51 protein-coding genes and 1 tRNA gene are annotated in these 57,671 nt (G+C 39.1%); 34 read left to right on the top strand and 18 right to left on the bottom strand.

Features of this window, described 5'->3' with window-relative positions; translation table 11 throughout:
- Positions 1–299 precede the first annotated feature (299 nt).
- The 16 genes from Q0983_RS13125 to Q0983_RS13050 all read left to right on the top strand — a co-directional run bounded on the left by Q0983_RS13125 (position 300) and on the right by Q0983_RS13050 (position 17,220).
- Positions 300–929 carry a GNAT family N-acetyltransferase gene (locus tag Q0983_RS13125; protein WP_299553993.1) on the top strand — a complete coding sequence of 210 codons (630 nt, stop codon included), beginning with the start codon at positions 300–302 and terminating at the stop codon, positions 927–929.
- On the top strand, positions 926–2,104 hold the full coding sequence (locus Q0983_RS13120) for an argininosuccinate synthase domain-containing protein (RefSeq protein ID WP_299553991.1): 1,179 nt from the start codon (positions 926–928) through the stop codon (positions 2,102–2,104). The genes Q0983_RS13125 and Q0983_RS13120 overlap by 4 nt, the downstream gene beginning before the upstream one ends.
- Positions 2,104–3,081, top strand: coding sequence for an N-acetyl-gamma-glutamyl-phosphate reductase (argC, locus tag Q0983_RS13115; RefSeq protein ID WP_299553989.1), 978 nt, complete (start codon positions 2,104–2,106; stop codon positions 3,079–3,081). The genes Q0983_RS13120 and argC overlap by 1 nt, the downstream gene beginning before the upstream one ends.
- 132 nt (positions 3,082–3,213) lie before the next feature.
- Positions 3,214–4,008, top strand: a complete 795-nt coding sequence (gene proC / locus Q0983_RS13110) for a pyrroline-5-carboxylate reductase (protein WP_299553987.1) — start codon at positions 3,214–3,216, stop codon at positions 4,006–4,008.
- Positions 4,009–4,010: 2 nt separating this feature from the next.
- Positions 4,011–5,156 carry an aminotransferase class III-fold pyridoxal phosphate-dependent enzyme gene (locus Q0983_RS13105; RefSeq protein WP_299553985.1) on the top strand — a complete coding sequence of 382 codons (1,146 nt, stop codon included), beginning with the start codon at positions 4,011–4,013 and terminating at the stop codon, positions 5,154–5,156.
- A gap of 129 nt (positions 5,157–5,285) precedes the next feature.
- Positions 5,286–6,482: a glutamate-5-semialdehyde dehydrogenase gene (locus Q0983_RS13100; protein ID WP_299553982.1), complete on the top strand. Its 1,197-nt coding sequence runs from the start codon at positions 5,286–5,288 to the stop codon at positions 6,480–6,482.
- A gap of 49 nt (positions 6,483–6,531) precedes the next feature.
- Positions 6,532–7,293, top strand: coding sequence for a glutamate 5-kinase (gene proB / locus Q0983_RS13095; RefSeq protein WP_299553981.1), 762 nt, complete (start codon positions 6,532–6,534; stop codon positions 7,291–7,293).
- An 84-nt stretch (positions 7,294–7,377) separates the two neighbouring features.
- Positions 7,378–8,316 (top strand): N-acetylornithine carbamoyltransferase, encoded by a 939-nt coding sequence (locus Q0983_RS13090; protein ID WP_299553980.1) that lies wholly within the window; start codon positions 7,378–7,380, stop codon positions 8,314–8,316.
- A 91-nt stretch (positions 8,317–8,407) separates the two neighbouring features.
- The gene (argB, locus tag Q0983_RS13085; RefSeq protein ID WP_299553979.1) at positions 8,408–9,187 is read left to right on the top strand and encodes an acetylglutamate kinase; all 780 of its coding nucleotides are present in this window, start codon (positions 8,408–8,410) and stop codon (positions 9,185–9,187) included.
- Positions 9,188–9,189: 2 nt separating this feature from the next.
- Entirely contained in the window at positions 9,190–10,254 is a 1,065-nt protein-coding gene (locus Q0983_RS13080; RefSeq protein WP_299553978.1) for a M20 family metallo-hydrolase, read from the top strand.
- 99 nt (positions 10,255–10,353) lie between these two features.
- Complete coding sequence (argH, locus tag Q0983_RS13075) at positions 10,354–11,628, top strand: argininosuccinate lyase (protein ID WP_299553977.1); 1,275 nt, start codon at positions 10,354–10,356, stop codon at positions 11,626–11,628.
- Between the two features lie 15 nt (positions 11,629–11,643).
- Positions 11,644–13,110: a sialate O-acetylesterase gene (locus tag Q0983_RS13070; RefSeq protein ID WP_299553976.1), complete on the top strand. Its 1,467-nt coding sequence runs from the start codon at positions 11,644–11,646 to the stop codon at positions 13,108–13,110.
- A gap of 166 nt (positions 13,111–13,276) precedes the next feature.
- Positions 13,277–14,377 (top strand): Re/Si-specific NAD(P)(+) transhydrogenase subunit alpha, encoded by a 1,101-nt coding sequence (locus Q0983_RS13065; protein ID WP_299553975.1) that lies wholly within the window; start codon positions 13,277–13,279, stop codon positions 14,375–14,377.
- A 6-nt stretch (positions 14,378–14,383) separates the two neighbouring features.
- Positions 14,384–14,692, top strand: coding sequence for an NAD(P) transhydrogenase subunit alpha (locus Q0983_RS13060; RefSeq protein ID WP_299553974.1), 309 nt, complete (start codon positions 14,384–14,386; stop codon positions 14,690–14,692).
- A complete protein-coding gene (locus tag Q0983_RS13055; RefSeq protein ID WP_299553973.1) occupies positions 14,692–16,080 on the top strand; it encodes an NAD(P)(+) transhydrogenase (Re/Si-specific) subunit beta in 1,389 nt (462 codons plus the stop codon). The genes Q0983_RS13060 and Q0983_RS13055 overlap by 1 nt, the downstream gene beginning before the upstream one ends.
- A gap of 138 nt (positions 16,081–16,218) precedes the next feature.
- The gene (locus Q0983_RS13050) at positions 16,219–17,220 is read left to right on the top strand and encodes a hypothetical protein (RefSeq protein WP_299553972.1); all 1,002 of its coding nucleotides are present in this window, start codon (positions 16,219–16,221) and stop codon (positions 17,218–17,220) included.
- 25 nt (positions 17,221–17,245) lie between these two features.
- Here Q0983_RS13050 and Q0983_RS13045 read toward each other — a convergent pair whose 3' ends face one another.
- Positions 17,246–18,208, bottom strand: a complete 963-nt coding sequence (locus Q0983_RS13045) for an SDR family oxidoreductase (protein WP_299553971.1) — start codon at positions 18,206–18,208, stop codon at positions 17,246–17,248.
- A 305-nt stretch (positions 18,209–18,513) separates the two neighbouring features.
- Here Q0983_RS13045 and Q0983_RS13040 point away from each other — a divergent pair, with 305 nt between their 5' ends.
- Both Q0983_RS13040 and Q0983_RS13035 read left to right on the top strand, forming a co-directional pair.
- The gene (locus tag Q0983_RS13040; RefSeq protein ID WP_299553970.1) at positions 18,514–19,140 is read left to right on the top strand and encodes a GDSL-type esterase/lipase family protein; all 627 of its coding nucleotides are present in this window, start codon (positions 18,514–18,516) and stop codon (positions 19,138–19,140) included.
- Positions 19,141–19,165: 25 nt separating this feature from the next.
- Positions 19,166–19,894, top strand: a complete 729-nt coding sequence (locus Q0983_RS13035) for an alpha/beta hydrolase-fold protein (protein WP_299553969.1) — start codon at positions 19,166–19,168, stop codon at positions 19,892–19,894.
- A gap of 139 nt (positions 19,895–20,033) precedes the next feature.
- On the opposite strand, the gene Q0983_RS13030 is transcribed toward Q0983_RS13035, so the two are convergent.
- From Q0983_RS13030 to Q0983_RS13000, 7 genes are all read right to left on the bottom strand, one after another.
- The gene (locus Q0983_RS13030; RefSeq protein WP_299553967.1) at positions 20,034–21,521 is read right to left on the bottom strand and encodes a cellulose synthase family protein; all 1,488 of its coding nucleotides are present in this window, start codon (positions 21,519–21,521) and stop codon (positions 20,034–20,036) included.
- Positions 21,521–22,210: a glycosyltransferase family 2 protein gene (locus Q0983_RS13025; RefSeq protein WP_299553964.1), complete on the bottom strand. Its 690-nt coding sequence runs from the start codon at positions 22,208–22,210 to the stop codon at positions 21,521–21,523. Before Q0983_RS13025 ends, Q0983_RS13030 begins: the two co-directional genes overlap by 1 nt.
- A gap of 236 nt (positions 22,211–22,446) precedes the next feature.
- Complete coding sequence (locus Q0983_RS13020) at positions 22,447–23,373, bottom strand: homocysteine S-methyltransferase family protein (protein WP_299553961.1); 927 nt, start codon at positions 23,371–23,373, stop codon at positions 22,447–22,449.
- An 11-nt stretch (positions 23,374–23,384) separates the two neighbouring features.
- Positions 23,385–24,140: a sterol desaturase family protein gene (locus tag Q0983_RS13015; RefSeq protein WP_299553958.1), complete on the bottom strand. Its 756-nt coding sequence runs from the start codon at positions 24,138–24,140 to the stop codon at positions 23,385–23,387.
- A gap of 102 nt (positions 24,141–24,242) precedes the next feature.
- Positions 24,243–26,021 (bottom strand): hypothetical protein, encoded by a 1,779-nt coding sequence (locus tag Q0983_RS13010; RefSeq protein ID WP_299553955.1) that lies wholly within the window; start codon positions 26,019–26,021, stop codon positions 24,243–24,245.
- 497 nt (positions 26,022–26,518) lie between these two features.
- Positions 26,519–27,928, bottom strand: a complete 1,410-nt coding sequence (locus Q0983_RS13005) for a 4Fe-4S dicluster domain-containing protein (RefSeq protein ID WP_299553952.1) — start codon at positions 27,926–27,928, stop codon at positions 26,519–26,521.
- A gap of 9 nt (positions 27,929–27,937) precedes the next feature.
- Entirely contained in the window at positions 27,938–29,308 is a 1,371-nt protein-coding gene (locus Q0983_RS13000) for an FAD/NAD(P)-binding oxidoreductase (RefSeq protein WP_299553949.1), read from the bottom strand.
- Between the two features lie 204 nt (positions 29,309–29,512).
- Between Q0983_RS13000 and Q0983_RS12995 the strand changes: the two genes are divergently transcribed.
- From Q0983_RS12995 to Q0983_RS12970, 6 genes are all read left to right on the top strand, one after another.
- Positions 29,513–30,223 carry a DUF547 domain-containing protein gene (locus tag Q0983_RS12995; protein WP_299553946.1) on the top strand — a complete coding sequence of 237 codons (711 nt, stop codon included), beginning with the start codon at positions 29,513–29,515 and terminating at the stop codon, positions 30,221–30,223.
- A gap of 79 nt (positions 30,224–30,302) precedes the next feature.
- Positions 30,303–31,214 carry a hypothetical protein gene (locus Q0983_RS12990; protein WP_299553943.1) on the top strand — a complete coding sequence of 304 codons (912 nt, stop codon included), beginning with the start codon at positions 30,303–30,305 and terminating at the stop codon, positions 31,212–31,214.
- Positions 31,215–31,252: 38 nt separating this feature from the next.
- Positions 31,253–32,251 carry a glycoside hydrolase TIM-barrel-like domain-containing protein gene (locus Q0983_RS12985; RefSeq protein ID WP_299553940.1) on the top strand — a complete coding sequence of 333 codons (999 nt, stop codon included), beginning with the start codon at positions 31,253–31,255 and terminating at the stop codon, positions 32,249–32,251.
- Positions 32,248–32,982 (top strand): hypothetical protein, encoded by a 735-nt coding sequence (locus tag Q0983_RS12980; protein WP_299553937.1) that lies wholly within the window; start codon positions 32,248–32,250, stop codon positions 32,980–32,982. The genes Q0983_RS12985 and Q0983_RS12980 overlap by 4 nt, the downstream gene beginning before the upstream one ends.
- Positions 32,979–34,244 carry a POTRA domain-containing protein gene (locus tag Q0983_RS12975; RefSeq protein ID WP_299553934.1) on the top strand — a complete coding sequence of 422 codons (1,266 nt, stop codon included), beginning with the start codon at positions 32,979–32,981 and terminating at the stop codon, positions 34,242–34,244. The genes Q0983_RS12980 and Q0983_RS12975 overlap by 4 nt, the downstream gene beginning before the upstream one ends.
- A 226-nt stretch (positions 34,245–34,470) precedes the next feature.
- Entirely contained in the window at positions 34,471–35,202 is a 732-nt protein-coding gene (locus Q0983_RS12970) for a metallophosphoesterase family protein (protein WP_299553931.1), read from the top strand.
- A gap of 167 nt (positions 35,203–35,369) precedes the next feature.
- On the opposite strand, the gene Q0983_RS12965 is transcribed toward Q0983_RS12970, so the two are convergent.
- From Q0983_RS12965 to Q0983_RS12925, 9 genes are all read right to left on the bottom strand, one after another.
- Positions 35,370–36,905: a carboxypeptidase-like regulatory domain-containing protein gene (locus Q0983_RS12965; RefSeq protein ID WP_299553929.1), complete on the bottom strand. Its 1,536-nt coding sequence runs from the start codon at positions 36,903–36,905 to the stop codon at positions 35,370–35,372.
- 77 nt (positions 36,906–36,982) lie between these two features.
- Entirely contained in the window at positions 36,983–37,765 is a 783-nt protein-coding gene (locus Q0983_RS12960; protein ID WP_299553925.1) for a TIGR04283 family arsenosugar biosynthesis glycosyltransferase, read from the bottom strand.
- On the bottom strand, positions 37,758–38,621 hold the full coding sequence (locus Q0983_RS12955) for a DUF547 domain-containing protein (protein ID WP_299553922.1): 864 nt from the start codon (positions 38,619–38,621) through the stop codon (positions 37,758–37,760). Before Q0983_RS12955 ends, Q0983_RS12960 begins: the two co-directional genes overlap by 8 nt.
- A 30-nt stretch (positions 38,622–38,651) precedes the next feature.
- The gene (arsM, locus tag Q0983_RS12950) at positions 38,652–39,623 is read right to left on the bottom strand and encodes an arsenosugar biosynthesis arsenite methyltransferase ArsM (RefSeq protein ID WP_299553919.1); all 972 of its coding nucleotides are present in this window, start codon (positions 39,621–39,623) and stop codon (positions 38,652–38,654) included.
- An 87-nt stretch (positions 39,624–39,710) separates the two neighbouring features.
- Positions 39,711–40,523, bottom strand: a complete 813-nt coding sequence (locus Q0983_RS12945) for a purine-nucleoside phosphorylase (RefSeq protein WP_299553916.1) — start codon at positions 40,521–40,523, stop codon at positions 39,711–39,713.
- On the bottom strand, positions 40,507–41,145 hold the full coding sequence (locus Q0983_RS12940) for a TIGR04282 family arsenosugar biosynthesis glycosyltransferase (protein WP_299553913.1): 639 nt from the start codon (positions 41,143–41,145) through the stop codon (positions 40,507–40,509). The genes Q0983_RS12945 and Q0983_RS12940 overlap by 17 nt, the downstream gene beginning before the upstream one ends.
- Positions 41,138–41,632 carry a rhodanese-like domain-containing protein gene (locus tag Q0983_RS12935; protein ID WP_299553910.1) on the bottom strand — a complete coding sequence of 165 codons (495 nt, stop codon included), beginning with the start codon at positions 41,630–41,632 and terminating at the stop codon, positions 41,138–41,140. Before Q0983_RS12935 ends, Q0983_RS12940 begins: the two co-directional genes overlap by 8 nt.
- Positions 41,633–41,642: 10 nt before the next feature.
- On the bottom strand, positions 41,643–42,707 hold the full coding sequence (arsS, locus tag Q0983_RS12930) for an arsenosugar biosynthesis radical SAM (seleno)protein ArsS (RefSeq protein WP_299553907.1): 1,065 nt from the start codon (positions 42,705–42,707) through the stop codon (positions 41,643–41,645).
- Positions 42,708–42,964: 257 nt separating this feature from the next.
- Entirely contained in the window at positions 42,965–43,300 is a 336-nt protein-coding gene (locus Q0983_RS12925) for an arsenosugar biosynthesis-associated peroxidase-like protein (RefSeq protein ID WP_299553904.1), read from the bottom strand.
- Positions 43,301–43,632: 332 nt separating this feature from the next.
- On the opposite strand from Q0983_RS12925, the gene Q0983_RS12920 reads away from it, so the two are divergent.
- Both Q0983_RS12920 and Q0983_RS12915 read left to right on the top strand, forming a co-directional pair.
- Positions 43,633–46,416 carry a T9SS type B sorting domain-containing protein gene (locus tag Q0983_RS12920; RefSeq protein ID WP_299553901.1) on the top strand — a complete coding sequence of 928 codons (2,784 nt, stop codon included), beginning with the start codon at positions 43,633–43,635 and terminating at the stop codon, positions 46,414–46,416.
- 96 nt (positions 46,417–46,512) lie between these two features.
- Positions 46,513–48,945, top strand: coding sequence for a helix-turn-helix domain-containing protein (locus Q0983_RS12915; RefSeq protein ID WP_299553899.1), 2,433 nt, complete (start codon positions 46,513–46,515; stop codon positions 48,943–48,945).
- Positions 48,946–49,019: 74 nt separating this feature from the next.
- Here Q0983_RS12915 and Q0983_RS12910 read toward each other — a convergent pair whose 3' ends face one another.
- A complete protein-coding gene (locus Q0983_RS12910) occupies positions 49,020–50,162 on the bottom strand; it encodes an acyl-CoA dehydrogenase (RefSeq protein ID WP_299553896.1) in 1,143 nt (380 codons plus the stop codon).
- 92 nt (positions 50,163–50,254) lie between these two features.
- On the opposite strand from Q0983_RS12910, the gene Q0983_RS12905 reads away from it, so the two are divergent.
- The 8 genes from Q0983_RS12905 to Q0983_RS12870 all read left to right on the top strand — a co-directional run bounded on the left by Q0983_RS12905 (position 50,255) and on the right by Q0983_RS12870 (position 57,647).
- Positions 50,255–51,337, top strand: coding sequence for an anhydro-N-acetylmuramic acid kinase (locus Q0983_RS12905; protein WP_299553893.1), 1,083 nt, complete (start codon positions 50,255–50,257; stop codon positions 51,335–51,337).
- A gap of 211 nt (positions 51,338–51,548) precedes the next feature.
- Complete coding sequence (locus tag Q0983_RS12900) at positions 51,549–52,775, top strand: Glu/Leu/Phe/Val dehydrogenase dimerization domain-containing protein (protein WP_299553890.1); 1,227 nt, start codon at positions 51,549–51,551, stop codon at positions 52,773–52,775.
- Between the two features lie 8 nt (positions 52,776–52,783).
- Positions 52,784–54,175: a sodium:proton antiporter NhaD gene (gene nhaD / locus Q0983_RS12895; RefSeq protein ID WP_299553887.1), complete on the top strand. Its 1,392-nt coding sequence runs from the start codon at positions 52,784–52,786 to the stop codon at positions 54,173–54,175.
- Positions 54,176–54,297: 122 nt separating this feature from the next.
- Positions 54,298–55,005 (top strand): MotA/TolQ/ExbB proton channel family protein, encoded by a 708-nt coding sequence (locus Q0983_RS12890; protein ID WP_299553884.1) that lies wholly within the window; start codon positions 54,298–54,300, stop codon positions 55,003–55,005.
- Between the two features lies 1 nt (position 55,006).
- Complete coding sequence (locus tag Q0983_RS12885; RefSeq protein WP_299553881.1) at positions 55,007–55,402, top strand: biopolymer transporter ExbD; 396 nt, start codon at positions 55,007–55,009, stop codon at positions 55,400–55,402.
- Positions 55,403–55,441: 39 nt separating this feature from the next.
- Positions 55,442–56,290, top strand: coding sequence for an energy transducer TonB (locus Q0983_RS12880; RefSeq protein WP_299553878.1), 849 nt, complete (start codon positions 55,442–55,444; stop codon positions 56,288–56,290).
- 3 nt (positions 56,291–56,293) lie between these two features.
- Positions 56,294–57,511: a folylpolyglutamate synthase/dihydrofolate synthase family protein gene (locus Q0983_RS12875; protein WP_299553875.1), complete on the top strand. Its 1,218-nt coding sequence runs from the start codon at positions 56,294–56,296 to the stop codon at positions 57,509–57,511.
- A 61-nt stretch (positions 57,512–57,572) separates the two neighbouring features.
- Positions 57,573–57,647 (top strand) — tRNA-Val (locus tag Q0983_RS12870).
- Positions 57,648–57,671 lie beyond the last annotated feature (24 nt).

Here is a 57,671-nt window from a genome sequence, read left to right as displayed (position 1 = left end):
TGAAAAATTTAAAAAGTAAAATACGTTGTACTACTCCCGGTTTGCCCCCGCGCCGTCGCCGCTGCATTTAATATGCCCTAAAGTAAACCTAAAAACGTAATTTTAAATTTTTTCAAAGTGTCCAAAATTTTTTTCATAGCATTTCAAAATAAAGTTAATTCCATGATAATTAACAGCTACTTTGTACGCCGCTTTTTCCCGCGTCGCCCGTAAGGGTATGCAATAATTTATTGAATCAGGTGCGTCCGGTTCAGCTTCCAGGAAAAGTAAAATCATAGACATTCAATTAAAGGAAAAAGATGAAGGTTGTTATAGCCGATAAAACACATATTAAATACGCCCGGAACATTAGCGAAACCATTGCAGAATCAGCATCGGTCAGAGGTACGGGAATTGCTAAACGTACACCGGAGTACATTGCTTCTAAAATGGAGAATGGTAATGCCGTTATTGCGTTGGATGGTGATACCTTTGCCGGCTTTTGTTACATTGAAAGATGGGGCCATGGTAAATTTGTAGCCAACTCAGGACTCATTGTGCATCCGGATTACAGAGGGCAGGGTTTAGCTAAAAAGATCAAACTAAAAGTATTTGCACATTCCAGGGCGAAATTCCCCGATGCCAAAGTATTTAGTATCACTACCGGATTAGCGGTCATGAAAATGAATAGTGATTTAGGTTATAAACCGGTAACGTTCTCAGAGTTAACAGACGACCAAACTTTTTGGGATGGTTGCCAGACCTGTAAAAATTACGATGTGTTAACCAGAACAAATCGTAAAATGTGTTTATGTACCGGCATGCTGTTCGATCCTGAAAAAATAGGACAGGAAGAAGAGCCAAAACCCATTAAAGAAAAAGTATTTAAAAGATTAAAAAGAATAAAACAAGCCTTGTTTTTAAGAAAAAATAATAAAACAAACACATGAAAAAGTTAGTAATAGCATATAGTGGCGGATTAGATACATCGTATTGCGCGGTGAGTTTATCAAAAGAATATGAAGTGCATGCGGTAAGTGTAAACACGGGAGGCTTTACACAGGAAGAGATTAATGATATAGAGACCAAAGCCTATAAAATGGGTGTAACTACCTATAAAAATGTAGATGCCATAGCAACCTTTTACCAAAAGGTGGTAAAATATTTAATTTTCGGAAATGTATTAAAGAATAATACCTATCCATTATCGGTGAGTGCAGAACGTATTATTCAGGCCATAGAGATTGTTGAATATGCCAAAAGTATTGGAGCAGAATATATTGCGCATGGTAGTACCGGCGCAGGTAATGACCAGGTAAGGTTTGATATGATCTTTCAAACCCTGGCGCCTGGTATTAAGATCATCACACCCATTAGAGATCAAAAATTAACAAGGCAGGAAGAGATTGATTATTTAAAATCAAATGGTATTGATATGTCCTGGGAAAAAGCGCAGTATTCAATCAATAAAGGCTTGTGGGGAACCAGTGTTGGAGGGGCAGAAACGTTGACTTCCGAAAAACCTTTACCGGATGAAGCGTATCCTTCTCAATTAAAACACGCTGAAGATGAAAAAGTAAAACTGACTTTTGAAAAAGGGGAATTAGTAGCCGTAAATGGTATTGAAAATGCACCTGAAGTTAATATTGAAGTGTTAAATAACCTGGCATCTGTGTATGCCATTGGAAGAGACATCCATGTGGGAGACACCATTGTGGGTATTAAAGGTAGAGTAGGGTTTGAAGCTGCAGCTGCTTTAATTACCATAAAGGCACATCATTTATTAGAGAAGCATACCTTAACCAAATGGCAATTACAGCATAAAGAATATTTATCCAGTTTTTATGGTATGCATTTACATGAAGGTCAGTATTTAGATCCCGTGATGAGAGATATGGAAGCCTTTTTACAGAACAGCCAGGATAAGGTAAGTGGTGATGTATTTGTAACTTTAAAGCCTTATCATTTCTCATTGGACGGTATTAGCTCAGAACATGATTTAATGAGTGCCAAGTTTGGAAGTTATGGAGAAGAGAATAAAGCGTGGACAGCTGATGATGCAAAAGGATTTATCAAAATTCTTGGAAACCAGAATAAAATATATCAACAGGTAAACTCAAAGTAATGATACAGGTAGGAATCATAGGAGGTGCCGGTTATACGGCAGGAGAGTTAATCAGATTGCTGATTGCTCATCCGGAAGCAGAGATTGATTTTGTGTTCAGTACCAGTAATGCCGGCAACCGGATTAGTAAAGTGCACCAGGATCTGGTGGGCTCTTTAGATAAGACGTTTACGGATACCGTGAACCCTAATGTAGATGTGTTGTTTTTATGTTTAGGTCACGGGAATTCAGTTAAATTTTTAGAAAATAATACATTTTCCGAAAACACTAAAATTATTGATTTAGGAAATGATTTTAGATTAGAAGCAGATAAAATGTTTGATGGTAAAACCTTTGTTTATGGTTTACCGGAATTACAAAAAGAAGCTATAGAACAAGCAAACTATATTGCAAATCCGGGGTGTTTTGCTACAGCCATTCAATTAGGTTTGTTACCATTGGCAGATGCAGGCTTGCTAAATCAGGATGTGCATATCAATGCGGTGACGGGAGCTACCGGAGCGGGAACCTCATTATCAGCTACAACACATTTTACGTGGAGAGATAATAACTTTTCGTATTACAAACCATTTACACATCAGCACTTGGGAGAGATCAATCAATCGGTAAAACAGTTACAGGAGAATTTCGATTCCGATATTTTGTTTATGCCAAACAGGGGGAACTTCTCTAGAGGGATCTTTGCAACCATTTATACCGGTTTTGAAGGGTCGGTAGAGGATGCTAAAGTCATTTATAAGGACTTTTATAAAGATGCCGCTTTTACATTTGTGAGCGATGACCAGTTGCACTTAAAACAGGCAGTTAACACTAACAAGTGTTTGATCCATTTGCACAAACACAATGGTAAATTGTTGGTGACCAGCATTATTGATAATTTATTGAAAGGAGCATCCGGGCAAGCCATTCAGAACATGAATTTAATGTTCGGATTGGAAGAAACAACAGGATTACATCTAAAAGCTACGTATTTTTAGCCTCCCTTAACCCCTCCAAAGGAGGGGGAAAGAATGTTTATAGGATTTATTGAAAAGAAATGATAACAATTAAAAAAACATAGTTCCTTAATTCCTCCCCTTCGGGGAGGTTAGGAGGGGCTTATAGAAATTATGAAAATAGCCATTATAGGAACCGGAAACTTAGGAAGCTCCATAGCAAAAGGGTTGATCAATAATAAGTCATTTACGTCTTTGTATTTAAGTGATAAGAATACCTCAGCTGTTTCGCAATTTGAAGATGAAGACTATGTAACTATAACCAACTATAATAAAGAAGCGGTTATGAACTCTGATTTGGTAATTTTCGCATTGCAGCCCAGACACGTAGAAGGCGTATTGAAGGAAGTGGCATCTGAAATTACCAAAAAGCATTTAATCATGTCGGTAGCTGCAGGATTTGCCATTTCAAAGATTGAAAGTGTGATTGGTGCGGATAAACATATTATTCGTGTGATGCCCAATACGGCTATTTCCATAGGAAAATCCATGACCTGTTTATCGGCTAACGACGTGGGGGAAGAAAAAATTGAATTGGCTCAGAAAATATTTAATCAGTTAGGAACTACCATGGTTATTCCGGAAGAGCAGATTCAGGCGGCCACAGTGATTTGTGCCAGTGGTATTGCCTTTTGGATGCGTTTGGTACGTGCCACTACACAAGGTGCTATCCAATTGGGCTTTGAAGCTGAAGAAGCTCACGAATTGGCATTGCAAACCTGTTACGGCGCAGCCAGTTTATTGAAGGAATCCGGTAGACACCCGGAGGCTGAGATCGATAGGGTAACCACGCCAAGTGGATGTACCATTGAAGGATTGAATGAAATGGAGCACCAGGGATTAAGTTCATCCTTGATCAAGGGGATCAATGCTTCATTCGAAAAAATTAATCAAATTAAAAAGAGTTAAAAATGCCATTATTTGACGTTTATCCATTATATGACGTAACACCGGTTTCGGGTAAGGGGATTCATGTTTACGATGATAAAGGAACTGAATATCTCGATCTTTACGGAGGCCATGCAGTGATTTCCATTGGACATGCACATCCAAATTATGTGGAGGCTGTTACCAATCAGGTTGAAACTTTAGGGTTTTATTCCAATGCTATTCAGAATCCGTTACAAAAAGAACTGGCAAGTAAACTGGAACAACTTTCCGGTTGCAAAGACTACCAGTTGTTTTTAGTGAATTCCGGAGCGGAAGCCAACGAGAATGCTTTAAAATTAGCATCTTTTAAAACAGGAAAGAAACGTGTAGTATCGTTTAAAAAAGGCTTTCACGGACGTACATCGGCAGCTGTAGCAGCTACCGATAATCCGAATATTGTAGCGCCCATAAATGCGCAACAAGAGGTGACCATTTTAGAATTGAATGATGTGGAAGCTGTTAAAACGGAACTGGAAAAAGGGGATGTTTGTGCGGTAATCGTGGAGTTCATTCAGGGTATTGGTGGGTTGGACCAGGGAACAGCTGAGTTCTTTGAGCAGGTGGATGCTTTGTGTAAAGCCAACAATACTATGTTTGTGGCTGATGAAATTCAATGTGGTTACGCACGTTCAGGTAAATTCTTTGCCTTTCAACATTACAATGTAACACCGGATATCATTTCCGTGGCCAAAGGCATGGGGAACGGGTTTCCAATCGGAGGGATTTTAATTCACCCCGGTATCGAAGCCAAGTATGGTATGTTAGGAACCACGTTTGGAGGTAATCATTTAGCATGTGCGGCTGGTTTGGCAGTATTAAATACTATTGAATCGGAGAGCCTGATAGACAATGTAAATGAAGTAGGTGCTTACTTCATTGAAAAGACTAAAGATATACCGCAAATAAAGGAAATTAAAGGAAGAGGCTTAATGCTTGGGCTGGAATTTGATTTTGAAGTAGGAGGCCTTAGAAAAGAGTTAATCTATAATCACAAGGTGTTTACCGGTGGAGCAGCCAATAAAAAGTTGTTGCGGATTTTACCGCCATTAAGCGTAAAGAAAGAACATATAGACCAGTTTTTTGATGCTTTGGTTAAAGCTTTGGCAAAAATAGAAGTAAATGTATAGAATCCTGTAGTTATGAGATGTCTCTCCCGATAGTTATCGGGGTCGACATGACACTGTCAAATTAAAGTAAGGTTGTCATTTCGACGATAGGAGAAATCCCATAAGAATGAGAATAGAATATTAAAAAAGATGAACACATTATTATCCATAGAAACAAGAAATGCCGTTTTATTAAGAATGGCTGAGCTTTTAGAACAGGAAAGAGCCAATATCATCGCCATTAATAAAACAGATCTGGATGCTTATGATGGAGGAGACGTAGCCATGTATGACCGATTGAAAGTGAATGATGATAAAGTTGATGAAATGAAACGATCGGTGACCCATTTAGCCTCACAGGAAGATCCTGTAGGTGTGGAACGATTCAGATTTAAACACGATAACGGTATGCAGGTGTATAACAAAACGGCTTCGTTTGGAACTGTATTGATCATCTACGAATCCAGGCCTGACGTAACGGTAGAGGCTGCCGGTATTGCTTTTAAATCCGGGAACAAGATATTGTTAAAAGGCGGAAAAGAATCGCTTCAATCTAATTTAAAGATCGTTGAATTATGGCATCAGGCACTAAAGGAAAATGGTGCTTCTACCGATTGGGTTGAGTATTTACAGTTCAACCGTACTGAAACACAGGCGTTTTTAGAGAAGCCATCCCAAAGAGTTGATTTGATTGTGCCTCGGGGAGGGGAGCGTTTGATCGCTTTTGTAAAGGAACATGCGGCGTGTCCGGTAATAGTTAGCGGTCGTGGTAATAACTTCGTATACGTGCAACAGGATGCTGATAAACAAACTGCCTTGGATGTGATCATCAACGGAAAAACGGCTAAAATTTCAGCTTGCAATGCCGTAGATAAAGTATTGATAGATAAGAATCTTCCAAATAAAGAGCACTTTATTAACGAGTTGATTTCAAAACTTAAGACGTTTAATGTGGAGATTTTAGGTGATGAGGCACTTGCTTCCTATGACGATATAGAAGCTATTCAATCGGATACTATTTGGTACGAGGAGTTTTTAGATTATAAGATCGTTATTGGAGAAATAGCATCGAATGAAGCCGCTATTGGAATGATCAATAAATACAGTGGCGGGCATTCGGCTTCCATTATTACAACGGTTGAAGCTGAAGCTAAATTGTTCATGGAAAATGTGGATACCGCAGCGGTTTACCATAATGCCTCTACCAGATTCACGGACGGCGGACAATTAGGTTTGGGAGGCGAGTTAGCCATCAGTACTGATAAATTACACCAAAGAGGACCTATTGGTCTGCAACATTTGGTAACCAATAAATGGTACGTTCACGGAGAAGGACAAATACGATAAGCCCGTAAACGGGTATTTAAAAAATGAGCTAGAGCTTGTAAATAACAAGATGAGTAAAAAACGCATATTACTAAAAGTAGGGTCGAATACTTTAACTAAGGAAACTGATAATATTTCCAGGGGGAAGATTGAAGATATCGCAAGCCAGATTGCACAACTTCAGGATACCTGCGAGTTTATTATTGTGAGTTCCGGGGCTATTGCCGTGGCAAAACAATTTGTAAAGCTGGAAAGCAAGCGTAAGCCTATTTTTGTGAAGCAGGCACTGGCGTCTATTGGACAACCCCATTTAATTAGGATTTACCAGGAGATTTTTAGGGAATATGGGTTATTGAGTTCACAGTGTTTATTGTCGTATTCCGATTTTGAAAAGGAAGAAAGTAAGGTGAACATCACCAATACCATTAATGTTTTAGTGAATAATAATTACATTCCGATCATTAATGAGAATGATACGGTGGCCACTGACGAGATCAAATTTGGTGATAACGATAAGCTAGGCGCTTTAACAGCCTCATTATTGGATGCCGACCTATTTATTATCGCAACGAACACCAATGGTATTTACACGAAGGTGTCTATGGAAAACGGTACACCGGCCACTATTAAAGAGGTCACCGATTTTAGAGAATTGGCAGATGAGATAGTGAGTGCTAAGTCCTCACACGGAAGTGGCGGCATGCAATCTAAAATAGAAGCTGCCGAAGTCACTAGAAAAGCAAATATAGAAACATGGATCGTAAACGGATTGGAAGATAATTTCATACTGAATGCTATGGAAAGCAAAGTGCCGTTTACGAAGATAAAATAATGACTGACCTGCAAGGTTTCTAAGACCTTGTAGGTCTTAAAAAGGATTAACAGTAAAGACCTGAGAGGTCTCAAAGAGAAAAAAATGAAACATTATACCTCCATAAATGATATAGATAACATCGATACCTGGATTGAAGAAGCCAAGGCATTAAAAGCGGAGCCTTTAAAACATATAGCATTAGGAAAGAACAAAACCTTAGGATTGTTGTTTTTTAATTCCAGTTTACGAACGCGTTTAAGTACCCAGAAGGCAGCTTTAAATTTAGGAATGAATCCTATTGTAATGAATGTGTCCGGAGATGCCTGGGGATTGGAGTTTGATGATGGCACGATTATGAGTGGTAACACGGCAGAACATATTAAGGAGGCCGCTGCTGTAGTGTCTCAGTATTGTGATATTATTGCTGTGAGGGCGTTTCCAACCTTAACGGATAAAGCTAAGGACGAAAGTGAACAGGTTATGAATGCCTTTATGAAACACGCTTCGGTACCTATTGTGAATATGGAAAGTGCTACAGGGCACCCGTTACAAGGGTTAACGGATGCGCTTACCATTTCAGAGTATGTCAAAGTAGCTAAACCCAAAGTAGTATTAAGTTGGGCGCCTCATATCAAAGCATTACCACACGCTGTGGGCAATAGCTTTATTCAGGCCATGCAGAAAATGGATGTGGAGTTTGTCATCGCTAACCCCGAAGGCTATGATTTGAATCCGGAAATTACTGGTAATACACCCATTTATCACAACCAAGAGGAAGCTTTTAAGGATGCCGATTTTATATATACTAAAAACTGGAGTTCTTATGAAGACTACGGGAAAGTAGTGAATACAGATCCTAACTGGATGATAACCAAAAACAAAATTGGCAATGCCAAGTTTATGCATTGTTTACCTGTAAGACGTAATGTTGTGGTTGAAGATGCTGTACTGGATAGCGATAGTTCCATTGTTATTGAACAGGCCAATAACAGAACCTATGCGGCGCAATTGGTGTTAAAAAAACTGTTAGAAGATTTGTAAATCTTCGTCATTCTGAACTTGTTTCAGAATCACATCGTGAATATGAGGAGTTGAGATGCTGAAATAAATTCAGCATGACAAATAAAAAGAAATGAAAGAAAAACTATCCATAGTAAAAATAGGAGGTAACATCATTGAAGATGCCGGTGCTTTAGATGCTTTTCTAAAGTTGTTCTCAAAGTTAGAGGGCAAAAAAATATTGGTGCATGGTGGTGGAAAGCGCGCTACAAGTGTAGCCGCGAAATTGGGCATTGAATCCAAAATGGTCCATGGCAGACGTATTACGGATGCTGATACTTTAGAAGTGATTACTATGGTATATGGCGGCTTGGTAAACAAGAACATTGTTGCTAAATTACAGGCCCTAAACATAGATGCTATTGGATTAACGGGAGCGGATGTGAATAGTATCACCTCTGATAAAAGGCCCGTAAAAGAGGTTGATTTTGGTTTTGTAGGTGATGTAAAGGCAGTAGCTCATAATTCAGTAGATAAATTAATCAAAGCCGGTTTTACGCCGGTATTTTGTGCTATCACGCATGACGGTAACGGACAGCTTTTAAATACCAATGCCGATACCATTACGTCACAGGTAGCTGTGGGTATGAGCGAAGTGTATGAAACTTCCATTTATTACTGTTTTGAATTGAACGGGGTGTTGGAAGATATCAATGACAAGAATTCGGTGATTAAACATATCGATTCGAAGTTATATGCCGAATTGTTAGAGAAAGGTATCATAGCCGATGGTATGTTACCGAAACTGGAGAATTGTTTTGATGCGTTGAACAATGGTGTAAGCACCATTAATATGGGTAACACGGCGATGTTAACCCAGGAGAATGATAATTTTACAAGCATAACACTGTGATCATGATTCAGGAATTAACCCGAGAAGCCATTGCCTTGTTAAAGCAACTGATAGAAACCCAATCGTTTTCATCAGAAGAAGATCAAACGGCGGCTCATATAGAAGCCTGGTTTCAGCGTTATGGCATCGATTATAAAAGAACTCAAAATAACGTTTGGACAGTTAATAAACACTTTGATGCGAGCAGACCAACGCTGTTATTGAACTCGCATCACGATACGGTAAAACCCAATTCTGCTTATACAAAAGATCCGTTTAAAGCTATTGTTGAAAACGGTAAATTGTACGGATTGGGGAGTAACGATGCCGGTGGCTGTTTGGTGTCTTTGATCGCTGCGTTTACCTATTATTACAATCATGACAATTTAAAATACAACCTGGTTATTGTGGCTTCCGCCGAAGAAGAGAGTAGTGGACCTAACGGATTGAACAGTATGCTGTCTGTCATTCCAAAGATTGACGTGGCCATTGTAGGCGAACCAACCCTCATGAATTTAGCGGTTGCGGAAAAAGGTTTAGTGGTTTTTGATGCGATAATAACAGGAACACCAAGTCATGCGGCGCATCCAAATGATGATAATGTGATCTATAAGTCCATTAAAGCATTACAATGGTTTAAAGATTTTAAGTTTGAAAAAGGCTCTGAAGCCCTTGGCGATGTAAAATTAACGGTGAGCCAGATCAACGCCGGTAAGCAGCACAATGCAGTTCCTGCCGATCTGAGTTTGGTAATTGATGTTCGGGTAAACGATGCCTACAGCAATGCCGAAATTGCTGAGATCTTGCAGAAGGAAGCACCGGTAACCAGTATTATACCAAGAAGTTTACGATTAAATTCGTCATCCATTCCAACGGACCATGATTTGGTAAAAGCAGGTGTGGCTATGGGAAGATCAACCTATGGGTCGCCAACCTTATCGGACCAGGCGGTGCTGTCTTGTCCTAGTTTAAAACTTGGGCCGGGAGATAGCACACGTTCCCATTCGGCAGATGAATTTATTTATTTAAAAGAAATAGAAGAAGGTATTAAAATATATGTTGAATTGTTGAATCGAGTCATCGTATAAATAGTTGAATCGTGGATTTGTGTAACCGCTTAAACGAATCAACACAAAAACATGTTCAATTAAACAGATCAACGAATAAACAGATAAACATCAAAAAACATGAAACTCTGGGACAAAGGCATATCCATAGATAATAAAATAGAACAATTCACGGTGGGTAACGATCGGGAGATTGATATTCACATCGCTAAGTATGATGTCATTGCTTCAAAAGCACATGCTAAAATGCTGCAAAGCATCGGCATTCTATCTGCTGAAGAATTAGAGCAATTGTTAAAAGGGTTAGATGTATTGGACTCTCAGATAGAAGCAGGAACTTTTGTTATAGATGAGCAGTTTGAAGACGTACATTCCAAAATCGAGTTTGAGCTGACTAAAACCCTTGGAGATGTTGGTAAAAAGATCCATACGGCACGTTCCAGAAACGACCAGGTTTTAGTGGCCTGCCATTTGTATTACAAGGAGAACTTGCAATTAATTCAATCTAAAGTAAAAGCACTTTTTGATACGTTATTAGATTTAGCAGAGACTCATAAAGATAAGTTATTACCGGGATACACCCATCTACAAGTAGCCATGCCATCCTCGTTTGGGTTGTGGTTTTCGGCCTATGCAGAGTTAATGATCGATGACGTATATTTATTGAATGCGGCTCTAAGAACAGTGGACCAAAATCCGTTAGGGTCTGCAGCAGGTTACGGAAGTTCATTCCCTATAGATAGAGAATTAACAACCAAAGAAATGGATTTTGCTACCTTAAAGTACAATGTGGTAGCGGCTCAAATGGGGAGAGGGAAAAATGAACGAACCATTGCAGCAGCTTTGGGAAGTTTAGCGAATACCCTATCCAGATTTGCTATGGATGTATGTTTGTATATGAGCCAGAATTTTGGGTTTGTGACCTTCCCGGATGAGTTGACCACCGGTAGTAGTATCATGCCACATAAAAAGAACCCGGATGTGTTTGAATTGATCAGAGGAAAAAGTAATAAGATCCAGGCGCTTCAGGGCGAAATGGTGTTGATCACCAACAATTTACCAAGTGGCTATCACAGGGATTTTCAGTTGTTAAAGGAAAATATGATCGCCGCTTTTGAAGATTTAAAAGATATCCTGGATATTTTCAATTATGCGATTCAACAGGTGATTGTCAAGGATATTGATTTAAATGATGATAAATATAAGTACCTGTTTACGGTTGATAACATCAATACGCTGGTGGTAGAAGGCCAAAGCTTTAGGGAGGCGTATCAAAAAATTGGTGGACAAGTGCAGGACGGAACCTATGTTCCCGATACCTCCAAAAAACATACCCATGTTGGGAGTGTTCACAATTTGTGTTTAGATAAAATAAGGGATAAGTTTCCCCAGTAATTTAAAATAAATAAAATGAAAGCTAAGAAATTTTCCGTAGTAGCAGCCCTGTTTTTTTTCTTAATAATACAATTGGTTAATGCCGAGGTCAAACTTCCGGCCATAGTGTCTTCAAATATGGTATTACAACGTAATACAACTGTTGTTTTATGGGGTTGGGCCGATGCCAATGAGAAAATTTCAATAGAGGCAAGTTGGTTAAGTGAGAACTTACAATTAAAAGCCGATGGCTCGGGGAATTGGCGTATTGAAGTAAAAACTACAAACGACAAAACGCCGCAAACCATAAAAATAAAAGGCAAAACATCTAGTATTGTATTAGATAATGTACTGTTTGGCGAAGTATGGTTGTGCTCAGGGCAATCCAATATGCAACAATCCTTGAAAGGCTATTATGGACAGCCAACATTTGGAGGGAGTAAAGCAATTGCGAATTCGAAAAATTTTGATTTAAGGCTTTTTTCTGTTAGTAGAAAGGGGGCTAAAGAGCCATTAAAGGATGTAGAAAATTATGAAGCCTGGAAAGAAGCTTCCCCGGAAAATGTGGCAGGATTTAGTGCTGTGGCTTATTTCTTCGGTCAGCAGTTACAGGAAATTTTAGATGTTCCTGTCGGGATGATCCATACGTCTTGGGGAGGGAGCACCGTACAGGCATGGATAAGTAATGACATGCTGAGTAACTATCAGGAAGTTGACCTAACCAATGTTGACATTACAGAAAGAACAAACCATATTCCAACCGCTCTGTATAATGCCATGATACATCCCTTAATCCCTTATACCATTAAAGGAGCTTTATGGTATCAGGGAGAATCCAATAGAATGGAGCCAGAGAAGTATAAAGACCTTTTTCCTGCCATGGTAAAAGATTGGCGTACCAGATGGGGTAATGGTGATTTTCCATTTTATTACGTGCAAATAGCTCCATTTATTTATAGCGGTGATGAAAATTATCCTGAAAAAGCATCTAATAGTGCGTATATTAGAGAGGCACAATTAAAATGCTTAGATTTAATTCCAAATTCCGGGATAGCCATTACTATGGATATAGGTGATGATTATTGTATTCACCCTCCTAAAAAGAAAGAGGTTGCAGATAGATTACTGTTTAATGCTTTAAATAAAACCTATGGTTTTTCTACAGTTGAATTTTCCGGACCGGTTTATAAGTCGCATCGTATAGAAGATGGTGGCATGTTTTTAGAATTTAAACATGCCGATTCAGGGTTGTTTGCTTACGACGAACTAACCGGTTTTGAAATTGCAGGAGACGATAAAGTGTTTTATCCGGCTCAGGCTAAGCTCATTTGGGGAAAAGGGTTGTTTGTAAAAAGTGAACACGTGCCTAATCCAAAAGCGGTTCGTTACGCCTGGAAAAATTGGGTAATAGGAACATTGTATGGAGCCAATTTATTACCGGCCTCATCTTTTAGAACTGATAATTGGGATGACAGTACCAGGGTTAAAAGTGGTACGGATTAAAAAAGGAAACGTATGGATTTATACACTGTACAGTTTTAATTGAGGTAAAAACAATGATGTTGATGTTATTTTCATAAAGTGTATAGGTTTTGCCTAGTTGAGCAGTACAGTTTTCAATAAACAGATATATAATTTTACAAATTAAAAACTAACCAAAACTAAAAATATGAAGATAGGAATACTAAAAGAATCTCAAAAGGGTGAACGGCGAGTCGCCTTGTCGCCTTTTATTACCAAAAAATTGGTTGAAAAAGGATTCGAAATTTATGTTGAAAAACATGCAGGCGAAAGTTCGTTGTATACGGACTCTGATTTTGAAGGGGCCGGAGCCGGCATAATATCCAGGGAAGAGGTGTTTGATAAGGCTCAGGTACTTATCAAGATCAATCCGTTTAACAAAGACGATCTAAAACAGGTCCAAAGACGTCATATTTTGATGAGCCAGTTACACCATAAATCCAGTCCGGAGCTGATCAAAGCCATTTCTGAAAAAGGAGCAACTGCATTTTCTATGGATGCCATGCCGCGTATTTCAAGAGCACAGGATATGGACGTGTTGAGTTCGCAAAACAACCTGGCAGGTTATAAAGCAGTGATCTTAGGGGCTTATGAAATGACTAAAATTTTCCCGTTGATGATGACAGCTGCAGGAACCATAACGCCGTCCAGAGTATTGATCTTTGGTGTTGGTGTTGCCGGTTTACAGGCTATAGCGACCGCCAAACGTTTAGGCGCAGTTGTAGAGGCTACTGATATCAGGTCTGAAACCAAAGAGCAGGCAGAGTCTTTAGGGGCTAAATTTATTTCTGTAGATAATACCGGAGAAGCGTCAGAAGGCGGTTATGCCAAAGAAGCCTCGGAAGATTATCTAAAAAGACAAAAAGAAGCTGTCAACGAATCGTTGTTTAAGGCTGATCTGGTGATCACAACGGCCAATGTTCCTGGGAAAAAAGCACCGGTTTTAATTACCGAGGAGCAAGTGAAGAAAATGAAGAATGGTGCGGTGATCATTGATTTGGCAGCTGATAATGGTGGTAATTGTGAGGTGAGTAAACTCAATGAAAAGGTTGTGGTTAATGGTGTCAAAGTCATTGGAACCACCGTAGCGCCGGAAAGTGTAGCCACCAATGCCAGTGAGTTATACGCCAAAAACATGTATAATTTTATTATGCACCTAACAAAAGACTTGAATTTTAAATGGGATCTTGAGGAAGAGATAACCGATGAAACCCTGATTGTTCAAGATGGTGTTCAACGTAAAAAATAACCAATCATGCAAGAAATTATAGAATTTATCAGTAATAATCTACAAATAGTTTACATCATTATTTTAGCAATTTTTGTAGGTGTTGAGGTCATTAAAAGTATTCCTGCTGTATTACACACGCCATTAATGTCAGGGGCTAACGCCCTGAGTGGTGTGGTTATAGTTGGCGCCATTTTGGTAATGCTACATTCAGACCCTACAGATTATTTAGCATTAACACTGGGGTTTGCAGCCGTGGTGTTAGGAATTTTAAATGTTGTTGGAGGCTTTGCCGTTACCAACAGAATGTTAGACATGTTTAAAAAGAAGAAATAATGAATGTAACATTAAGTATTATATACCTGATCGCTACCGTAACCTTTGTATTTGGCTTAAAGCGATTAGGACACCCGGATACGGCCAAATCAGGAAATTTAATTGCCGCAACCGGTATGGGATTAGCGATTGTCGGTACCATTTTTATTCACGACCTCGAAGTGCCAACTATCATTTATGTATTAATAGGAACTGCTATTTTAGTTGGAGCCATCATTGGCTGGCTCATTGCCATTAAGGTGGAAATGACCAAAATGCCTGAGTTGGTATCCTTGTTTAATGGTTTTGGAGGTGCCAGTGCCGCTTTAATTGGGATTGTGGAGTTCGGTAATGCCGATATTTCTGCAACCAGTGCTTCTATAGTAGCCACTATTTTAGCGGCTATTATTATTGGAGCTGTTACCTTTTCAGGAAGTTTAATGGCTTACGGAAAATTAAACGGTTCTGTTAGAAGTGTGATTAAGATTCCGCAGTATAACATCGTCAATAACCTATTTATTTTTGGGGTGGTAGTCTTGGCTGTTTATATGGTGGCCACAGGAATTGATAGCAGCATCTTATTATACGCCTTATTAGCCGGCGGATTGGTGTACGGTATCTTATTCGTGATGCCTATCGGCGGAGCTGATATGCCGGTGGTGATCTCCTTATTGAACTCCTTAACAGGTATTGCTGCTGCCATTACCGGCGTGTTATATGACAACATGGTGATGCTGGTAGGTGGTATCTTAGTAGGGTCTGCCGGGATCATTTTAACGGTGGCCATGTGTGTGGCGATGAATAGAACCCTGGCGTCTGTGATCTTCGGGTCGTTTACAGCTACAGGCGGACCGGAAGGCGCCAATAGAACTATGGGTTCTATTAAAAGTACTACGGCCAGCGACACGGCTATCATGATGAACTATGCCGCCAATGTGATCATTGTTCCCGGTTATGGATTAGCCGTGGCACAGGCGCAACATGTGATCCATGAGCTGGAAGAATTACTCACCGGTAAAGGGGTTAATGTAAAATACGCCATTCATCCGGTAGCAGGACGTATGCCGGGGCATATGAATGTACTGTTGGCAGAATCTAACGTGGAGTACGATATGTTGGTGGAGATGGATGATATCAATCCGCAATTTACCAATGCGGATGTGGTATTAGTGGTTGGTGCTAATGACGTTGTGAATCCGGCGGCACATAACGACCCGTCCAGTCCGATTTACGGTATGCCCATTTTAGATGTGGAAAATGCCAAGCATATTGTAGTTAACAAACGTAGTATGAATGTGGGTTACGCAGGCATTGACAATGAATTATTCTACAATGCTAAAACGGCTATGTTGTTTGGAGATGCTAAAAAGGTGTTAACCGATCTGGTCGCCGAGTTGAAGAATATGTAGATAAATATTTAGAACTTATTTTGAAAAGCTCTTTTCTTTGTGGAAAAGGGCTTTTTTGTTTCGTACGAAAAATTAGCTAAATTTACTTAGCATAGAATGCAGTCAGTTAATCATATAAATACAACAATTACTTGGTATATGCAGCTCAGAAATCTCAATACGGTTTTTAAATTAATTCTTTTATTTTTTATAACGTCGTCTTTTGTGATTACAGATGGTAGAACATCCATAAGACAATCACAAGCCTTAGAGTTCAAAACGGATGGTTTATATTATGCGGAGTTTTACGATTTCATATTTCGCGGTCATTTTGAAAATGTAAAGGTCAAACGTGAGAATGTAGAATTTTTATCCATCTTCGAACAGTATTTAAGAGCCTTTGGGAGACAATGTGATCAGTACTTACCAGAAGACAAGGTAGAGATTATGGATTTGGTATGCGCTCGTGAAGAAGTTGAAAAAAACATTTATGGCGATGTATTGAGCCGTGTTTGCGTCAAATGGGTATGGCAGGGATCCAATTTGTTTGCGCGTCCTGATTTATACAATGCGAAATCTGCTGTAGAAAGACTACAGTCAGGAGATGCGTTGCAAAAAGCTTTTGCGGAAATGGCAGATCCTAATGCAATCGGTAATTCCATGGATAGGGTTCATAAATTAAACGGGTTGAAAAATGATATGGCACAAATATTCGTTCTTAACTCTTGTAATAGCCCTGGTGTTAGACGTTTTGAAGAAAATCTAAAGCGTTATGCGCTTAACAAACCTGGCATACGCATGAAAGGAGCAAGTAAGTATACAACCATGAAAACCACCGGAGGTCCAACAGGAGCTCAAAATCTTAATAAACTGTTTGACGATCTTGTTGCCAATCAAGCCAAAACCTGGGCTATGAATAGATATGTTCCGCGTAGCATATCCAAGCTAACAGTTCTTAGAAAAGATACCCAGGGGCGACCATTGATCGCCAAAGCAAATTATACGTACCAGTTTTTCGGAAAAGCGGGTCAAGGCTGGGTACAGATAAGTTTTGAAAATGGCTTGCCCAAATGCCTTTATTTTCATGATTTTCCGCAAAATTGCAAAACACCAGGTAGTAGTATCGTAGCGGCCTATGCCCAGGGGGCGTATGCCAACTAATGCTTTTAATGGTGTAGTTAAGCGGTTATTCAGTCTCCGCCAAAACTTTATCAAGAATTTTAATTAACTGTTCTCTATCGTATTTGTAAGCCTGGTTTTCATTAAGCTGCACCATTTCACGCATGATCTGGGTGATGGTGACATGCCCTTCCCGTTCACTGGGCACCACCATATAACGGCGTTTCGGGTGGTCTGAGAAAAGCGCTTTTTCCACAGCATCGGCTACTTCACTGGGGTCTTTAAATCGGCTTCTGTCAGCACCATAACCGGAAATTAAACGTTCAAATTCTGCTTTGTACAATGAGTTTTCAAAAGAAATGTCGTTAGCGTCCATTCTTTTAACCAGCGATTCGACTATTTTAGAATTGTAATTGCCGGGTTCAATGGCACTTACCTGAACATCAAATTTTTGCATTTCGGTTGCCAAGGCATCTGTATAAGCTTCCATAGCATGTTTGCTCATACTGTAGGGCCCAAAAAACCGTCCTGACAATATACCGGAAATCGAGCTAATAGTTGTAATACGCCCTTTAGACTCAATAATCAAAGGCGCAAAGGCTTTTGTGATTCGGTACGGACCATAGATGTTAACGTCAAAAATAAAATCTAGATCTTCTTCTTCAACTTCAATTAATGATGCAAATATGGCAACGCCGGCATTGTTTACCAGTCCATAAAGTCCGCGACCGCCATTTTTAACAGTTTCTACTGCAGCGTTAATTTCATCCCATTTGGTCACATCCAGTTTAATGGATTGCACATTATCCATGGCATTGAGCCGGTCCAGATCAGCTTGTTTACGGGCTCCGGCATATACAAAATACCCATTGGCTGAAAGCTGTTCTGTGATCTTAAGCCCAATGCCACTACTGGCGCCTGTAACCAATACGGCTTTTTGTTGCGTGTTGGATTCTTGAGAACAGATACTAAATACAATTGAGAGCGAAATAAAAAGGGAAAAACAGATGTTACGACTATGAGATGTCATGATTGGTTGATTTTAATGAGTTAGTAACTAAAGATAAGAAGAATATAAGCAATGGCTGAAATTAGGGGCATAGAGGATTCTAACACTTCACTTTGACCAGGCTCATAAATTTCAAGCACTAACTGTGGTTTTTAAGCTGGGTGGAAATGCAGGATAATACCAAATAATAGTAAGCGTTAAGATAGTAAATGATTAACTTTAATCCTATTACGTTTTATCGAAGAGTTCTTGTTTTTATCTTGTTTCCCCGTTATAGTTATTTTAAAAGTCTATCTTTAGACTTAAATTTTTAAGAGACAGTAACTATGTTTTGGTATTACCCGGACTTAGAGCGATTGGAAAATGATATTAAGACGTTGGAGTATAATCCGAAATTAGTTTTTTACGGAAGTTCTACTTTTACTTTATGGAGTGAATTAACTGCTATTTTTAAAGAATACAATCCATTGAATTTGGGTTTTGGCGGTTCTACTTTGGCGGCCTGTACGTGGTTTTTTGATCGCGTTTTTAAGAATATAGACCAATTGGATGCCATTGTGATTTATGCGGGAGATAATGATCTGGGAGATGGTAGGCATCCGGAAGAAGTTATATTGAACCTGGAAAATTTATTGGCTAAAGTGAGAGCCAAATACGGGAATATAAAATTCACTTGCATCTCCATAAAACCTAGTTTAGCTCGCCAACATTTAATGCACAGTATTCATTATACAAATATTAAGATGAAGGAGTTAATGTCTAAAGATGATAACTTCTATTATGTGCATATTTACGATGTTTTACTGGATGGAGATGGCAATCCAAATATTGACTATTTTGAAGAAGACGGACTTCATTTAAATGAAAGTGGTTATAAAGTATTACTTAAAGAGCTAAAGACTCACCCCGAAATTTTTCCTAAGAAGGTACGTAGAAAAAGTTTAGTGAAATAACCTTAATTTAAGAAAACGGTTATTGATGAAAAGAGAGTATCACAAGTGGTATAGCCCTAATCTTGAAAGGGATATGGAGCTCTTGATTTTTGGACATGCCGGTGCCAAGGTTTTGTTTTTTCCACCCAGAATGGGACGCTTTTACGATTATGAGAATTGGCGGGTTATTAAAGCCATAGAAGGCAAAATTGCCGAGGGGCATTTACAGGTTTTTTGTGTGGATAGTGTTGATTTGGAATCTTTCTATAACAGCTTTGTACATCCGGGATATCGTATTTATAGACATATTCAATACGAGAAATATGTGTTGGAGGAAGTGTTGCCGCTTGCCAATCAAATTAACTCAAATGCAAATGTTATTTCCGCGGGTTGTAGTTTAGGGGCCTATCATGCCGTAAATGTAGCTATGCGTCATCCGCATTTATTTTGTAAAGTGGTTGGTATGAGCGGACGTTACGATTTAACACAGTCTAAAGGGTATTTCCAGGATTTACTAAGTGGTTTCCATAATGATTTTGTCTATTTCAACATGCCTAATCAATTTTTGAAAAATGTAGATGATCCTGTTTTGATTAAACAATTGGATATTATGGATATTATTTTGGCTATTGGAAAGGATGATCCTTTTTTGGAAAGTAATTATACCTTATCCAATATTTTACATGAAAAAGGGATTTCCCATCAGTTTTATGAATGGGATGAAGAAGCCCATAAAGCAAGATATTGGAGGAAAATGGTTCAGATTTATTTTTAATTAGTGACTGTTGACTGTCATACTGAGCTTGCCTGTATTGAGCCTGGTCGAAGTGTTGAAGTGTAATCATGAATATAAGGCTTCTCGATACAATTCCTCATACTTCGGAATCACTCGAAATGACAACTCAAAAGTGAGATTACATTCGAGGCGCCAAGGACTTAAAAAATACATAGCCAAAACCGGCACATAACATGGCGTGGAATGGGAAGAGTCCAAAATCGCCACCCTGGTCGCCCACAATAAAGGCACTATACATACCAAAGCCAAAGTAGAGCATAAGCGCACCTTCAAAGATCACATGGGCAGAGAGCTTCTTTTTAATGTATTTGTTGTTTTTCCAGGAGTCTTTCAGGTTATTGATGTTGAATTTTGGCGTCCGGATAAAAGCACTCTTTTTCCCTAAATGCCCTTCAAGTACCGCAATGGAATTGTGTAATGAAAAGCCCATGGCAATAGAGAAAAATACAAAGAACATACCTATATAACCCATAAAGTTCTTAATGCCTTTGCCGTAAATGTTTCGATACATGACCCAGTAACAGATAAAGAAAATAACCGTACTCAACACGAAGAAACTCATCACCATAAAGTAAGGTTTTAAATGCTCATATTCGTTCTTTATATAGAGCATGGGAATACTTAAAACCGCCACAATAAGGATGTTCAGGAACATGGTGCTGTTCAACAAATGTAAGAGCCCGTGGATTTTGGTTTTTCCGGAGATATGTTCGTTTTTTATAACGCGCCACATCATTTTCCTGAAGTTTTCGGCCCCTCCTTTGTTCCATCGGAATTGTTGGGAACGTGCGGCACTGATCACCACAGGTAATTCGGCAGGGGTTTCAACGTCTTCCAGGTATTTGAATTTCCAGTTGTTTAATTGGGCACGATAGCTGAGGTCCAGATCTTCCGTTAAAGTATCGCCTTCCCAGTTACCGGCATCAATGATGCATTGTTTGCGCCAAATACCGGCAGTACCGTTAAAATTGATGAAATGCCCTTTGCTGTTACGTCCTACTTGCTCTAGGGTAAAATGAGCATCCAAAGCAAAGGCCTGTATTTTGGTGAGTAAAGAATAGTTCCGGTTGATGTGCCCCCAGCGGGTTTGCACCACCCCTATGTTTTCGTTTTTAAAATAAGGAACCGTACGTTGTAACCAGTCCGGTTTTGGTAAAAAATCAGAATCAAAAATGGCTATGAACTCGCCTTTAGCTACTGCTAATCCTTCTTTTAAAGCACCGGCTTTAAAACCAACGCGATTGGTCCTGGTAATATGTTTTATATCCAGCCCGGTTTGTTTCAGTTTTTCAATGTGAGCTGCTGTGGTTTTTACAGTTTCATCGGTAGAATCGTCCAGCACCTGGATCTCCAGCTTGTCTTGCGGATAATCTATTTTGGCAATGTTATCCAATAGGCGTTCCATCACGTACATTTCGTTATATACGGGAAGCTGAATGGTAACAGGTGGCACTTCATCCGGATCGGACAGATCGAACTTTGGTGCATTATCTTTTCGCTTAGCGGAAATATAGTTAAATAACAGGTTTAACTGTGCCAAAGCATACATGAAAATAAGTAAGATGGCAATGGTATATATGACAATGACTATTACTTCTAAAATCATTATTTAAAGCTGTATTTGAATATCCAACCCAAAATTTTTACGCCTGCAAATATAGCACCTTTTACGGTTCCCGAAACTTTTGAAACCCCGATTCTGTTTCTGTAATTCACAGGGATCTCGGTATAACTTAATTTTTGTTTCAGGGCTTTAAGCTGCATTTCCACGGTCCAACCATAGGTTTTGTCTTCCATTTCAAGCGCCAACAGTTTATCATATTTGATAGCTCTAAAAGGGCCTAAATCCGTAAACCTGGAACCAAACATGAGTTTCATTAAAAAGGTTGCCAGCCAATTCCCGAAAATTTGAGGGATGGTCATGGAACCTGCTTCTCTCAGTCGTTTTACACGGGCACCAATTACAAAATCGATGTCATCATTTATTATGGGTGCTACTATTTTGGTGAGTTCTTCCGGGTAATCGGAATAATCACCATCCAGAAAAACAATGATATCGGGTGTGTCTGCTTTGTTCGCTACATAGTCCATGCCTTTTAAACAGGCATAACCATACCCTTTACGGTTTTCTGTTAAGACGGTGGCGCCGGCATGTTGGGCATTGACTTCGGTGTCATCGGTAGAATTATTGCTAACTACTATGGTCTCGTCAACTATTTCGGGAATATCTTTAATAACGCTCGCAATAGAATCAGCTTCGTTATAGGCAGGAATAATGACGTTTATTTTGGGCATGAATAGTTATTGTGCTGCAAAAATACAATAAGCTAGGTCGTTGTTCAAATGATGACCTAACATTGCCCTTTAAATTATTGTAAAGAAAAGATCGTTTTAAAAACGATTTTGCCTTATCCTAATTAAGTTATGTCACACTGAGCGCAGTCGAAGTGCTTTCAAAATATCTCTCAAAAGAGATTCTTTAAGTCGTTTCGAGAACTTCAGCGACCAAGCTCAATAGAACAAGGCAAATTTTATGCTAAAGCATGTTTACAAATGGATTTAATATGCGAGGCATCGGTGCCACAGCAACCACCAAAGACCTTTAAGTTGGGTAAATGCGATTTAAGTTGTGTATGTAACGCACCCAATGCTTCTTTGTCGCCGGCATCCAATTCGGTGGATTGATCCAATTCTTCATGACTTTTACAGGAAGCATTCGTTCTAACACCATGTATTCTGTGTTTCCAATCGGAATCCTTTTCAATTTTATCCATAAAATGGGTGGGGTGGGCACAGTTTATCATATAATAGATCGGATAATTATCAGTGGCTTTATCTGCTTTATTAATAGCCTCTTTTAACGATTCACCACTGGGTAAATGTCCGTCGGTTTCAACCGTAAAAGAGATCACCACAGGGATGTTATGATCTTTAGCTGCTTTGGCCAATCCTATGGCTTCATTGCTATAATTCATGGTGATGGCTGACACCAGATCGGCACCACTTTCTTTAAATGCTTTAATTTGGGTGTTGTGATAGGCCTGTGCTTCTACTGTGCTCATGGCTTCTTCAATACTATAAGCATCACCTCTCGGACCCAATTGCCCGCTTATAAAAATAGTTTCTATATCTGACTTATAATGGTCTCTCAATGCGTTCATTTGTTCAATGGCCAGTTGGTTCACACGTATCAAATCGGCTTTGGAATATCCCAGTTTATAGCCCCAATCGGGGTTAGCCCGCCAGGTTGGGCTTTCTAAAATATAGCCGGTTTGATGGGCTTTGGCAATATCCATATACTCCTGATAATAGGCGCTTAAGGTTTGTTGATGTTCCGGACACTCCAACAGTGGAAAGGCCGCAAAATGGGGTAGGTCAATCCCTTTGTTAAAGATCAAATCGGTTTCCAGACCACCATCGGTTAAGAAGGTGGTCTTTTTTATATCTGCAAGTATCATGACGGTCCGTTTTAAGCTTTGGATTTATTGATATCCTGAAAGGTTAACATCTCTACAATCTTTGAAGAAGCACCGTCGTAAAATCCGGTTTCGTGTTCGTAGCCTTTAGGGTTCTTAAACGATCCGAAAATGATGTCGAAAATCGGGAGATCCGAATAGTTGTGTTTGTGAACGCCTTTGGCATGATGTACCGTATGACTCTCCGGACGCTGAATGATATAGCCTAACCAATGGGGCGTTTTAATATTGGTATGCTGAAAGATCCCTAAGAACATGGTTCCTAACAACATGATCGTTACAGCTTGCGGTGTCACACCAATCAATAAAGCCAAACAGATACTTCCTAAGAACGTGAACCCGATCATATCGAATAAGCTAAAATAAAAGGCGCCATAAGTATCCATACGTTCCGCACTGTGATGCATCTGATGGAAGAGTCGCCATAAAAGATCCGATTTGTGCATCGCTCTGTGCCATACAAAGACTCCTAATTCATACACTACAATGGCTACAATACCACCTCCAACATTACCGAGACTTGTCAGGTCAAAGAATTGATATTGCGATAAGAACGGATCTGTTAATAGTGGTAAATACGATGATAAAAAGAAAAATACGGCAAAGGAGGTCATGCCTTTAAGTTTCCAGTTTTTTACTTTAGGTAACGGCCTTGCTGGGAATAAAGCTTCCCAAATGATTAAAAGAGCATACATTCCTAGTGCTATCAGAGAGATGGGGTCTAACAAAATTTCTAGCGGCGTTGGCATAATATTCGTTTTTTAAATTAATAGTTTTTACTTTCACTATTAAAGGCGTAAGTTTTTAACTTACAATGTAAGTTCCATCAGGTAAGTTGTAAGTTTTAGGTCTTATAGAACCCAGTCGACCTCAATTTCGGGCTTGTAAGAACAGTACGTGCCGGTTTTAATAGATTTGGAAAGATGTGTGGCTAATTCAGGGTGTACTTTTTGTATTTTTTTAATACTGCTACGGATACGCCAGGTTACGGCAGAACGAGCTTTTTCTATGGTTGAGCCTACTTTTCTGGTCTTTCCGGATAGTCCAAGGGATTGTGATAAATGTTCTAAAATGCTATCGTATTCTTCCCTGAGTTTTTCTATGTGCTCCATTTGGTTTAAGGCCTCGGCTTCGGCAATATCTTCCTGCAATTCTTTGATGCGCTTTTGGTATGCAGCTTTAGCTTTGTTGTCGATGCTTGAAGTATTATTACTTTCATCAACAGCCGCCTCCATCAGGTCCAAACAATGAAATTCTTTGTTGGGATTAGCAAGTAATTTGTGAATATCGTGATAGCCTTTAGCATCTTTTAGAACCAGTTCTTGCCCCTGATAGGTCATTTCCCAAACATTCCCTTTTAATAGAAACGCATTTTTATTGGAAGCTTTTTCAGAATGGACCGGTTCGCCTTTTTCTAATCGTTTTTCAGACCCGATAAATTCTACCAACGGTGTTAAATAGGTGAAATCTTTGAATGGATTAACGATCATTAACCACTCTAAAGCTTCTTCTTCCATGGCTTTATTGCCCGAATAAACAGCTTTTTCAAACAGTGACATATAGATATCCCAATAATGCCACATCTTGTCATAATCTTCTAATTGCAAATAGGCTGCTGCCACAAAAGCAGGAAAATCGGTCCAGCTGCCAACAGGCGCTTTTTTAGCCAATGCAACACTGGTTTCAAAATTACCTATGGCTAAATAGTAGTTAGACCCATGGGCGTAATAATGATCGTTATGAAACGGATTCAATTCAATGGCCTTATGATACAGTTTAACGGCTTCTTCACCATAACCCAAAAACATCAGGGTAAAGGCCACTCGCAACAGGTGAGAACAATCATTGGAATTCATGCGCAGTGACTTTCTTAAAAAATGTTCGGCCTTTTCATATTCACCAAAATACGCATAAGTTCTACCCAAAACGCCTAAGGCGGTATAATCGTTGCCATCCAGTTCTATGGCTTTTAAAGCATACTCGTGGGCACCCTGCATACTTTCATCCCAGCGGTCCCAAAGTAAACAGGACCAAAAGTTGAAATAACTAAGCGATAATCCGGTATAGGCCAACGAATAATTAGGATCAATATTTAAAGCCGCATTAAAATAGTTGCGGGCCTTAATATCATTATCTCCTGAACCTTTCTTCAAAATATTCATACCGATAAGGTAGTTCTCATAGGCGGCTAAGTCCACAGAGTTCTTTTTATAGGAATGAGATAATAAGTTGTAGTTGATCTTTTCTTCTAGAACCGTGACGATCTGTTGTACTATATCATCCTGGGCTTCCAGAAGCGAGTCGATAGTTTCATTATACTGGTTTCCAAACACCAGGCTTTGGTCTTCTGTTTTTATGAGTTGAATGGACATGCGAAGGGTTTCATTACGATGCCGAACGCTTCCGTAAATTAAATAATTGGCACCTAACTGGTCAATTTCGTCTTTGTCTGACAGGTCTTTTATTCTTAATGTTGAATACGATGAAATCACTGAAAGTCCAACGAATTTTGAGAAATGCGTAATGAGATCTTCAGTAAATCCGATAAAAAGTTGTTGTATCCTGGCTTCTTCACTCGTTATTTGAAACGGCAATACGGCAATGGTAATATTCTTATTTTTAGTAAGCATTACGTACAGTTAGGGTTTCCTGTCTTAAGGAGTTGATACAATAATGACTACTAAATTAAGAATTTAATGCGACAAGGTGGTTTTAATTATCGGTTAGGGGTGATATATTTCCCCACTTCGACTAAACTTAGTACAGGCAGTCCAGGTATGACTTAGAAAACCAAAACTCAATTATAAACTTCTCGCAAAGGCGCAAAGACTCCAAGATATCATAAATATCAAAAATGCAAATACCAAATGCCAATCCTTACTTCTGGCTTCCGTCCTCTGTCACCGGTCTTCTGTTCTCCGCCTTAATATTTCAATTCCAATTAGTTTCTCGCAAAGGAGCAAAAGATTCCAAGGGACCTCAAAAAACAAATTCCGACCTTAGCTTCCTGTTTCCTGTTTCCTGTTTCCGTCTTTAGTCTTCGGTCTTCGGTCTTCGGTCTTCCGTCATCAGTCTTAGGTCTTGTTTCTTAAATGTTTAAAACAAATCTAAAGGAGCTTGTCGAGGACTATCGCTTATTCACCAAATCCATTAAATCCACATCATTACCCAACAACACATCAGTTGGATTGATACGCCCTTTTTCCGGTCCGTTTTCCAGTTTTAAGACGCCTCTTGGGCAAACAGCGGAACAAATACCACAACCTACGCAACTGGCGCGTACAATGTTTTCGCCTTTTTGGGCATAGGCTCTAACATCGATACCCTGCTCACAATAGGTAGAACAGTTACCACAGGAAATACATTGCCCGCCATTGGTGGTAATCCTGAACCTGGATTTAAACCGTTGAATAATGCCCATGTATCCAGCTAACGGACACCCAAAACGGCACCAAACCCGGCTCCCCAGCATGGGATAAAAACCAACCCCGATAACCCCGGAGAACATGGCACCAATTAAAAACCCGTAAGGTTTACTGAAATATTCATAAATACTTAGGCCAAAGACATCGCCTTTTCCTGTAAAATAACCGTAAAGTACAGCAACTGTAACGACAAAAATGAATACCATAACACTGTGAATGAGCCAGCGTTCCAGTTTCCAGGCCGATAATTTTTTAGAGGATAAATGCCTGAACGGATCACCGGCCGTTTCGGCTAAACCACCACAACCGCAAACCCAGGAACAATACCAGCGTTTTCCAACAAAATAGGTGATAATAGGCGTAAAAACAGCAAACATAAAGATGCCAACTACCAAATAGAACATCCCCAAAGTACCACCATTTACCATGTTATCCAAATGCCAGGATTCAAAGAAGTAGTAGTTTAGAGGCCAGATGTTTTTGATGTCTTTAGCAAAATAAGGACGTTCCGTATTTAATCCTTCTAAAATTTCCGGGATCAAATAGGCCAGGAAAAGCTGACAGGCCATAACCACAACCGTTCTGATAAGCTGATACCTGTTATGACGGTATTTGTACATGAACTTAATGCCTAATGATACTATGGCCAGTGTATACAAAGTACCATACACAAACCATTGACTGGCAGGTTGCCCTTTGAAAAACTGGCTTAAGCCATCAAACATAACAATGAGGCCTGTGTTTTCAGCGCCTTCAATTCCTAATCCCAGGTATTTTGGAAACCAGTATAGCAGTACATAAAAGAGGGTTAAAATAACACCCAGGAACCAGCCGATAACACCCCGATTGGTCAATGTTTTAAACCAAACATGATTGTTTTTTATTCCGGGAGCCGACTTAATATAAGTTTGCCTACCATAGATAATGGCACCGACCAACATCAAAACTATTGACACGATGGCAAAGACATTTTTGGGCTCTGCATGAATATTAAATGTGGCTAAGGTTAAAATCATTAGCCCAATAATGCCCATCCATAAACCGAGTTTTTGAATGGTGTCTAAAGGCACTTTATGAGGATTTGATACTGCAAAACTTGAATGCTTGTCCATAACTAAATTTTAAGCGGTTAGGTTAAAAATGCGTTTCCAGCTTTTCTTTTTAAGCCGAATATTTGTGTTGTTTTCCTGATTGAATTTGGCAACAATCTCAGGCTCATGAAGCTTATAGAACTCCGGATCGAAATTGGCATCAGCTAAATGTTCCAGAACATAATCAATGGTTCGTTTTTCGCTTAAAACCTTATCAAAAAATTCATGACGCATCCGTATTCCTAAATTATTAATGCCGATAAATTCCCGGGTATCCTTGTCATAATTCAGGTGAATACATTTTTTACCACTGTCATGTTCCCAATAGAACCGGGCTTCATGGTCCTTAGGTTTTGCCCATACCCAACCATAGGTTTGGTATTCTATATTAAAGAATTTGGCTGAATTGAACCAATGCCCCGGTTTGTATGCTATGCGGTTACCGCAAATAGTTTGCGCCACGGTTTCACCCATCATGCGCCCGGTATACCAAACCGCTTCAATAGGCCTGCGGTTGCCAATAGGGTCGTGTTGTTCGGCACAATCACCTATAGCATAAACATCCGGAATATTGGTTTCCAGGTACCTGTTTACTTTCACACCGCGTCCGGTTTCAATACTTTGACCAGGCTCAGCACGAGTTCCGGAATCTTTAATAAAATCAATATTAGGTGATACACCGGCTGTTAGCCCAACCACATCACAGGTAATTTCCTCTCCGGTTTCGGCAATGACTACCGATTTGGCTTTGCCGTTTTCATCGGCTTTGATTTCTTTCAGATTGACTCCCAATCGCAAATCGATACCATTACTCAAAATTTCCTTGTTTATCATAGCCGATTCCTGTTCCGGTAACACACCGTTCCAGAAACTGCTTTCCCGTACTAAAAAGGTAACCGGAATATGTCTTGAATGCAGCATTTCGGCTAATTCAATACCTATGAGCCCGCCACCCACTATCACGGCACGTTTGCAGACTTTGTTGTTGGGAGCATGTTTTTCAAGGCTCTCCAGATCTTGCTTATGGTACATCCCCATGACACCATCTAAATCCTGCCCCGGCCAACCAAACTTGTTGGGTTTGCTGCCTGTGGCAATAATGAGTTTGTCATATTGGAGTGTATCGTCGTTTGAAAAATGAAGCGTTTTGTTTTTGGTGTCAACTGTTTTTACGTATCCTTTTTTCAAGTCGATCCGGTTCTTCTTCCAAAACCAGTTTTCATAAGGTTGCGTATGTTCAAATTTCATATGCCCCATATATACATACATCAGGGCGGTACGAGAAAAGAAGTAATCGGTTTCCGCAGAAACAATCGTGATTTTTTTGTCCGAAAGCTTTCTGATATGTCTGGCAGCCGTAACGCCCGAAATACCATTTCCTATAATAACAATATGCTCCATTTTTTATAATTATGTTCAATTAGGTCGCAATTAAATATAAGAACTTAATTTGAAGTGTGTAAATTTAGAATCGATTCAAATTAGCTATAATCTGTAAGGAATTGAGCACTATTGAGACGCGAAAATCTTTTTCTACGATTTGTAAGTTAGCTAACATTTTGTTCGACATAGGAGTTGTTACTTTGTAAAAAATTAAATTATACAATGAAGAAAATTATTGCTTTATTATTGATGTTTATCGCTTTTACCAGTTGGTCTCAAGATACTGAAACCTTTTTTAAGAAAGCGGATGGGTTTTTTAAAACCTATGTAAAGGATGGGAAGGTCGCTTATGCTAAACTTCATGATAATCCGGAAAGTTTGAATGCCATTTTAGACCTGGCCAAAGCTGTTTCGGTAACAAAAGACGAGGCAAAAACGTATCAGGCTTTTTGGATCAATGCTTACAATCTATCGGTTATAAAAGGTATAGTCGATAATTATCCTACCAAATCCCCATTAGATCATGCCGGATTTTTTGATAAAACCAAATACGAACTGGCAGGAACAGAGATCACATTAAATGATATTGAACACAAGTTGTTAAGGGCACAGTTTAAGGATCCCAGGTTTCATTTTGTGTTGGTTTGCGGGGCTGTTGGATGTCCGCCTTTAATAAGTGACGCTTATTTACCCGAGACCTTGGATAAACAAATGGAAGTTCAAACTAAAATAGCTTTAAACGGAACTTTTTTACGGGTAAACACAAAGAAAAAACGTGTGGAAGCTTCTCAGATTATGGAATGGTACAGAGATGATTTTAGAATGAACGGTACCACAGAAATTGATTTTATCAATACATACAGAACAGAAAAAATCCCTGATAATTTTAAAATAAGATACTTTCCTTACGATTGGAAGGTCAATGAACAATAATAACTACTTAAAATAAATTAATATATATCATTCCAAGAATTATTTGATGATGATATCCAATACACCAAAAATCAAAAACATGAAAAAAATAATTGTAATAGTATGTTTAACGGCCATATCTTTTGTCGGTTTTGCCCAGGAAGATGAAGAAAAACAAGGTAGTGTCATTCAAACTTATACGCCATCGATCTTATTAAAGAAGGGGCAGTGGGACATTAAATGGTTTAATAATTTATATACAGAAACAAAGGATCTATTTGGGCCGGGAGGCACTAAACAAAGTATTCCCAGAAATACATTCTTTACGTCAACAGTAGACATTTTTACCGGGGTTTCAAATAATAATAGTTTTAATATTGGGTTGTTGCTGGAGTTTCGGTCCAATGTAATTGGAGGCAGAGATGCTTTGGATGTTCTGAAGTTTGATGGACAGCGCGGCTCAGCACGTTCCGGCTTTACCTCTTTTGCACCGGCAATTAAGTTTAACCCTATTAAAAATGTTGGTAATTTCACGATTCAAACAGCATTGCATATTCCTTTGATAGATAATGAAGTGGAAGATGGTGTGTTTCTTGACCAAAAAGGATTTATTCTTCAAAACAGGTTTTTCTACGACTATAGTTTTGCAGGAGGCGATTGGCAGTTGTTTTCTGAGTTAAATACCGAATTTAATTTTGGGAAAAAGATTGAGAGAGATGGTAATGGCGTGCAAACAGATGGCAGTTTTGCCAATAACAGCGTGCGTTTAACTCCCGGATTGTTCTTAAGCTATTTTCCAAGCTCTAAGTTTACCATTTTAGCTCTAGTGCAACACTCTCAACTGATTGACGCCGGTAATAATTTTTCTCAGAATTTTACGGCTTTAGGGGGCGGTTTAAAATACCAGTTAACGGATGTATTGAATATAGAAACACTATACACCAATTTTGTAAGAGGAAACGACACAGGTTTGGGGCAAACATTTAATATTGGACTAAGAGCGTTGTTTTAAAGGATTAATAGTAAATTAGGAGTCAGAAAAAACTGTGAATGAAGATATTCGGGCTCTTAATGATGTGGTTGGCGCTTCAATCCTGTAATGGGCAGGTTGAAAAAATTAACGGCGTAAGTTTTGTGGCCTCAAAAGAGGCTATAGATCAAAATCATGTAACACCGGTGGTTCGTGTGAATGCCAATTATGCTTCGGTGATGCCTTTTGGGTTTGTTAGGGATTTGAACAGTCCGAATGTAATTTACGACACAGACAGACAGTGGTTTGGTGAAACAAAAGCAGGTGCCAAACAATACGTTCGGGAACTCAGAAAGCAGCACATAAAGATCATGCTAAAACCCCAAATCTGGGTTTGGCGTGGCGAGTTTACCGGATACATTAAAATGACTAATAAAAACGATTGGAACGCTTTTGAAACGTCGTATTCTAAATTTATTTTGGACTATGCGCAGTTGGCTCAGGAATTAAGGGTTGAACTGTTTTGTATAGGAACAGAATTGGAAGCCTTTATCGATAACAGGCCTGAGTACTGGCAGGAACTAATAAAAAGCATTAGAGCGGTATATAAAGGAAAACTAACTTATGCTGCTAACTGGGATGAATTTAAGCGCACGCCTTTTTGGGGTGACTTGGATTTTATAGGTATTGATGCCTACTTTCCGGTAAGTGACAGCCAAACACCTGAAGTAGAAGCCTGTTTAAAAGGCTGGCAAACGCATTTGCCGGACATAAAAAGCAAACAGAAAGCGTTTGGTAAACCGGTTCTGTTTACCGAATTTGGTTATAGAAGTGTAGATTACACCGGTAAAGCGCCCTGGAAAAGTGATCGCAGTATGAACCAGGTGAACCTGGAAGCACAGACCAATGCCACTAAAGCGTTGTTTGAAACCTTTTGGGCGGAAGATTGGTTTGCAGGCGGTTTTATTTGGAAATGGTTCCATAATCATGAAAGGGCAGGAGGTACCGGTAATTCCAGGTTTACACCGCAGAATAAGCAGGCAGAACAAATAATTAAACAATACTATAGTTTACATTGAAAAAATTTTTATATATCATCCCCGTTTTTTTTCTGATGTCATGTTTAGAAGACGATAATCCGAATATTGTTTTTGATAATGAAACTATTCTGTCGGAGTTTTTGGAAGATCAGGATTTTATAAACCACGAGGTCATTGCATGCGCCGCCAGTGATAATACTATTGGCGGTCTTATTAATGTATATTTTTACCCCGAAGAAGGCGCAAAAGACTTTAGGCTATACCAGTCCTGGGCAGATGATGAGAACGACTATTCCAGTTATCAGTTCACTCCAATAACTCCGGAGCCTTTTTTTCAAGGTGCTTTAGGTGTTTTTAAAATACGTTCAACCTGTAAATGGGTTGTGGTGATTTATGAGCGTGAAGATAAAATTGAAATTTCTACCCCTATCCGGTTGAAGGTTGACACTCAACCAACTGTGTGGAGTTCTGAACTTAGTATAAATCAAGATACATCATTGATGCCTGTTTTTAGCTGGGATGTACGTTCGGAGGAAGATAATGCCATTTTTTTCGAAGTTTTGGCAACTGAAACATTTGAACTATTATCCGGAACCTATACCATGGAGAACCGTTTTCAATATTATAACTTAGGTAATGTAGTTTTAAATGTTACCCGGGGAACACCTCCGGACCTTATTAAAGGAGAAACTTATATATTTACGGTTATGGATGTGAGTTTAGATAATTGGGTAAATGAAGTTATTATGTCACCTTTTATAGCCGAATGATGAAAATTACCATATGGTTTGGCATTCTTTTTTGTGCAGTTTTCTGCGTGAATGGGCAAAATGCGATCGTTTCTGATGTTAAAGTTCAGGGAAACAAAAGACTCAAAACAAGTTTTGTAAAGAAAATAGCTTCAATTAAACCGGGAACAACCTTGGATTCATTACTGTTGGATGAAGATATGGAAGTGCTCAAACGCTTGCCGTCAGTGTCGCATGCCTACTACCAGGTGTTTAAAGTAGCTGAAGGTTCGTATAATGTATTTTACAATATTGAAGAAAGCCTTACAATTATTCCGTCGCCCAGTATTTACACTACTAATAATGACGAATTTGCTTTTAGAATTGGCTTGACGGAGTTCAACCTGCTTGGCAGGAACATCGGTTTGGGTGCGTTTTATCAACATGATGTTTACGATTCGTACGCGATTCGTTTCAGAGCCCCGTTTTTATTTTCAAGACAGTTAGGTCTGGCTGTAAACCTCCAGGATTTAACTACCCTGGAGCCAGTATTTTTCAATAATTCTACTGCCGATTATAAGTATAATAACAGATCGGTAGAGGTACTCGGGCTTTATAAGATCAACTTTAAGAACAGGCTGGAGTTGGGTGCCACCTATTTTACCGAAGATTATAATTATGTAACCGGGGCCACAAGCCCTGATGTCCCACAGGAATTAAGTGTTCATAAATGGCTGGCTAAGTTTATTTATGAGTATAATAATTTAAATTACCATTACCAGTATGTATCAGGATTCAGGAATTTGTTTAATTTCCAGTATGTAACGTCTACGAATGACATGCTACCGGATTTCTATATTGGCTGGAATGATCTTTTTTACTTTAAACGTATTGGACAAAAAGGTAATTGGGCCAGTCGGATGCGTATTGGGTTATCTTCCAATGATGAAACACCTTTTGCACCGTTTTCCGTAGATAATAACGTAAATATAAGAGGTGTTGGAAATGTTATTGATAGAGGAACCGGTTCTATTGTGTTTAATACGGAGTATCGCCATACATTGATTGACAAAGGGAATATGGCGCTACAAAGTAATGTGTTTGTTGATAGTGGTACCTGGCGATTACCGGGTGGTTCTTTAAGCGACTTTACAGATAGTAACAATATAAGAGTATATACCGGATTAGGCATTCGGGTGATCCATAAACGCATCTTCAATGCTATTTTCAGAATTGACTACGGTGTTGGTGTTACTAAGGATGCTACACGGGGTATTGTGTTTGGTATCGGGCAGTATTTTTAATCTAAACTTAACGTCCTTTTTCTCTTGTCACCTTGAGCGTGTCATACAGAGCTTGTCGAAGTGCAGTCGAAAGGTCTCCTTAATTAAAGCAAGAAGTCATGCTGCATCATATGGTAACTTATTGCAATTCCTAATGCATTTATTAACAGGTTAACAAAGCAATAAATCTTTTCCTCAAGTTTCAATTATTAAAACAAACTTTTAGCTTTGTCAAAAATATGTTTTAATGGGACGTACTATAGCCATTGGTGATATTCACGGAGGTTTAAAAGCTTTGATACAAGTATTGAATAAAATTGAGATTAAAGATGAGGACACCCTGATTTTTATGGGCGATTATGTGGATGGCTGGAGCGAATCAGCCCATGTGGTTCAGCTTTTGATAGAATTATCTGAAAAAATCAACTGTGTTTTCATCAAGGGCAATCATGATATATGGTGTGAAAACTGGTTAAAATCCAAAGGGGTGGATTCTACCTGGTATATGCACGGCGGTAAAGAAACCATAGAAAGTTACACAGGCTTTTCACCCAAACAAAAGAGAGCCCATTTGAGCTTTTTTAAAAGTATGCCGTTCTATCATATTGACAGAAAAAACAGGTTGTTTATCCATGCAGGATTTACGTCATTACACGGTGTAGAAAGAGAAGTGCATAAATCCAGTTTCTGTGTAGATAGGTCGCTTTGGGAAATGGTTTTAGCTATGGACAAAACACTTGAACAAAGTTCTATGTTTTATCCAAAACGCTTAAAGCATTATTCTGAAATTTATATAGGGCATACTCCAACGACCAATTACAATTCTGAGGTACCTATGCACGCCGCCAATGTTTGGAATATTGATACCGGTGCTGCTTTTAAAGGTAAATTAACCGCCATGGATATTGATACCAAAGACATTTGGCAGAGTGATGCTTTGCCTGGTCTTTATCCTGATGAAACCGGGCGGAATAAATAAAAAGGCTGTCATTCTGAATTTATTTCAGAATCTCATAGTTGCTTTTAAACGCTATTAGAACCTGAAACAAGTTCAGGTTGACAAAATATTCGTTTTTGGAAAGAAAGCCGGGTGGTTTTAACCCTTCCGTCACTTCGTGACACCTTCCCTTGAAAAGGGAAGGATTTTTACTCAATACTTTTAAAATCTTTAATAGCCTGATTCGGTTCAATCACATTATGGCCTTCCCAGAATTCAGGATCATAAGCAGGTAAATAGGTAGGGCTTACACTGGGCTTTTCTTCAAAGACATCAAATACGGTTTTGTTAATAGTTTCGCTTTCAAAAACCACCAACTCTTTTTTGGAAGCATTAGACATAATGAAGTGTAAGTCAGTGGACAATTCATTTTGCTTTCTGCGTCCTTTTACGTTTTTGTTTTTCTCGATAATTTTCAAGGGCCTTTTAACACCGAAATTATTTTCGGTTTGAGTTTCGGCATACTTTAATGTATACGTATCCACATCGTTTTTGGCATAGATCAACGTGCCTTTATGTAGTTTTTCCTGGTACGAAATACCTAACAGCCTGAAGTTTCTAAGGGGTTTTACGTTTTCATAATCCACGCGTACAATGGCAAAATCATCAGTGTTTATGTAGAGTACCCCTTTATAGTCAGCACCTCGTTTCGGTTCAAAACTAATTTTATAAACAAAATTGTCGTTTAGAAAGATATAATCCAGTAATTCAAAGTCGTATTTTCTCGATTTCTCCAGAAAGTTCAGGTGGGTATCTTCAAAAATAAAACTTGCTTTGCCCAGGTTGGTAATGGTGTTTTTTCGGTGTTTTAAAAAGTTTCTTTTGCGTTGTTGTTCTTTCTTTTTCTGTGCTTCTAAAAAGGCTTCGGTTTGTTCTTTTTCTTTTTCTTTTTTGACTTTGTCATCGGCACTGTCAAAGAAAGATGAGTCGATCTCTTCTTTGGTACCAAAGATCCCCGATTTGATCTTAAAATAAGAATCGCGTTTAATATGCTTTTTAAAGATGTCGTTAAAGCGTTCTTCCAGGCCTTCAAATGACACTTCCTTTTTCTTGTCGTATAAATGAGAGGCTTTGATAATATCTAATTTATGGGTGTCTTTCAGGTCGGATTTAGTATATAATTCGCCTAATATTTCAGTGTAATCATCGGCACCTTTGGGCATGATCGTCATGATGCTGTCAATAAATCGCTGATTAATTTCCGGGATAGTCGATTCTTTTACTTTAATACTGTTTTTTGTAATGCGATTGAAATAGGACTCCCGAAAGAACAGCTTGCTTTTATTGTAATTGAAAGCATAATTAGTTGCCAGATTTTCATAGGCCTTTTCAATAATTTCTTCAACCGTATAATTTTTATTCGAGACTAAAACCTCCTCCAGTTCTATAGATTTTTGGCTAAGAAGAACCATACTTTCATTGAAATTCAAAACAGGTATACTTTTGGTTTCGTACCCTAAACAGCTTATAAACAAGGAATCTTTTAAAGTTGGATCCGAGTTTAAATACATTTGAAACTCCCCATCGGTATTCGTGATGACTCCGGATTTTTTATTAAAACTGATGGTAGCGTAAGGAATTGGTTTTTGGGTAGTGGCATCTACTAATTTGGAGCTAACAGACGCTTGAGAAAAAGAAAAAGTTATGGATAGTAAACCAAGTAAAACGGTAAAAATGTATTTCATCTGTTTTAGTTTTGCAGTGAATTTAAGTCATTACAAAAAGAAGACCGTATAATTAACATTTTGTTACACCACTTTTATTATTTTTTAACATGAACGTGTTTCAAATAGTATTGATTTAAGGTATCAGCATCGGCGCCAAACCATTTTTTCAGGTGAATATTCCAATAATGAAATTGTAGCTTCCAAACACCGTTGGTACAATAACATCGGGACGATGTGGTCAGCCATTCCTGAATGACCACAAACTGTTTGCGTTTGTAAAGTTTGCTTATTAAATCGTTGTCTTCATAAATGGTGAAGCGCTCATCAAAACCACCAATATCATTAAAAAGCGATTTGGTTATAAACTGGCTTTGATCACCACCTCGGGCCATACGCCATGAAAATTTAGTGAACCATCCGGCTAGTTGCAGCCACCAATGGTTGCTGTTGAATTTCATTCTGAAACATCCCGCCTGATTGCCATTTTCTACTTCCTTGATGATGAGTCGGTCAAAATGTTTTGGAGGGAATGAGTCGGCATGTAAAAAATAAAGAATGTTTCCGGAGGCCTTTTTAGCACCGGCATTCATTTGTTTTGCGCGCCCCTTTGTTGAATTTAAAAGTAATATGCCTGTCTTCTCGAGCGTGTCATACAGAGCTTGTCGAAGTGCAGTTGAGAGGTTTTTAATAGGTCTCGACTGCGCTCGACCTGACACAAATGCTTTAATTATATTTTGGGTGTCATCATCACTACCGCCATCCACTATAATGATCTCTGAGATATTTTCTTTATCTGCATTAATTAAAAGATGATTGAGCAGTTTAATAATGTTTTCTGCTTCGTTTAGAACGGGTATGATGATGGATAATTTACTCATTCAAACCCCAGTTATAATCCATAAAACGTTTTTTGGCCTTTTCAGAAATTTGAACGTCTGAGTAGCGGTTTAGAAAATCAATTAAGGAACCATACTTTTTAAAATCTTTGGCAAACCATTGAAACAGTTTAGATAGCTCTATTTGATCTTCAGAGATCTGATTTTTGGTTGTATCGCTTAAAAAATCTTTAGTAGCTTTCGTTAATTGTTGGTCTAAATTAGTGCTACTAAAAGCAGTGTTTTGCAATTTAGGACAAGACACCGAGGCACAATTAATAGCAAAATGAATGCGGGGTTCGTCCATTTTCCTAAGGATCTGGTGTTCAATCTCATCCAGATTATACCATACATCCCCTAATTTCCAGTGGCGTTGTTTCCAGGGATCTTTGATGTCTTTGATGCTTTTAACGGGATAGTGTCGCAAAATCAGATCAATAGTAAAAGCATTGTATGCGTTGATCCAGTAGGCGAGTTCGTGATGTTTTAACCAGTCTTTGGTTGGCATATTTTCACCTAAGTGGCGTATATAATCATTTAACTTCCGATGGTCCTTTTTAAACCCTTTATAATTAACGTTCCCTTTAGGGGTCACATGAAGTTTTAAAAGATTGTCCCATGCATCATGTGTAGTGATTTTTATGATATAAATGCTATCATTGTTAACTTCGGAAGGTGTCTTTTCTTCCTGTACTTCTATGTCAACAGGTGCATTTTTAACTTCAGTGTCACTATTTGAAACAGAATCTTTATGAATGCCCGGTTGGGTTGGGGCACTTTCTTTTTTTTGAGTCACCTTTTTTGTGCCACCACAAGCCACCAAACAACAGATCAGGAATATGGAGCAAAGACATCTCATAGCAAAACATAATTAAAGGGCGGTTATCGTTTAGCAGCATCCGCCACCGTCATAATGATAGGTCGACTCGCTAATAAAAATATCATCTCTGCCAAGAGCCGCCAAATTAGCGGCCGTCTTATCGCAAACGGCTAAAGGTTGATTTTTAAGTAAAATATGCCCTGCTTTGTCATCAACAAAATCGTCATCCCCAAAATAAATAGCAGCCTTACCCGTAAATACACAGGGGCCATCGGTAGGCATAGGATCTTTAATGGCAGCGACTTCTATGGATTCAATATAGATCAGCTCATCCGTATCATAATGTTTGGGGCTCAACACTCTATAGGGCTTTCGGGCTCTTATTTCTATAGTACCAAAACCGGCATCGGTAAGCATTTTTACGTAGTCTTTAATGGGTAAGCTACCGCTTAAGCATAAGGCACGAAGCCTGTCGTCATTACGTAAACTGTCGTTCATGGGTTGCTCGCAGGTAGGGTCGCTCATCACTAAGCGTCCGTGAGGTTTTAATACGCGATACATTTCGGCAATGGCCTTTTTTAAATCGTCTTCCTTAAAGATATTGAATAAGCAGTTTTGGGCAGCCACATCAATACTATTATCTTCCACCGGAAGGCTAAGGGCGTCCCCTTTTCGCAAATCGACAAATTCACTCTTAAACCAGGGATTTAAGGCTTCGGCTTCTTTAAAATTTTTACGGGAAGCTTCCAGCATTTCATCTACCACATCAATACCGATCACACCACCTTTTTCGCGATTAAAATATGAGAATTGCAGAAGTTCCATACCACCGCCAACACCAACATATAACATTTTCGGGTTATTTGTCAGGTCTCTGGCATGTACCGTAGAGCCACAACCATAATTCATTTCCTGCATGATTCTGGGGATCTTTAAACCGGGTAATTCCCAAACGGGATTGGTGGTGCAGCATAAGCCTACATCCGGGGTTAAAGCGGCTTCTTTATATACATCGTGGGTGGTTTCTAAGTAGTTACTCATAAAAAGTTTTATTTATATGTCATTGCGAGGAATGAAATGACGCGGCAATCTCATTAAATAGATTCCTTCACTTTGTTCGGAATGACGTTATAATTCTTTTATTAATTCTTTAAACAAGGTTATCATATCTGGTTCTGCTTTGGTTGCATTGGCTATGATATCATCAATGTTTATGGGTTCTAAGTTATCTGGGTCGCATTCATCGGTTAAAACTGACACGGCCGCCACTTTTAATTTTAAATGATTGGCTACAATAATTTCCGGAACGGTACTCATGCCCACGGCATCGGCCCCCATAATTTTCAGCATACGGTATTCAGCGCGCGTTTCTAATTGCGGCCCCACAACCGATACGTAGACGCCCTTATGCAAATTGATATTGTTGACTTTGGCTATAGCTTCAAATTTTGAATTTATTTCGGCATCATAAGGCGCACTCATATCTGTAAAACGCTCGCCTAATTGTTCAACACCCTTGAAGGCTAATGGCGAACTACCCTGTAAGTTAATGTGATCATCGATCAACATTAACTCCCCTTTTTTAAAGTTAAGGTTGATGGCACCGGCAGCATTGGAAACCAGTAAGGTTTTAATGCCCAGTTTTTCCATAATACGCACCGGATAGGTCACATCCTGCAAAGAATAGCCTTCGTATAAATGAAAGCGCCCCTGCATAACAATGACTTTTTTGCCTTCTAATTCACCAAAGATCAGTTTGCCTTTATGAAATTCAACCGTTGCCGTAGGGAAGTTGGGAATGTGATTATAACTTACCTGTTTAATGATATTAATTTCATTAATAAGCTGCCCTAAACCGGTTCCCAGGATAATACCGATTTCCGGATTGTCAAACCCCTTATTTTTCAGGTATTCAACAGTTTCCTCAATGTATTTGATCATGTAATTGCTTGATTTTTTCTTGTAATGCTGTATTCGATTTATAAAAGTTTGAAGCTACTAAATCTTCAAAGGTGTCTATATCATTTAAGGGCTCTAATGTACTAAATGTTATGTGATTTGCTTTTAGTTCATCGAGTGTTTCTTTTAATAAATTAGATTGGCTCCAGGGCTTGTTTTCAAACACCAGGGCGTGCATTTCAGACATACCGATAAGGTAATAACCACCATCCTCAGCGGGGCCGAAAACCATATTATTGTCGTTTAACGCAGATAATCCGTTTTCAATGTGACGGGCCTTTATATCAGGCAGATCGGAGCCGATCAAAACAATACGCTCATAACCGTCTTCAAACCCTTTTTGAAAAGCCTGTTTCATCCGTGCTCCCAGATCATGGCCTTTTTGAACGGTTTTGTAAAGTCCGTGCCATTTGGTTTCAACAACTGCATCAGAAAAATAGATACGTTTGTCAATGGTTAAATGTTCCAAAGCCTTTTCGGTGATCTTAACCAATTCGCTATACACTTCAAAAGCTGCCTGATCACCAATGGTTTTGGCCAGGCGTGTTTTTACTTTTCCAAGTTTGATATTTTTTACAAAAACAATGACCAGTGCTTTATTCATAAATTTTAATACCCTTTTTTAGCCATTTGCTCCAATCCTTATTGAAGGTGTGTACGCTATCGGTTTCCTGTTCTTTTAAATTATATACTTTCAGGTTGTTATTTTTCCATTCAAAAATACCACCGTAAAGATTAAAAATATTTTTGTAGCCTGCTTTTTTTAGTTTTTCAGCTATGTCTTCAGACCGGATACCCAACGAACAATACACCACAATTTTGGAATCTTTATCGGGGAGTTTAGGTAATACCGAGTCCATATTAAAGAAATCATACCCAACAGGAATAGCATCTTTTAAATGGCTGGTTGCATATTCTTTTGATTCTCTGGCATCTAAAAGAATAATATCTGAAGGGTATGATTTTAAATCTTCAATATAAATATAAGGGATACTTTCCGTATTATGCGCTTTAAGCAATTTATCCAGTTTTTTCTGAGAAAACCCAAAAAAGGAACTGAACAAAAATAAAAACAAAAGGCTTTTTTGCATAATAGAAAGTTTAGGCAACCGTCCCCTGGCAACTACTTCCGGCTCCGGCGGTACAGCCATAACAATGCTGTGAAATGACTATGTTTCTACCTTCAAGAAGGGCTTCGTTATAATCTGAAATATGTTTTATGTTGCTGTTTACGGGAAGCTCTAACATCTGGTTAAAATCACAATCGTATAAATATCCGTCCCAACTTACGGAAAGCGTATTGGTACACATCACGTTGGCAACCGCGGCCGGATTATAGGCTTCCACCAAATTATACATGTAATCTTCATAGTTTTCAGAGGCAATCAAATAATCCAAAAACCTGCTAATGGGCAGGTTAGTAATGGCAAACAGGTTATGAAACCGAATGCCAAAATCTTCCAGCAAGGCTTTTTTGAAATCTTTTTCCATGGAAGCCTGGTCGCCCGGTAAAAAGGCTCCAGACGGATTGTAAACCAGATCCAGTCTCAAATCACTATCCGGCATGCCATATCCTATGGCATTTAAGTCTTTTAAAGCTTCAATGGATTTATCAAAAACCCCGTCACCACGCTGTTTGTCGGTTTTTCCGCGGGTCCAGTGTGGCATGGAACTCACTACATGTACATTGTGCTTTTTAAAGAATTCCGGTAAATCGGCATACTTTTTATTGGCTTTTATGATGGTCAGGTTGGAGCGCACGATAAAATCTTTAATGCCCGCTTTGGCAGCTTCTTCAACGAACCATCTGAAATTGGGGTTCATTTCCGGGGCGCCACCAGTTAGATCTAAAGTATGAGCTTCTGTTTTTTTTATAACTTCCAAACATTGCTGCATGGTTTCTTTGGTCATGATCTCTTGCCGGTCCGGTCCGGCATCCACATGACAATGCTCACAAACCTGGTTGCACATGTAGCCCACATTGATTTGTAGGATCTCCAGTTTTCTGGCTTTCAACGGAAACTGACTACTCTCTGCAATTTTATCCTTAAATGTGGGTAATTCTCCATTCTGAAAAATACCATTTGAAAGAATTTCCAATTGCCTTTTGGCATTTGCCAATTGGCTTTCGCGTTTATGTAATGATTGCGTTTTAAGTTTTGTCATTTTAATTTACATAACAATTATTAGCTTTTCGTTCATTTTGTCTTGATACAAAACGAACCAAAAAATCAAATCAAAAATAGGAAATTGCCAGTGCACCATTCACTTTCAGAGCTACGTGCTTAAAGCTTCACTTTGCATCTTCGCTCTTTCGTTCATTATTTCTGATTTTTGATAATTCCGACGTGGTCGGAATTTGGGACTTGACCTTCTGCATTATTGTTTTTATTTCAGACTTTCTACCGTCTACCGTCTAAATGTTATCCGTCCAGTTTATTTACTTTATTCATCATTTGCACCCCGTGTACTAAGGTGGCACCGCTTTTTATAGCGGCTCCTACATGAATGGCTTCCATCATTTCTTCTTTGGTGACGCCACGTTGCAAGGTGTCTTTGGTGTATGCGTCAATACAATATGGACATTGCTCAGTATGCGAAACGGCTAAAGCTATCAAGGCTTTTTCTCTGGCCGTTAAGGCGCCTTCTTCAAAAACTTTTCCGTAGTACTCAAAGAATTTGTTGCCCAGTTCCTCACTCCATTCTGTGATACTTCCAAATTTTCTAAGGTCTGCAGGGTCGTAATATGTTTTTTGCATGAGTTATATTTTTGCTAAATATAAAAATATAGTGTATTAAGTCGGCAAAAAGAATAGTTCTTAACAAGGAATTTAGATTTTAAATGCAAAAAATGACGCTGTAAGCGGGAGCTTTGCGGTTTTTGAGACAATGTTCATAGTACTCCTGTTTGTATGAGATTGAAAATCAGCATGATGTACGAATTGAGCGACAATGGTTCCGAAGTATTTATTAAGTCTTATGCAAACTCAGGTTTAGCTATTTTTTGCCCGAATTAAAATAACTAAATTTGTTACTGCTGTTTTTTGCAGATTTACCTAATGTCTCAGTTTGCTGAAGTCATGATCCGAATATGTGGTGTTTAAATAAGAATATAGAATCTTTTATTTATAAGTCTAAGGCTTTGTTATTTGTCTTAGGCATTGTGTATGCTTCCGCTTTATTCGGTCAAAACGAGACTAATTATTGGTATTTTGGTGAACGCTCCGGATTATACTTTGAGTTACAGGAAAACGCACAGGTATTATTTAATGGCAATATGGTAGCAACTGAAGCCTGCGCTACCATATCAGATATAGACGGTAATCTGCAATTTTACACTAACGGAACAAATATATGGGATCGTACACATAACATAATGATCAATGGCGTACTAACTGGTACTTTGGGAGGAGGTGTTGGCCCCGGTGGAGTTACTCCTGACACCTTGCTAAATGTTATTATTGTACCCATTGCCGAACAAGCTAATATCTATTATGTGTTTACGGTTTCTTCTTCTACGGGATTAAGCTACTCCGTTATTGATATGAGCCTGAATAACGGACTGGGAGCAGTAGTAAGCAAAAACACAAGATTATTAACGGGAGAGGGCGTAGGTAAATTATCTGCAGTTCACCATGCAGATGGTAAATCAATTTGGTTAATGACAACTAAAGCTAATACAAATGATGTGTATACTTCCTTTTATGCTTATAAAATAAATACTGACGGCACCATAGATCCTCCTGTAATTACAGATAATTTGTCCTTTAAAGGTGTGCAAAAAGGTGTTATGAAGTTTTCTCCAAATGGCAGAAAAGTGGCCTGTGCCAATTACAGACCCATGTCTCATAATGATCATTTAGCCGTTTTTGATTTTAATCCTCAGGTAGGTACGGTAAGTAATAGGAGGAATTTATTAACGTCATTTGTGTTTTTTGAAGTGGTGTCGGCCTATGGTGTTGAGTTCTCTAATGATTCAAAATACTTATATGCTTCATTGGTCAGGCAGGGGATTTATAATCCGGGAACTGATGATAATTTTGAACCGGATACTAATAGAAACAATCTGTTGTATCAATATGACTTGAGTAGTATGAATCCTCAGGAGTATGCAACTTCTTTACATGAGGGTTTCAGTGATTTAACTGCGGCCGGTTTGCAATTAGCTAAAAATGGCAAAATATATAGGGCTCTGGCCATAAGTGGTAATCAGGGAACCCCATTTTTAGGGGTGATAGAATCTCCCGAGATTTTAGGCGTAGGAGCTAACTACCGGCACAATGCCGTTAATTTGAGCCCTAACCAATCCAGGCTGGGCTTGCCCAGTTTTATTCAGTCTTATTTTAGGACAAGAATTTTGGCAGAAAATATTTGTTTGGGAGAGCCTATGGCATTTGAAGTAGATACCTATGCGGGAATTATAGCAGCTGTCTGGGATTTTGGAGATGGTAATACTTCTAATGACATAGCCCCGAAACATAGTTATGGCTCTGGCGGAAGTTATGAAGTCACCGCCACCATTACAATTAATGATAGAGAAATTACTGTTACAAAAAAAGTAAGGGTATTTCATTTGCCTGAATTAAATGATAACCAGGAGCTTGTGCAATGTGATAATGATACAGACGGCATTTCTACATTCAATCTAAACAACATACAAAGTAAAATAACAGATATAGCACAGAACGAGGCTCTGTATTTCTATCATACGCGTAATGATGCTTTGCAAGATGTAAACCGAATTGTCAATCCGGATAGCTATACTAACAGTGTGCCAAATGAAGAGATCTTTATCAGGGTGGTAAATCAAAATGATTGTTTTGCAGTAGCTTCTTTTTTTATAAGGGCCGTTTTTGTAGACCTGGGAACCATTGATGCCATGTACGCATGTGATAACTCAGATTCAGATCCTGAAGACCAAAAAGGTATTTTTGCCCTGGGGTTTAAAAAGAATGACATTAGAGATGACATTAGCCTGTCGGCTGACACAAGACTCCGGTTTTTCCCGACGTTGCTTGATGCTCAAACTACTAAGAATGAAATATTGGAACGGTTTTATACTACAGAATCCACAACCATTTGGGTGAGGGCAGAAGAACCCGATTTAACTTGTAGTGGCATGGCGCCAATTGATTTGATCGTGAATGATGCTCCCGTTATTTCAATAAACGAGGATTATTTAATATGTCAAAATCAACCCGTTGCATTGAGCGGCGACAGTTCTAACGATCGGTTTGAATGGCTTGATGATACCGGAGTTATTTCTACTCAAAGCGCACTCAGTTTTAGTGAACCCGGAACATTTACACTAATAGCTTACAAAACAGAAAACGGGATAGAGTGTTCCAATTCAAGGACCTTTACCATTAATAGGACGGATATTCCGGTATTCAGTAACATTGAAGTGCAGGAAGTGTCCCAAAACAATCATACGATATCCGTGGCTGTAGATGGTGGTGGTGCCTATGAGTTTTCTATAAATGGTATGGACTATTTCGATGCTTCCACCGGGACCTATGATTTCAATAATATTCCGGCCGGTACGCATACCGTTTATGTTAGAGATGTGAATCAATGTGAACCTACCATACAGGAAGAGGTTAATATTATTGGCTTTCCAAGTTTTTTTACGCCGAATAATGATGGTATCAATGATTTTTGGGAAATAAAAGGGTTGGATTCCAATGCTTATGATGAGGTTACCGTAAGCGTGTTTGACAGATATGGTAAATTAATAGTTATTCTCAATACGGCCAATAATTTTAGATGGGATGGCACCTATAAAGGTTACTTGGCACCACAAAACGATTATTGGTACGAAGTTATTTATAGTACCGGAGCCATAGACCGTGGGCATTTTTCGCTTATCAGGTGATTAAAAATTTCTCAGAAGTTACAATCTTTTGTGTGTCAGAAGTACCATTGTAAATGTAAGAATTTGTATCTTTCTAGTTCTAAATCTACCATTTAAATGGCTAACAATAAGGAACTGGAATTGGCATGGCAGTTTGTGAATCATACAAACCGCTCCATTTTTTTAACCGGAAAGGCAGGAACCGGTAAAACCACGTTTTTGCACCGTTTGAAAATGCACAGTTTAAAACGTTTGGTGGTAGTGGCGCCAACGGGTGTGGCTGCCATTAATGCCAAAGGAGTGACCATCCATTCGTTTTTTCAGATGCCTTTTGGCCCAATCTTACCTGATACTGATTTGAATAACAGTACCGGATTTAACCGAAAGTTCAGCAAGACCAAGATCAATATTATTAAATCCATGGACTTGTTGGTTATTGATGAGATCAGTATGGTGCGTGCCGACCTGTTGGACGGTATTGACAGAACCTTACGCCGGTTTAGAAATCGCAATAAGGTGTTTGGCGGGGTGCAATTGCTTATGATTGGCGATTTACAACAATTATCACCGGTAATAAAAGAACAGGAATGGGCTTTATTACAGCACGTTTATAAAAACGGGTTCTTTTTTAGTAGTAAGGCATTTGCCCAATGTAATGCCATTACCATTGAATTAAAGCATATTTACAGGCAGGAAAATCCAAAGTTTATTGAGATACTGAATGCCATAAGAAATAACACCCTTAATGAAGAAGTAGCTGTCGAATTGAACCAAAGGTATATCCCCGATTTTCAGCCGGAACCTGATACAGGCTATATTTCATTAACCACACACAATAACAAGGCTGAGGCCATAAACAGGATGGAACTGGAGAAATTGACCTCCAAAACCAGTATTTATATGGCCGAAGTAGATGGTAAGTTTCCGGAGTATGCCTATCCTAACAAAGAAAGGTTAGAGTTGAAAGCAGGGGCGCAGGTCATGTTTATAAAAAATGACAGTAATCCGGAGAAACGTTATTTTAATGGGAAGATAGGCAAGGTAATTCATTTGGATGCAGATGAGGTGGTGGTGCATTGTCCGGAAGATGATTTTAATATTATTGTAACGCCCGAAATTTGGGAAAATATCAATTACTCGGTGGATCCGGATACCAAAGCCATTACAGAAGAGAAAATAGGATCTTACACCCAAATACCGTTGCGGCTGGCCTGGAGTATTACCATTCACAAGAGTCAGGGGCTGACTTTTGAAAAGGCCATTATTGATGCCGGAGCTGCTTTTGCACACGGGCAAACCTATGTGGCACTTAGCAGGTGCAAGTCTTTAGAAGGCTTGGTATTAAAGAGTAAAATTCATGCCAGCCAGATTATAAGTGACGGGCATGTAGAACGTTTTAATGAACAGGTTGAAAAAGAGGCGCCCAATGAAACGGTTTTAGCAGATTCACAAAAAGATTTTCAACTGGATTTAATGGCCGACATATTCGATTTTTACGGATTTCTGCACCCGGTAAATCGTATCCTGGATATTTATTATAAAAACAGAACGGTGGTTGAAGGTCCCGTTGAAATGGTCTTTTTGCCTGTAAAAGATTGTATTGCCAATTTTGTAAAGGTTGGTCACGGGTTTCATGCGCAATTGAAACAGTTGTCTGAACGGGAAGGTTTGGCCGAAACAAGTGATTTGATCCAGGAACGCTTTAAAAAGGCCATCGCCTATTTTAAAGCTGAAATGGAAGTGAAGCTGTTGAAGCCTATAAAAACCTTTGTGTTTACTACGGATAACCAGGCTGTAGGCAAGGAAATAACCAAACATTTGGATGCTTTTGAGGAATTGCTCCTTGTAAAAGTGGCCTATTTTAAAGGCTTGACGGATGGCTTTAAACCAAAACAATTCTTAGAGTTACGGGCTAAATCGGTATTTATAACTAAAGACAAACCAAAGAAACCCAGAAAAACGGTTATTGACGGCACCAGTAATGTGGAACTTTTTGAAAAACTACGTATACTAAGAAATGATATTGCACAGGAAAACGATTTGATTCATTATCAAGTTTTTACGCAAAAAGCCCTGTATGAAATGTGCGAAACCCTGCCTACCAACAAAAAAGAACTGTTAGCGGTTAACGGGATGGGAAAAACCCGGGTTGAAAAATACGGTGCTCCTATTTTAAAAGTGATCAGGACTTATTGTGAGGCACATGATATAGAAACGTCTACAGATGTTGATATTTTTGAAGCCCCAAAGCCGAAGCGAAAGAAAGGCGATACTAAAAAGGAGTCTCTGGCAATGTTCCGGGAAGGCAAATCGATTCAGGAAATAGCTGATTTACGTGAGTTGAATGCTAATACTATTTTTGGGCATTTAGCGAGTTTTATCCCGGGTGGTGAAGTAAAGATCACGGATTTAATGCCCGTTGCCCATTATGAAGAATTAAAAGTGTTGATTCCCCAAAAAGAGTTTGAGAATTTATCTGATCTAAAACACCAATTGGATGAAAAATACAGCTATGGGGAGTTGCGTTTGGTGTTGGAGGTGTTAAAGTAAAGCTAAAACACAATTATAATGAGATTCTGAAATACTGAAACAAGTTCAGCACAGGCAAGTTCAGAATGACAAAATTAATCTCTTAAAATACTCCTCGAAATCACAATCTTCTGAATTTCACTGGTGCCTTCGTAGATCTGGGTGATTTTAGCATCACGCATCAGGCGCTCCACATGGTATTCCTTTACAAAGCCATTACCACCGTGAATTTGTACGGCTTCAACGGTGTGCTTCATAGCAACTTCCGAGGCGTATAATTTGGCCATGGCGCTGGAACGGTCGTAATTAGCACCGGCATCTTTATCGGTGGCAGCTTTCATAACCAATAGCCTGGCGGCTTCTATTTCGGTGTACATATCGGCTAATTTAAACGCGATGGCCTGGTGATTGGAAATTTCGGTGCCAAAAGCTTTGCGTTCCTTACTGTATTTTAAAGCCAATTCATAAGCACCCTGGGCAATCCCCAGCGCTTGTGCCGCAATACCTATACGGCCCCCTGACAAGGTTTTCATGGCGAATCTAAACCCGGAACCATTGGCGCCGATTCTATTTTCTTTAGGGACTTTGACATCATTAAATTGTAAGGTATGCGTATCACTACCTCTGATCCCCAGTTTGTCTTCTTTAGGACCAATATCAAAGCCTTTCATGCCTTTTTCTACAATAAAAGCATTGATCCCATGGGACCCTTTATCTTTATCGGTTTGTGCAATGACCAAATAAATATCAGCACGTCCACCATTTGTGATCCAGTTCTTTGTGCCGTTCAATACATAGTGATCGCCCTTATCTATAGCCGTGGTTCTCTGTGATGTGGCATCACTGCCGGCTTCCGGTTCGCTTAAACAAAAGGCGCCTAATTTTTCGCCGGCAGCCAAAGGCGTTAAGTATTTTTCTTTTTGTGCTTCCGTTCCGTAAGTTTCCAGGCCGTAACAAACCAGGGAATTATTTACCGAAACCATCACCGATGCCGAAGCATCAATTTTGGAAAGCTCTTCCATAATAAGTACATAGGAGATGGTGTCCATACCGCTACCGCCGTATTTGGGGTCTACCATAACGCCCATAAATCCTAATTCGCCCATTTTTTTAACTAACGTATCAGGGAATTCCTGTTTATTGTCGCGTTCAACAACGCCCGGAAGTAATTCGGTTTGTGCAAACTCTCTGGCTGCATCCCTGATCATGATATGTTCTTCTGAAAGCTTAAAATCCATAATCCAGATAAATTATTGATTTATTAAAAAATAATAGCAAATATAAATATTTGATGCGATATTTTTAACGAATATGTCTATTTTTGTTTAATATGATAAAATCAAGCTATAATATTATAGGGGTGATGTCCGGAACGTCATTAGATGGTATGGACTTAATTCATGTAGTTTTTCAGTTTGATACTACCTGGAAATTTAAAATCGAATGCGTTGAAACCGTTCCTTATACAATCGAATGGAAAACGATTTTAAAAGATCTGGTGAACGTTTCAAAAGAAGCACTACAGCAAATTGATGAAGATTATACTACGCATTTAGCAACCGTCATTAAAGATTTTATCAAAAGCAATAATATCACTGAGATAGATGCTGTTTGCTCACACGGCCATACGGCTTTGCACCGGCCGGAGAAAACATTAACCTATCAAATCGGGAATATGCCGCATTTGGCAGCTTTATTAAATCAAAGGGTGGTTTGCGATTTCAGGGTACAGGATGTCGAGTTGGGCGGACAAGGGGCGCCTTTAGTCCCCATAGGCGACGAACTATTGTTTGCAGATTATGATTTTTGTATGAACCTGGGCGGGTTTGCCAATATTTCTACTAAAATCGATAATAAACGCATAGCCTATGATATTTGTCCGGCAAACATTGTGTTGAATCATTATGTGAACAAACTTGGCCTTGAGTATGATGACGGAGGACAATTGGCAGCAAAAGGCAGCATTAATGCCGACCTGTTACAACAACTTAATGCGTTAAGCTTTTATAAAGCATCACCGCCTAAATCGCTGGGATTGGAATGGGTATGCGACCATGTGTTTCCGTTAATTGATGCTTATGAAAGTCATATGAATAATGTATTAAGGACCTTTGTGGAACATATGGCCATTCAGATATCCGAAAGTGTTTCGGGAAAACCGAATAGTTCCGTGTTTATAACCGGTGGGGGTACTTATAACACGTTTTTAATTGAAAGGATTAAAGCACTTTCCAACAACAAAATTGTGATCCCTTCAAAGGCTATCATAGAATTTAAAGAGGCCCTCATCTTCGGGTTTTTAGGGGTTTTAAAGCTTAGAAATGAAACCAACTGCTTAGCGAGTGTTACCGGTGCCTCCAAAGATCACAGCTCCGGTAAAATATACCTGGCCTCAAAAATAATTCAAAATTAATATTTAAGCCCTTAAGTTTTTTATATTTGTTACTTTGATCAAAAAGAATTCCCTGAGGCTTTGTCTCGGGGTTTCCGTTGAAATTGTCATTCCCGTGCAGACGGGAATCTAAAAAAGCATTTATATACTATGACGCAACTTTAGCTACACCTGGTTCCATATTTTCAGATCCCCGGATTTTAGGCTATAAGTTGAATTATTGATATATAAAATGAAAGAATTATTAAAACGATACGAAAACAAAAAACCAGAAATAGTTTTTAATTGGAAAGATTCCAAAACAGATGCAGAAGGATGGGTAGTGATCAACTCTTTAAGGGGCGGTGCCGCTGGTGGCGGAACACGCATGAGAAAGGGCCTGGATATGAATGAAGTGTTGTCATTAGCAAAAACTATGGAAATTAAATTCACGGTTTCGGGGCCGGCTATTGGCGGTGCTAAATCGGGAATCAATTTCGACCCGAAAGATCCGGGGAAAAAAGGCGTATTGGAACGTTGGTATGCGGCCGTTTCCCCTTTGCTAAAAAGCTATTACGGTACCGGTGGCGATATGAATGTTGATGAAACTCATGAGGTCATCCCCATAACAGAGGAAAGTGGTGTCTGGCATCCGCAGGAGGGTGTTTTTAACGGCCATTTTAAACCTACCGAAGCTGATAAAATAAACCGGATTGGTCAGTTAAGACATGGTGTTATCAAAGTTCTTGAAAACCCTGTGTACTCGCCGGATATTTCCAGAAAATATACTGTTGCAGATATGATCACGGGTTTTGGCGTGGCCGAAGCCGTGAAGCATTATTATGATATTTACGGTGGTAATATTAAAGGGAAGCGGGCTGTAGTTCAGGGCTTTGGAAATGTTGGGGCGGCAGCAGCGTTTTATTTGTCCCAGATGGGAGCCAAAATAGTAGGCATCATAGATATAGCCGGAGGCGTGATCAATGAAGACGGTTTTTCCTTTGATGACATATGTCATTTTTTTCTAACCAAAAAGGGCAATACATTAGCGGCCGGCGATATGATGCCTTTTGAAGAAGCTAACAAACGGATTTGGGCCATTAACACCGAGATTTTTGCTCCGTGTGCAGCTTCGCGCTTGATCACCATTCATCAAATAGATGAAATGATCGATAGCGGTTTGGAAGTGGTATCCTGTGGTGCCAATGTACCCTTTGCCGATAAAGAAATACTTTTCGGGCCCATTATGGAGCACACCGATTACCGGGTGAGTTTGATCCCGGACTTTATTTCCAACTGTGGTATGGCCCGGGTGTTTGCCTACTTTATGGAACGTAAAGTACAAATGACAGACGAAGCAATTTTTAACGATACATCAAATACAATTAAAGAAGCCATTGAAAAAGTATATAGCAAAAATCCGTCTAAAACGGGGTTGAGTGCTACTGCTTTTGAGATTGCATTAAACCAACTTATTTAAATTAACATATGGAGGCAGTAATTATTTTAGTTTTCGTAATGGGCTATTTGGCCATTACCCTTGAACACAGTATAAAAATAGATAAATTAATTCCTGCCCTGGTCATGATGGCCATATGTTGGGCCTGTATTGCGCTTGGTCTCGAGACATTCCCGGAATGGTTTGATTCCGGCAAACATGCGCTTTTAGAGAATTTCGGATTGTTGGAACATGAAGAGAAGACGCACCTGATGGAAGAAACCCTATTGCATCATTTAGGGAAGACTTCGGAGATTTTAGTGTTCCTTTTAGGCGCCATGACCATCGTTGAGATCATCGATTATTTTGATGGGTTTGCCACTATCAAAGGATTTATAAAAACGAAGAAGAAAACAAAGATCCTGTGGATATTCTCCGTTTTGGCGTTCATTCTTTCGGCTATCATTGATAATTTAACGGCTACGATCGTACTTGTTTCCATTCTTCAAAAAATAGTCAGAGACAGAAATACAAGAATCTGGTATGCAGGTTTGATCATCATAGCGGCTAATGCCGGTGGTGCCTGGTCTCCTATCGGTGATGTTACCACCACCATGTTATGGATTGGTAAAAAAGTAACCACCGGAAATTTAATTGCTTATTTATTCATCCCATCATTTTTCTGTATGGCCGTACCGTCTTTAATAGCATCGTTCTTACCGGCGTTCAAAGGCGATCTGGATATTGAAGAAGCTGAGGAAAAACCAAAATCAAGATTTAGCTCAACCATGCTTTATTTAGGATTGGGAGCCATTGTTTTTGTACCGATCTTTAAAATGATAACGCATTTACCGCCGTATGTAGGTATGATGTTGTCTCTAGGTGTTGTGGCCATTTTTGCTGAAATATACAGTAGTTCTAAATTCAGTTTAACAGAGGTGGATTCTACTGAAAGTGATGCGCATGCCCACCACAGTCCGGTGCATTACTCCTTGTCAAAAATAGAGTTACCGAGTATCTTATTCTTCTTAGGGATATTGATGGCCGTAGCTGCTTTGGAATCGTTAGGCATTCTGTTTGGTGCTGCCGATTGGTTAAGAGCCAGCACGCCGCAATTAGGAACGGAAATAGAAGCAGGAGGTGTATCGGATCTGGTAATTATGTTTTTAGGTGTTGGTTCGGCCGTTATTGATAATGTGCCGTTAGTAGCCGCCAGTTTGGGGATGTTCTCTGAGCCCTTAGATCATCAACTTTGGCATTTCATTGCCTTTTCAGCAGGTACCGGTGGTAGTATGTTAATTATTGGTTCTGCTGCTGGTGTTGTTGCCATGGGTATGGAAAAAATTGACTTTTTCTGGTACTTACGAAAAATATCCTGGTTAGCCCTGATAGGCTTTGTTGTAGGCTCTGCAGTATTCATGGTTATGAGAGGCATCCTGTAATTATTTTTTGCCATATTTAGCATTTGGTCTAATAATTGTTTGTCTGGTTTTCATCAAAAACTATTTTTGTTATACTTTAACAAAAAAAGTAACGTTATACAGTTGCAATAAATTTATATTATATGCTAAACCTATTTTTAACCCTACAAAATGCTCAGGAAGGAGCTGAAACACTTGCTGAAGGAGAATCAGTTGAAAAAACCCTTTCAATCATTGAACTAATAACCAGTGGTGGTGCAGCGGGACAAGTTATTATAGCTATTCTGTTTTTACTGCTGGTATTTGCCACTTATATTTATTTTGAAAGGCTTTTTGCCATAAAAGCAGCGTCTAAGGTGGATTCAAACTTTATGAATCAAATCAAAGATTATGTAAGTAATGGTAAAATAGATTCGGCACAAGTATTATGTGCCCAGGTAAACACGCCGGTATCAAGATTGATTGGAAAAGGCATCACCAGGATAGGGAAACCACTGGCTGATATTAATACTACTATTGAAAATGCCGGACGTTTGGAAATTTACGGACTGGAAAAGAACGTAAGTATTTTGGCTACTATTTCAGGAGCCGCACCAATGATCGGATTTCTTGGTACGGTTGTTGGAATGATATTAGCAATATTTGAATTGGCTAATGCCGGAGGTTCCATCCAGATGGATGTATTGGCAGGCGGATTGTATACGGCTATGACCACCACAGTTGGCGGTTTAATTGTTGGAATTGTAGCTTATATGGCCTACAACCATTTAGTAGTTAGAACCGACAAAGTGGTGTATCAGATGGAAGCTAATTCGTTAGAGTTTTTAGATCACTTAAACGAACCTACATAGTATGAACTTTAGAGGAAGAAATAAAGTTACGCCGGAATTCAGTATGTCGTCCATGACGGATATTGTATTTCTGTTATTGATCTTTTTTATGATTGCTTCCACGCTCGTTTCTGCAGAAGCTATTGATCTGTTGTTACCTAAATCGTCCAGTAAGACCACGCAGGTTAAAAACATATCGGTGAGCGTCAATAAAAAGCACCAGTATTTTGTGGATTTGAAAATGGTACCCAAAAGCCAGTTGGAAGACGCCATTCTTACGGCTATGCAAGGAAGCACGACATCTTCAATAACCATAAGGTCCGATCAGGATGTGGAGATGAAACACGTGGTTTATATCATGGATATTGCCAATAGAAACAGAATAAAATCTACTTTGGCGGTTAAGGCCACCAGGTAATTTTATAGTATTTAGAGGTTCTGAATAAAGTCATTAAAGATGAAATATTTTAAAACAAAACACGAAAAGGACTCAGCAAAAATAACAGTGCTGATCAATTTGATTTTGTTGTTACTGATCTTTGTGATAGGACCTCAATATATGGATCCGCCAGAAGAGTACGGTGTGGCGGTTAACTTCGGGAACTCAAGTGTAGGTCAAGGTAGGGTACAGCCTAAAAAACCTGTAAAATCGGAACCCAAAGAAATAAATGAACCTCCACAACCGGATGTATCCAAATCCGAACCTACCAAAGCTGAGGAAGTAAAAGAAGAGGTTTTAACCCAAGAAGATGAGGAAGCCATAGCTATAAGAAAACAGAAAGAAGCTGAGGCTAAGGCTAAAGCCATAGCAGAAGCAAAAGCAAAGGCTGAAGCGGAACGCATAGCAAAAGAAAAGCGGGAGCAAGAAGAGAAGAAGAAGAAATTGGATGCTTTAATCGGAGGTGTGAGCAAATCTGAAGGTTCGGAAACAGGCAGTGAAGGAAACGATAATCGAGCCGGTGATAAAGGGCAATTGGATGGCGATCCGTATGCCCCCAGTTATTTTGGAGGCCCCGGGTCAGGAAGTGGCGGTGTTGGTTATGGTTTAAACGGTAGAGGGCGTGCCACCTATAAAACCATGAAACAGGATTGTAACGAATCCGGTATGGTAATCGTTAGGATCGTTGTGAACAGAAATGGTAATGTCATAGAAGCCACTCCGGGTGTAAAGGGGACGACCAACACGGCCCAATGTCTGCTGGAACCTGCAAAAAAAATAGCCTTGTCCCATAAATGGCGTCCGGACTCTAAAGCGCCTGCAAAACAGATCGGTTTTGTAAAAGTGAATTTCAAATTAGGACAATAACTAATGACGTATCAGGATACACTGCATTGGATGTTTTCTCAACTGCCAATGTATCAACGTCAGGGAAAGTCCGCTTACAAAGCAGATTTAAATAATACTTATTTATTGGCAGATCATTTAAACGATCCGCATAAAAATTTCAGATCTATTCATGTGGCCGGTACTAACGGCAAAGGATCCACGAGCCATATGCTGGCATCCGTTCTACAGGAAGCCGGTTATAAAGTGGGATTATACACTTCACCTCATTTAAAAGACTTTAGAGAGCGTATTAAAATTAACGGGCAGGTTGTAAGCAAACAATTTGTGATAGAGTTTATTAATAGGAATAAGGCCTTTTTTAAAGCAAATCAGCTGTCTTTTTTTGAAATGACCGTGGGTATGGCATTTGAATATTTTTCAGAGCAGCAAGTAGATATTGTTGTGGTTGAAGTCGGGCTGGGTGGCAGGTTAGATTCTACCAATGTTATAACACCGGAAGTTTCGGTAATCACAAATATAGGGTTGGATCACACTCAGTTTTTAGGGGATACCCTTGAAGAGATCGCTGCTGAAAAAGGGGGTATTATTAAACCGGGAATTCCTGTTGTGATCGGTGAAACCCAAAATGAAACAAAGGCCGTTTTCAAGAAACTGGCCCAACAACATGATTGTAAAATAACTTTTGCCGATAAAGAAGTAGAGACTGTTTTAGAAAGTGATCTAAAGGGCTGCTATCAATCTAAAAATATTAAAACGGCTATTCAGGCTATAAAAGAATTACGGCTTAAAGGCTACACCATATCTGATGCTGACCTAAAAAAAGGGTTGTTACATGTTATTGACAATACCGGGTTGCTAGGGCGTTGGCAGGTTTTAAACCATAAACCGAAAGTAGTTTGCGACACAGGGCATAACAGGGAAGGGTTAACACACCTGATGGAACAAATATCAAAAGAAACCTTTAAAAGCCTGCATATGGTTTTCGGTGTTGTGAATGATAAGGATCTAAATACCATCATAGACTTATTGCCAAAAGCGGCGACTTATTATTTCTGCAAGCCAACAATTTCCAGGGCATTACCTGCTGAAGATCTGAGGCAATTTTTTAATGATCACGGACTTTTTGGAAATAGTTATAATTCAGTAAATGAGGCTTATACGGCAGCCTTAGATAATTCGTCTCCGGAAGATTTTATATTTATTGGAGGGAGTACATTTGTGGTGGCAGAAATAATTTAATTTTTTTCAAAAAAGTTTTTGCAGAATTAAAAACTAGGTTATATTTGCAGTCCAATTTAGAGGGCGCGTAGCTCAGTTGGTTCAGAGCACTTGGTTTACACCCAAGGGGTCAGGGGTTCGAATCCCTTCGCGCCCACAAGGCTTCCAGAAATGGGAGCCT

Source organism: Seonamhaeicola sp., assembly GCF_028281565.1.
GTDB lineage: Bacteria > Bacteroidota > Bacteroidia > Flavobacteriales > Flavobacteriaceae > Seonamhaeicola.
The sequence above is the reverse complement of the archived record's forward strand: the minus strand, read 5'-3'. Positions and strand labels throughout refer to the sequence as shown.

Bases quoted from the DNA above. Each gene is read 5' to 3' on its own strand.
- Q0983_RS13125 (WP_299553993.1), top strand. From the start codon at position 300: ATGAAGGTTGTTATAGCCGATAAAACACATATTAAATACGCCCGGAAC.
- Q0983_RS13120 (WP_299553991.1), top strand. From the start codon at position 926: ATGAAAAAGTTAGTAATAGCATATAGTGGCGGATTAGATACATCGTAT.
- argC (WP_299553989.1), top strand. From the start codon at position 2,104: ATGATACAGGTAGGAATCATAGGAGGTGCCGGTTATACGGCAGGAGAG.
- proC (WP_299553987.1), top strand. From the start codon at position 3,214: ATGAAAATAGCCATTATAGGAACCGGAAACTTAGGAAGCTCCATAGCA.
- Q0983_RS13105 (WP_299553985.1), top strand. From the start codon at position 4,011: ATGCCATTATTTGACGTTTATCCATTATATGACGTAACACCGGTTTCG.
- Q0983_RS13100 (WP_299553982.1), top strand. From the start codon at position 5,286: ATGAACACATTATTATCCATAGAAACAAGAAATGCCGTTTTATTAAGA.
- proB (WP_299553981.1), top strand. From the start codon at position 6,532: ATGAGTAAAAAACGCATATTACTAAAAGTAGGGTCGAATACTTTAACT.
- Q0983_RS13090 (WP_299553980.1), top strand. From the start codon at position 7,378: ATGAAACATTATACCTCCATAAATGATATAGATAACATCGATACCTGG.
- argB (WP_299553979.1), top strand. From the start codon at position 8,408: ATGAAAGAAAAACTATCCATAGTAAAAATAGGAGGTAACATCATTGAA.
- Q0983_RS13080 (WP_299553978.1), top strand. From the start codon at position 9,190: ATGATTCAGGAATTAACCCGAGAAGCCATTGCCTTGTTAAAGCAACTG.
- argH (WP_299553977.1), top strand. From the start codon at position 10,354: ATGAAACTCTGGGACAAAGGCATATCCATAGATAATAAAATAGAACAA.
- Q0983_RS13070 (WP_299553976.1), top strand. From the start codon at position 11,644: ATGAAAGCTAAGAAATTTTCCGTAGTAGCAGCCCTGTTTTTTTTCTTA.
- Q0983_RS13065 (WP_299553975.1), top strand. From the start codon at position 13,277: ATGAAGATAGGAATACTAAAAGAATCTCAAAAGGGTGAACGGCGAGTC.
- Q0983_RS13060 (WP_299553974.1), top strand. From the start codon at position 14,384: ATGCAAGAAATTATAGAATTTATCAGTAATAATCTACAAATAGTTTAC.
- Q0983_RS13055 (WP_299553973.1), top strand. From the start codon at position 14,692: ATGAATGTAACATTAAGTATTATATACCTGATCGCTACCGTAACCTTT.
- Q0983_RS13050 (WP_299553972.1), top strand. From the start codon at position 16,219: ATGCAGCTCAGAAATCTCAATACGGTTTTTAAATTAATTCTTTTATTT.
- Q0983_RS13045 (WP_299553971.1), bottom strand. From the start codon at position 18,208: ATGACATCTCATAGTCGTAACATCTGTTTTTCCCTTTTTATTTCGCTC.
- Q0983_RS13040 (WP_299553970.1), top strand. From the start codon at position 18,514: ATGTTTTGGTATTACCCGGACTTAGAGCGATTGGAAAATGATATTAAG.
- Q0983_RS13035 (WP_299553969.1), top strand. From the start codon at position 19,166: ATGAAAAGAGAGTATCACAAGTGGTATAGCCCTAATCTTGAAAGGGAT.
- Q0983_RS13030 (WP_299553967.1), bottom strand. From the start codon at position 21,521: ATGATTTTAGAAGTAATAGTCATTGTCATATATACCATTGCCATCTTA.
- Q0983_RS13025 (WP_299553964.1), bottom strand. From the start codon at position 22,210: ATGCCCAAAATAAACGTCATTATTCCTGCCTATAACGAAGCTGATTCT.
- Q0983_RS13020 (WP_299553961.1), bottom strand. From the start codon at position 23,373: ATGATACTTGCAGATATAAAAAAGACCACCTTCTTAACCGATGGTGGT.
- Q0983_RS13015 (WP_299553958.1), bottom strand. From the start codon at position 24,140: ATGCCAACGCCGCTAGAAATTTTGTTAGACCCCATCTCTCTGATAGCA.
- Q0983_RS13010 (WP_299553955.1), bottom strand. From the start codon at position 26,021: ATGCTTACTAAAAATAAGAATATTACCATTGCCGTATTGCCGTTTCAA.
- Q0983_RS13005 (WP_299553952.1), bottom strand. From the start codon at position 27,928: ATGGACAAGCATTCAAGTTTTGCAGTATCAAATCCTCATAAAGTGCCT.
- Q0983_RS13000 (WP_299553949.1), bottom strand. From the start codon at position 29,308: ATGGAGCATATTGTTATTATAGGAAATGGTATTTCGGGCGTTACGGCT.
- Q0983_RS12995 (WP_299553946.1), top strand. From the start codon at position 29,513: ATGAAGAAAATTATTGCTTTATTATTGATGTTTATCGCTTTTACCAGT.
- Q0983_RS12990 (WP_299553943.1), top strand. From the start codon at position 30,303: ATGAAAAAAATAATTGTAATAGTATGTTTAACGGCCATATCTTTTGTC.
- Q0983_RS12985 (WP_299553940.1), top strand. From the start codon at position 31,253: ATGAAGATATTCGGGCTCTTAATGATGTGGTTGGCGCTTCAATCCTGT.
- Q0983_RS12975 (WP_299553934.1), top strand. From the start codon at position 32,979: ATGATGAAAATTACCATATGGTTTGGCATTCTTTTTTGTGCAGTTTTC.
- Q0983_RS12970 (WP_299553931.1), top strand. From the start codon at position 34,471: ATGGGACGTACTATAGCCATTGGTGATATTCACGGAGGTTTAAAAGCT.
- Q0983_RS12965 (WP_299553929.1), bottom strand. From the start codon at position 36,905: ATGAAATACATTTTTACCGTTTTACTTGGTTTACTATCCATAACTTTT.
- Q0983_RS12960 (WP_299553925.1), bottom strand. From the start codon at position 37,765: ATGAGTAAATTATCCATCATCATACCCGTTCTAAACGAAGCAGAAAAC.
- Q0983_RS12955 (WP_299553922.1), bottom strand. From the start codon at position 38,621: ATGAGATGTCTTTGCTCCATATTCCTGATCTGTTGTTTGGTGGCTTGT.
- arsM (WP_299553919.1), bottom strand. From the start codon at position 39,623: ATGAGTAACTACTTAGAAACCACCCACGATGTATATAAAGAAGCCGCT.
- Q0983_RS12945 (WP_299553916.1), bottom strand. From the start codon at position 40,523: ATGATCAAATACATTGAGGAAACTGTTGAATACCTGAAAAATAAGGGG.
- Q0983_RS12940 (WP_299553913.1), bottom strand. From the start codon at position 41,145: ATGAATAAAGCACTGGTCATTGTTTTTGTAAAAAATATCAAACTTGGA.
- Q0983_RS12935 (WP_299553910.1), bottom strand. From the start codon at position 41,632: ATGCAAAAAAGCCTTTTGTTTTTATTTTTGTTCAGTTCCTTTTTTGGG.
- arsS (WP_299553907.1), bottom strand. From the start codon at position 42,707: ATGACAAAACTTAAAACGCAATCATTACATAAACGCGAAAGCCAATTG.
- Q0983_RS12925 (WP_299553904.1), bottom strand. From the start codon at position 43,300: ATGCAAAAAACATATTACGACCCTGCAGACCTTAGAAAATTTGGAAGT.
- Q0983_RS12920 (WP_299553901.1), top strand. From the start codon at position 43,633: ATGTGGTGTTTAAATAAGAATATAGAATCTTTTATTTATAAGTCTAAG.
- Q0983_RS12915 (WP_299553899.1), top strand. From the start codon at position 46,513: ATGGCTAACAATAAGGAACTGGAATTGGCATGGCAGTTTGTGAATCAT.
- Q0983_RS12910 (WP_299553896.1), bottom strand. From the start codon at position 50,162: ATGGATTTTAAGCTTTCAGAAGAACATATCATGATCAGGGATGCAGCC.
- Q0983_RS12905 (WP_299553893.1), top strand. From the start codon at position 50,255: ATGATAAAATCAAGCTATAATATTATAGGGGTGATGTCCGGAACGTCA.
- Q0983_RS12900 (WP_299553890.1), top strand. From the start codon at position 51,549: ATGAAAGAATTATTAAAACGATACGAAAACAAAAAACCAGAAATAGTT.
- nhaD (WP_299553887.1), top strand. From the start codon at position 52,784: ATGGAGGCAGTAATTATTTTAGTTTTCGTAATGGGCTATTTGGCCATT.
- Q0983_RS12890 (WP_299553884.1), top strand. From the start codon at position 54,298: ATGCTAAACCTATTTTTAACCCTACAAAATGCTCAGGAAGGAGCTGAA.
- Q0983_RS12885 (WP_299553881.1), top strand. From the start codon at position 55,007: ATGAACTTTAGAGGAAGAAATAAAGTTACGCCGGAATTCAGTATGTCG.
- Q0983_RS12880 (WP_299553878.1), top strand. From the start codon at position 55,442: ATGAAATATTTTAAAACAAAACACGAAAAGGACTCAGCAAAAATAACA.
- Q0983_RS12875 (WP_299553875.1), top strand. From the start codon at position 56,294: ATGACGTATCAGGATACACTGCATTGGATGTTTTCTCAACTGCCAATG.